General features: G+C 68.5%; 57 protein-coding genes and 1 pseudogene (2 of these 58 cut by a window edge). 53 read left to right on the forward strand and 5 right to left on the reverse strand.

The window, feature by feature from the left end:
• From E6K79_06930 to E6K79_06950, 5 genes are all read left to right on the forward strand, one after another.
• Nucleotides 1-329, forward strand: the 3' portion of a protein-coding gene (locus E6K79_06930; protein TMQ64764.1) for a type II secretion system protein. It extends 547 nt beyond the left edge of the window; the window shows 329 of its 876 coding nt (coding positions 548-876); its start codon lies beyond the left edge, outside the window; the stop codon is at nt 327-329.
• A gap of 13 nt (nt 330-342) precedes the next feature.
• Nucleotides 343-1,980 carry a DUF4900 domain-containing protein gene (locus tag E6K79_06935; protein ID TMQ64765.1) on the forward strand — a complete coding sequence of 546 codons (1,638 nt, stop codon included), beginning with the start codon at nt 343-345 and terminating at the stop codon, nt 1,978-1,980.
• Entirely contained in the window at nt 1,981-2,292 is a 312-nt protein-coding gene (locus E6K79_06940) for a hypothetical protein (GenBank protein TMQ64766.1), read from the forward strand.
• 78 nt (nt 2,293-2,370) lie between these two features.
• Nucleotides 2,371-4,440, forward strand: a complete 2,070-nt coding sequence (gene recG, locus E6K79_06945; GenBank protein TMQ64767.1) for an ATP-dependent DNA helicase RecG — start codon at nt 2,371-2,373, stop codon at nt 4,438-4,440.
• Nucleotides 4,441-4,521: 81 nt separating this feature from the next.
• Nucleotides 4,522-5,454 carry a hypothetical protein gene (locus E6K79_06950; protein ID TMQ64768.1) on the forward strand — a complete coding sequence of 311 codons (933 nt, stop codon included), beginning with the start codon at nt 4,522-4,524 and terminating at the stop codon, nt 5,452-5,454.
• Here the strand turns inward: E6K79_06950 and E6K79_06955 are convergent.
• The 3 genes from E6K79_06955 to E6K79_06965 are packed head-to-tail and all read right to left on the reverse strand — an operon-like array spanning nt 5,451 to nt 8,819.
• Nucleotides 5,451-6,719: an MFS transporter gene (locus E6K79_06955; protein ID TMQ64769.1), complete on the reverse strand. Its 1,269-nt coding sequence runs from the start codon at nt 6,717-6,719 to the stop codon at nt 5,451-5,453. The genes E6K79_06950 and E6K79_06955 overlap by 4 nt on opposite strands.
• Nucleotides 6,719-7,909 carry a glycosyltransferase family 4 protein gene (locus E6K79_06960; GenBank protein TMQ64770.1) on the reverse strand — a complete coding sequence of 397 codons (1,191 nt, stop codon included), beginning with the start codon at nt 7,907-7,909 and terminating at the stop codon, nt 6,719-6,721. Before E6K79_06960 ends, E6K79_06955 begins: the two co-directional genes overlap by 1 nt.
• Entirely contained in the window at nt 7,899-8,819 is a 921-nt protein-coding gene (locus E6K79_06965) for a lysophospholipid acyltransferase family protein (protein TMQ64771.1), read from the reverse strand. Before E6K79_06965 ends, E6K79_06960 begins: the two co-directional genes overlap by 11 nt.
• Before the next feature lie 484 nt (nt 8,820-9,303).
• Between E6K79_06965 and E6K79_06970 the strand changes: the two genes are divergently transcribed.
• From E6K79_06970 to E6K79_07200, 47 genes and pseudogenes are all read left to right on the forward strand, one after another.
• Nucleotides 9,304-9,720 (forward strand): hypothetical protein, encoded by a 417-nt coding sequence (locus E6K79_06970; GenBank protein ID TMQ64772.1) that lies wholly within the window; start codon nt 9,304-9,306, stop codon nt 9,718-9,720.
• Nucleotides 9,721-9,983: 263 nt separating this feature from the next.
• Nucleotides 9,984-11,195, forward strand: coding sequence for a GTPase domain-containing protein (locus E6K79_06975; GenBank protein ID TMQ64773.1), 1,212 nt, complete (start codon nt 9,984-9,986; stop codon nt 11,193-11,195).
• Between the two features lie 109 nt (nt 11,196-11,304).
• A complete protein-coding gene (locus E6K79_06980; protein ID TMQ64774.1) occupies nt 11,305-12,330 on the forward strand; it encodes a tetratricopeptide repeat protein in 1,026 nt (341 codons plus the stop codon).
• Nucleotides 12,331-12,332: 2 nt separating this feature from the next.
• Nucleotides 12,333-13,142: a tryptophan synthase subunit alpha gene (locus E6K79_06985; protein TMQ64775.1), complete on the forward strand. Its 810-nt coding sequence runs from the start codon at nt 12,333-12,335 to the stop codon at nt 13,140-13,142.
• A complete protein-coding gene (locus E6K79_06990) occupies nt 12,995-13,966 on the forward strand; it encodes a hypothetical protein (protein ID TMQ64776.1) in 972 nt (323 codons plus the stop codon). The genes E6K79_06985 and E6K79_06990 overlap by 148 nt, the downstream gene beginning before the upstream one ends.
• Before the next feature lie 215 nt (nt 13,967-14,181).
• Complete coding sequence (csrA, locus tag E6K79_06995) at nt 14,182-14,496, forward strand: carbon storage regulator CsrA (GenBank protein TMQ64777.1); 315 nt, start codon at nt 14,182-14,184, stop codon at nt 14,494-14,496.
• Between the two features lie 31 nt (nt 14,497-14,527).
• Entirely contained in the window at nt 14,528-14,863 is a 336-nt protein-coding gene (locus E6K79_07000) for a hypothetical protein (protein TMQ64778.1), read from the forward strand.
• Nucleotides 14,864-15,181: 318 nt separating this feature from the next.
• On the forward strand, nt 15,182-16,438 hold the full coding sequence (locus tag E6K79_07005) for a PAS domain S-box protein (GenBank protein TMQ64779.1): 1,257 nt from the start codon (nt 15,182-15,184) through the stop codon (nt 16,436-16,438).
• Entirely contained in the window at nt 16,353-17,774 is a 1,422-nt protein-coding gene (locus E6K79_07010; GenBank protein TMQ64780.1) for a sigma-54-dependent Fis family transcriptional regulator, read from the forward strand. Before E6K79_07005 ends, E6K79_07010 begins: the two co-directional genes overlap by 86 nt.
• A gap of 8 nt (nt 17,775-17,782) precedes the next feature.
• On the forward strand, nt 17,783-18,913 hold the full coding sequence (tgt, locus tag E6K79_07015; protein TMQ64781.1) for a tRNA guanosine(34) transglycosylase Tgt: 1,131 nt from the start codon (nt 17,783-17,785) through the stop codon (nt 18,911-18,913).
• Between the two features lie 29 nt (nt 18,914-18,942).
• On the forward strand, nt 18,943-19,272 hold the full coding sequence (yajC, locus tag E6K79_07020; protein ID TMQ64782.1) for a preprotein translocase subunit YajC: 330 nt from the start codon (nt 18,943-18,945) through the stop codon (nt 19,270-19,272).
• Nucleotides 19,265-19,816 carry a peptide deformylase gene (gene def, locus E6K79_07025; GenBank protein ID TMQ64783.1) on the forward strand — a complete coding sequence of 184 codons (552 nt, stop codon included), beginning with the start codon at nt 19,265-19,267 and terminating at the stop codon, nt 19,814-19,816. The genes yajC and def overlap by 8 nt, the downstream gene beginning before the upstream one ends.
• A gap of 8 nt (nt 19,817-19,824) precedes the next feature.
• Nucleotides 19,825-20,784 carry a methionyl-tRNA formyltransferase gene (locus E6K79_07030; GenBank protein ID TMQ64784.1) on the forward strand — a complete coding sequence of 320 codons (960 nt, stop codon included), beginning with the start codon at nt 19,825-19,827 and terminating at the stop codon, nt 20,782-20,784.
• Nucleotides 20,781-22,193, forward strand: a complete 1,413-nt coding sequence (gene rsmB, locus E6K79_07035) for a 16S rRNA (cytosine(967)-C(5))-methyltransferase RsmB (protein TMQ64785.1) — start codon at nt 20,781-20,783, stop codon at nt 22,191-22,193. The genes E6K79_07030 and rsmB overlap by 4 nt, the downstream gene beginning before the upstream one ends.
• Nucleotides 22,190-23,293, forward strand: coding sequence for a PASTA domain-containing protein (locus E6K79_07040; protein TMQ64786.1), 1,104 nt, complete (start codon nt 22,190-22,192; stop codon nt 23,291-23,293). Before rsmB ends, E6K79_07040 begins: the two co-directional genes overlap by 4 nt.
• Nucleotides 23,290-24,003: a ribulose-phosphate 3-epimerase gene (gene rpe / locus E6K79_07045; protein TMQ64787.1), complete on the forward strand. Its 714-nt coding sequence runs from the start codon at nt 23,290-23,292 to the stop codon at nt 24,001-24,003. Before E6K79_07040 ends, rpe begins: the two co-directional genes overlap by 4 nt.
• The gene (galE, locus tag E6K79_07050; GenBank protein TMQ64788.1) at nt 24,000-24,983 is read left to right on the forward strand and encodes a UDP-glucose 4-epimerase GalE; all 984 of its coding nucleotides are present in this window, start codon (nt 24,000-24,002) and stop codon (nt 24,981-24,983) included. The genes rpe and galE overlap by 4 nt, the downstream gene beginning before the upstream one ends.
• A complete protein-coding gene (locus E6K79_07055) occupies nt 24,980-25,279 on the forward strand; it encodes a hypothetical protein (protein TMQ64789.1) in 300 nt (99 codons plus the stop codon). Before galE ends, E6K79_07055 begins: the two co-directional genes overlap by 4 nt.
• On the forward strand, nt 25,276-26,304 hold the full coding sequence (gene rfaE1 / locus E6K79_07060) for a D-glycero-beta-D-manno-heptose-7-phosphate kinase (protein ID TMQ64790.1): 1,029 nt from the start codon (nt 25,276-25,278) through the stop codon (nt 26,302-26,304). The genes E6K79_07055 and rfaE1 overlap by 4 nt, the downstream gene beginning before the upstream one ends.
• The gene (gene rfaE2, locus E6K79_07065; protein TMQ64791.1) at nt 26,297-26,770 is read left to right on the forward strand and encodes a D-glycero-beta-D-manno-heptose 1-phosphate adenylyltransferase; all 474 of its coding nucleotides are present in this window, start codon (nt 26,297-26,299) and stop codon (nt 26,768-26,770) included. Before rfaE1 ends, rfaE2 begins: the two co-directional genes overlap by 8 nt.
• A 190-nt stretch (nt 26,771-26,960) precedes the next feature.
• Nucleotides 26,961-28,286, forward strand: a pseudogene (locus E6K79_07070) (GTPase).
• Nucleotides 28,287-28,480: 194 nt separating this feature from the next.
• Entirely contained in the window at nt 28,481-29,620 is a 1,140-nt protein-coding gene (sucC, locus tag E6K79_07075; GenBank protein TMQ64792.1) for an ADP-forming succinate--CoA ligase subunit beta, read from the forward strand.
• A complete protein-coding gene (gene sucD, locus E6K79_07080) occupies nt 29,617-30,663 on the forward strand; it encodes a succinate--CoA ligase subunit alpha (GenBank protein ID TMQ64793.1) in 1,047 nt (348 codons plus the stop codon). Before sucC ends, sucD begins: the two co-directional genes overlap by 4 nt.
• Complete coding sequence (locus E6K79_07085) at nt 30,660-31,616, forward strand: hypothetical protein (GenBank protein TMQ64794.1); 957 nt, start codon at nt 30,660-30,662, stop codon at nt 31,614-31,616. Before sucD ends, E6K79_07085 begins: the two co-directional genes overlap by 4 nt.
• Nucleotides 31,088-32,362: a hypothetical protein gene (locus E6K79_07090; GenBank protein ID TMQ64795.1), complete on the forward strand. Its 1,275-nt coding sequence runs from the start codon at nt 31,088-31,090 to the stop codon at nt 32,360-32,362. The genes E6K79_07085 and E6K79_07090 overlap by 529 nt, the downstream gene beginning before the upstream one ends.
• Nucleotides 32,359-32,928 (forward strand): hypothetical protein, encoded by a 570-nt coding sequence (locus E6K79_07095; protein TMQ64796.1) that lies wholly within the window; start codon nt 32,359-32,361, stop codon nt 32,926-32,928. Before E6K79_07090 ends, E6K79_07095 begins: the two co-directional genes overlap by 4 nt.
• A 46-nt stretch (nt 32,929-32,974) precedes the next feature.
• The gene (locus E6K79_07100; protein TMQ64797.1) at nt 32,975-33,391 is read left to right on the forward strand and encodes a nucleoside-diphosphate kinase; all 417 of its coding nucleotides are present in this window, start codon (nt 32,975-32,977) and stop codon (nt 33,389-33,391) included.
• Between the two features lie 13 nt (nt 33,392-33,404).
• Nucleotides 33,405-33,887 carry a DUF177 domain-containing protein gene (locus tag E6K79_07105; protein TMQ64798.1) on the forward strand — a complete coding sequence of 161 codons (483 nt, stop codon included), beginning with the start codon at nt 33,405-33,407 and terminating at the stop codon, nt 33,885-33,887.
• 23 nt (nt 33,888-33,910) lie between these two features.
• The gene (locus E6K79_07110) at nt 33,911-34,102 is read left to right on the forward strand and encodes a 50S ribosomal protein L32 (protein TMQ64799.1); all 192 of its coding nucleotides are present in this window, start codon (nt 33,911-33,913) and stop codon (nt 34,100-34,102) included.
• A 19-nt stretch (nt 34,103-34,121) separates the two neighbouring features.
• Nucleotides 34,122-35,153 (forward strand): phosphate acyltransferase PlsX, encoded by a 1,032-nt coding sequence (plsX, locus tag E6K79_07115; protein TMQ64800.1) that lies wholly within the window; start codon nt 34,122-34,124, stop codon nt 35,151-35,153.
• Nucleotides 35,150-36,142: a ketoacyl-ACP synthase III gene (locus E6K79_07120; GenBank protein TMQ64801.1), complete on the forward strand. Its 993-nt coding sequence runs from the start codon at nt 35,150-35,152 to the stop codon at nt 36,140-36,142. Before plsX ends, E6K79_07120 begins: the two co-directional genes overlap by 4 nt.
• Nucleotides 36,136-37,083: an ACP S-malonyltransferase gene (gene fabD / locus E6K79_07125; protein ID TMQ64802.1), complete on the forward strand. Its 948-nt coding sequence runs from the start codon at nt 36,136-36,138 to the stop codon at nt 37,081-37,083. Before E6K79_07120 ends, fabD begins: the two co-directional genes overlap by 7 nt.
• Nucleotides 37,080-37,826: a 3-oxoacyl-[acyl-carrier-protein] reductase gene (gene fabG, locus E6K79_07130; protein ID TMQ64803.1), complete on the forward strand. Its 747-nt coding sequence runs from the start codon at nt 37,080-37,082 to the stop codon at nt 37,824-37,826. Before fabD ends, fabG begins: the two co-directional genes overlap by 4 nt.
• A gap of 57 nt (nt 37,827-37,883) precedes the next feature.
• Nucleotides 37,884-38,132, forward strand: coding sequence for an acyl carrier protein (gene acpP / locus E6K79_07135; GenBank protein TMQ64804.1), 249 nt, complete (start codon nt 37,884-37,886; stop codon nt 38,130-38,132).
• Nucleotides 38,133-38,213: 81 nt separating this feature from the next.
• Entirely contained in the window at nt 38,214-39,470 is a 1,257-nt protein-coding gene (gene fabF, locus E6K79_07140; GenBank protein TMQ64847.1) for a beta-ketoacyl-ACP synthase II, read from the forward strand.
• 27 nt (nt 39,471-39,497) lie between these two features.
• Nucleotides 39,498-40,805, forward strand: coding sequence for a ribonuclease III (gene rnc, locus E6K79_07145; protein TMQ64805.1), 1,308 nt, complete (start codon nt 39,498-39,500; stop codon nt 40,803-40,805).
• An 88-nt stretch (nt 40,806-40,893) separates the two neighbouring features.
• Complete coding sequence (locus E6K79_07150; protein TMQ64806.1) at nt 40,894-42,564, forward strand: tetratricopeptide repeat protein; 1,671 nt, start codon at nt 40,894-40,896, stop codon at nt 42,562-42,564.
• 43 nt (nt 42,565-42,607) lie between these two features.
• A complete protein-coding gene (locus E6K79_07155) occupies nt 42,608-43,249 on the forward strand; it encodes a sigma-70 family RNA polymerase sigma factor (protein ID TMQ64807.1) in 642 nt (213 codons plus the stop codon).
• Complete coding sequence (locus tag E6K79_07160) at nt 43,246-44,001, forward strand: hypothetical protein (GenBank protein ID TMQ64808.1); 756 nt, start codon at nt 43,246-43,248, stop codon at nt 43,999-44,001. Before E6K79_07155 ends, E6K79_07160 begins: the two co-directional genes overlap by 4 nt.
• Nucleotides 43,979-45,229 (forward strand): PDZ domain-containing protein, encoded by a 1,251-nt coding sequence (locus E6K79_07165; protein TMQ64809.1) that lies wholly within the window; start codon nt 43,979-43,981, stop codon nt 45,227-45,229. Before E6K79_07160 ends, E6K79_07165 begins: the two co-directional genes overlap by 23 nt.
• 37 nt (nt 45,230-45,266) lie before the next feature.
• Nucleotides 45,267-46,358, forward strand: a complete 1,092-nt coding sequence (gene aroB, locus E6K79_07170) for a 3-dehydroquinate synthase (GenBank protein ID TMQ64810.1) — start codon at nt 45,267-45,269, stop codon at nt 46,356-46,358.
• 9 nt (nt 46,359-46,367) lie between these two features.
• Entirely contained in the window at nt 46,368-47,243 is an 876-nt protein-coding gene (locus E6K79_07175; GenBank protein ID TMQ64811.1) for a tetratricopeptide repeat protein, read from the forward strand.
• Entirely contained in the window at nt 47,243-47,707 is a 465-nt protein-coding gene (locus tag E6K79_07180; GenBank protein ID TMQ64812.1) for a 3-dehydroquinate dehydratase, read from the forward strand. Before E6K79_07175 ends, E6K79_07180 begins: the two co-directional genes overlap by 1 nt.
• Nucleotides 47,704-48,150 carry an acetyl-CoA carboxylase biotin carboxyl carrier protein gene (accB, locus tag E6K79_07185; GenBank protein TMQ64813.1) on the forward strand — a complete coding sequence of 149 codons (447 nt, stop codon included), beginning with the start codon at nt 47,704-47,706 and terminating at the stop codon, nt 48,148-48,150. The genes E6K79_07180 and accB overlap by 4 nt, the downstream gene beginning before the upstream one ends.
• Before the next feature lie 21 nt (nt 48,151-48,171).
• Nucleotides 48,172-49,293: a type IV pilus twitching motility protein PilT gene (locus E6K79_07190; protein ID TMQ64814.1), complete on the forward strand. Its 1,122-nt coding sequence runs from the start codon at nt 48,172-48,174 to the stop codon at nt 49,291-49,293.
• 5 nt (nt 49,294-49,298) lie between these two features.
• Entirely contained in the window at nt 49,299-50,657 is a 1,359-nt protein-coding gene (gene accC / locus E6K79_07195) for an acetyl-CoA carboxylase biotin carboxylase subunit (GenBank protein TMQ64815.1), read from the forward strand.
• Nucleotides 50,658-50,676: 19 nt separating this feature from the next.
• On the forward strand, nt 50,677-51,423 hold the full coding sequence (locus tag E6K79_07200; protein TMQ64816.1) for a 2-phosphosulfolactate phosphatase: 747 nt from the start codon (nt 50,677-50,679) through the stop codon (nt 51,421-51,423).
• On the opposite strand, the gene E6K79_07205 is transcribed toward E6K79_07200, so the two are convergent.
• Both E6K79_07205 and E6K79_07210 read right to left on the reverse strand, forming a co-directional pair.
• On the reverse strand, nt 51,397-52,953 hold the full coding sequence (locus E6K79_07205) for a YjgP/YjgQ family permease (GenBank protein TMQ64817.1): 1,557 nt from the start codon (nt 52,951-52,953) through the stop codon (nt 51,397-51,399). The two genes, E6K79_07200 and E6K79_07205, sit on opposite strands and share 27 nt — an antisense overlap.
• Complete coding sequence (locus E6K79_07210; protein TMQ64818.1) at nt 52,476-53,882, reverse strand: YjgP/YjgQ family permease; 1,407 nt, start codon at nt 53,880-53,882, stop codon at nt 52,476-52,478. The genes E6K79_07205 and E6K79_07210 overlap by 478 nt, the downstream gene beginning before the upstream one ends.
• A 210-nt stretch (nt 53,883-54,092) precedes the next feature.
• Here E6K79_07210 and sprA point away from each other — a divergent pair, with 210 nt between their 5' ends.
• A protein-coding gene (sprA, locus tag E6K79_07215; protein TMQ64819.1) for a cell surface protein SprA crosses the window boundary here: on the forward strand, nt 54,093-57,671 show its 5' portion. The gene runs 2,448 nt beyond the window's last position; 3,579 of the gene's 6,027 nt are visible here — the first part of the coding sequence; it begins with the start codon at nt 54,093-54,095; its stop codon lies beyond the right edge, outside the window.

Here is a 57,671-nt window from a genome sequence, read left to right on the forward strand (position 1 = left end):
GAGGACACACGAACTGGCCCGTCGGCGGCTACCCGACCGGCTCGCGCGTCTATCGGGTCACCTGGGTGACCTACAAGGTGGACGCCACGGGCTTCAGCACGCCCTGCCTGACACGCAGGGATCAGGGATCCGCGGCCCAGGTCGTGGCGACCGACGTGAGCGCGTTCCACGTCTGGTACCTGATGCAGGACCTCACGGAGACGCGCGACCCGGTTGATTTCAACGGAATCGACAAGATCCGTCCGGTCATCGCAACGCAGGTGGCCGATCGTGGATCACCGTACCTCGCCGACTCGGTGTGGACGCTGGTCCGACCACGAACCTTCTAAGAGGGGGGCCGTCATGTTGAGCCGACCGATTTTGAGCGCCAGGGACGGCGAACGGGGATTCGCGCTGATCAGCGCGCTTCTCGTCGTGCTGCTGGCGTCCATTCTCGGCGCGACGTTCATGTCGGCGGTCACCGGGGAGCGGGCGATGTCGTCGAACGTGCACATCGCGCGGGGCGCTCTGCTCTCGGCCGACGCAGGGGTGCGCGTCACCCAGCAGACGATGGCCAACATGGCCAAGGCGAAGCTCGACAGCCTCGTCGGCGCCTGGAGCGGCGTGGGCCCGATCATCTCGAATCCTCAGGGTCTCTTCCCGACGGGCGTCATCACGACCACCGGCACGAACCCGAGCTTCACCGCGCAGGCGAAGATCGCCTTCACGGACAGCTCGCTCCAGCCTACGGCGCAGTCCTACGACTACACGTACACGACGAACGCGACAGGGGGATTTGGCTCGACCGGATCCCGCTCGGTCCAGACGACCGGGGTCCTCCGCGTGAGCTGCTCCCGCGGCTCCTTCGCGGACTTCCTGGTCTTCACGAACGTCCACCTCTCGCCGGGCGGGAATCAGGTCTGGTTCACGTCGAACACGCGGTTCGACGGACGGGTGCACACGAACACGGAGTACCGCTTCGCGTACGCGCCCCAGTTCCAGGACCTCGTGACGAGCGTCAACAACGATGCCTGGTACAACAACGCGGGGAGCCCGGTCGAGCTGAATGCCGACAACAACGGCTCCGTCGACGTCCCCGGGTTCTTCGGCGGGTTCGACCGCGGCGAGCCGGCGATCACGCTGCCGGCCAACAGCTACAGCCAGCAGAACGCGGCGCTCGGGCGGAATCCGTCCGACACGACACCGCCGAGCAACAGCGACATCAACAACGCGCTCGGCCTCGGCTGGGGCGGCAGCCCGCCGCCCACCGGGGTCTACGTGCTCCACTCCGGGAGCTCTCTGAACGGCGGGATCTACGTTCAGGGGAATCTCGACCGGATGACGACCAGCCTCGACGCGTACGGCCGCCAGGTCTACACGATGAAGCAGGGTGGCACGACGACCTCGATCACCGTGGACAAGAGCACCAACTCGACGCGCGTCTCCGTGGGCGCCTCCTCGACGGACTACACGGGCGTCCCCCTGGGCGTCGCATACGTGAAGGGGACGGTGAGCGATCTGCGCGGACCCGACCGCGTGGGCGGGAGCCCTCCGCCGGCGATCGCACGGGACACGCAGCTCCTCCTCGCCGCGACCGGCGACATCGTGATTCAGCGCGACCTGACGTACGAGGGCTACCCGAACAGCCAGAACGTGTTTGGGATCTACTCCAGCGGCGGCAGCGTGCGCGTCGGCGGCACGGCGCCCGACAACATGAACCTGGACGCCTTCGTGATGGCCACGGGCGCCGCGGGGTCGTTCACCGTGGACGGCTACGGGAGCGGCTCGTCGCGCGGAACGTTCAACCTCCGCGGCGGGATGGTCGAGAGCTACTACGGGGCGTTCGGCACGTTCAACTCCACGACCGGCCAGCAGGCGACCGGCTACGGCAGAACTTTCATGTACGACCGCCGGGGAATCATCCCCCCGTACTACCCGGTGACGAACCGCTTCACCGCCAACGCGCCGAGCGCTCGGACGCTGGCTTGGAGGGAATTGTAGATGAGCCCGCAGGGTAAGGATCATCCCGGCAATCGCCGGAAGGCCGCTTCCGCGCCGGACGAGCCGACGGTGGCACAGTCGACGGGAGCGCCGCTGATCATCGCGATCGTCCTGATCGCCGCGATCGCGATCGGGATCGGCTACTCGCTCTTCAAGGGAAATCACGAGCCGACCGGGATCGCGATGCCCGCCGGGACGGCGATGGACTCGGCGCCCGGGCAGCCGGTCGGAACGATCGGCTCGGCCGCGCCCGCGGACAGCGCCCGCCCGGAAAAGCCTGTCAGCTACGGAGCGAACACGCTGATCAACTGATCGGCGAGGCCGCGCCCGGCGGGTCGGAGCGCGGCGCCGGTTTGACTTGAGTGGCGTACGCCGCCTAGCATCGCGGCGATGGCCTCCTTGACCGATTCGGTTCGCTTCTTGAAAGGCGTGGGCCCCGAGATGGCCGGCAGGCTCGCGCGCCTCGGGATCCACACGATCCGGGACCTCCTCTTCCACGTCCCGACGGGATACCGCGACCGCAGCGCGACCGTTCCCATCTCGCGCCTCGCGGCCGGCGCCGAGGCTTCGATCGTGGCGACCCTCGCCGACCTCCGAGCGCGTCCCTTCCGGGGGAGGCGGAATCTCTCGGGGACCCTCCGCGATGAGACCGGATTCGTACGGGTCACCTGGTTCAATCAGCCCTATCTCGCCTCGACGCTCCAGGTGGGGGAGCGATACCACTTCTCCGGCACGGTCCAGGCGTTCCGCGGCCTCGAGCTCCACAACCCCGAATTCGAGCCGGTCGATTCGACGGACGGGCACCTGCACGTGGGGCGTGTCGTTCCGCGTTACGCCCTGACGGAAGGGGTGGTCGAGCGATGGCTCCGCGCGCGGGTGCGCGGCGCGCTCGACGACCTCCCGCGCATCCCCGACGTGGTTCCCGAGGAGTGGAGGTCCCGTTGCGGGGTGCCGCCGCTCGCGCAGGCCCTCGAGGAAGTCCACTTTCCTCCGCGCCCCGAGGACGCGGAGCCGGCGCGCCGGCGCCTGGCGCTGGAGGAGCTTCTAACCCTCCAGGTTGCGCTCCAGTTCGCCCGGCGGAACCACAGGAAGGGGAGCCGCGCTCCCGCGCTCGATCGAGGCGCGGCGGCGGCGGCGGGCTTCATCGAGGGCCTCCCGTTTCCGCTCACGCCGGCCCAGCGGCGGGCGGTGGATGCGGTCGGCGCGGATCTCGATCTCGAAACACCGATGCGTCGTCTTCTCCTCGGCGATGTCGGCTCGGGGAAGACCGTGGTCGCGCTGGCCGCCGCCGTGCGTGCCGTCGGAGCGGGGCAGCAGGCGGCGATCCTCGCGCCGACGGCCCTTCTCGCGGAGCAGCACGCGGCCACCGCGTCGCGCTTCCTCGCGGGCACCGGCATTTCGTTCGGGCTCCGCACGGCCGCCACCCCGCCGGCGGAGCGGCGCCGCCTCGAGGCCGGGTTTCAGTCGGGCGAGATCCCGATCGCCATCGGAACGCACGCGCTTCTCGAGCGCGACGTCTCATTCCGGTCCCTCGCGCTCGTGGTGGTCGACGAGCAGCACCGCTTCGGGGTACGCCAGCGGATCACGCTGACGCGGCGCGGCGACGCGCGGGCGTCGGCCCACCTCCTCGTGCTGACCGCGACCCCGATCCCCCGCAGCCTGGCGATGACCCTCTACGGCGACCTCGATCTATCGATCCTGGACGAGAAGCCGCCCGGGCGCGTGCCGGTCGAGACGAGGTCGATCGACGGCGACCGCCCCGGCGCTTTGGTGGACCTCCTCCGGGACGAGGTCGCGGCCGGAGGAAGCGCATTCGTCGTCTACCCGGTGGTCGAGGAGAGCGAAACCCTCGACCTGAAGGCGGCGACCGCGATGGCCGCGAAGCTCTCGAAGACGGCCGCCCTCGGCGCGGCCGGCGTCGCGCTGGTGCACGGGCGCCTCAAGGCGGAGGAGCGGCGCGACGCGCTCGAGCGCATCCGAAGCGGCCAGGCCCGCATCCTCGTCGCGACAACGGTCGTGGAGGTGGGGCTCGATATTCCGGAGGCGACCCTCATAGCGATCGAGCACCCGGAGCGCTTCGGGCTGGCCCAGCTCCATCAGCTCCGCGGCCGCGTGGGGCGGGCCGACCGGCCGGGGCGCTGCGTCCTCGTCCGGGGCAAGGGAATCGGGGCCCTGGCGAGGAAGCGGCTCCAGATATTTCAAACGGTCTCGGACGGCTTTCGGCTGGCCGAGGAGGATTTGAGGCTCCGCGGTCCGGGTGAGATACTCGGGACGTCGCAGCACGGATTTCCGGAGTTCCACGCCGCTGACGTGACCCGCGACACGGACCTGATCGAGGCGGCCCGCGAATGGGGCCGCCTCCTTCTCGAGCAGGGGGAAACCGAGGGCGGCGGGCCGGGTCTCAAGGCGTGGATCGAGGCGCATTTCGCCGGCGCCGATCGCTATCTGGGAAGCGGGTAGAAAAATGGCCAAAGATGCAGGGCGAGCGGCCGATAGACGGATCGAACGGGCCTCGACCCGTAGCCTTGAGGAGCGGAACGCATGACCCTCGTATGCCCGAAGTGCAGCGCGCGGTATAACATCCAGGACTCGCTCATCCCTAACCAGGGTGCCCGCGTGAAGTGCAAGAAGTGCGAAACGGTGATGACCATTCCGCCCCCGGTGATGGAGCTGGCGCCCCAGGATCTGGAGCTCATCCCGCCGCCGGAACCGGTGCCGTCACCTAGACCATCGTCGATGCGCCGGTCCCCGACGCCCAGCGCTCCGTCGCCGCGGTCCGCGCCGCCGGCTCCAGCCGCGCCGCCGCCGCCGGCGTCGATCCGGGTGCCCGACGCCCCGTTCGAGCGCGGCTTCGTAGCCGAGCGGGCTCCCGTCGAATCCGTCGAGTCGGAGATCGTGGTCGATCGGCCGTTCGAAGGCACAGCGAACCTTCCACCGGCCGATCCCGATTTCGAGCGAGGCGGGGCGCCGCCGTCGCGTAGCTCCGAGCCGCCGTCGCGAAGTTCCGAGCCGAAGCCGAGGACCCCGCAGCCCCTCCCCGGCATCGACACCTCGTTGGCGATGTCCGAGCCGGCCGTCGCGGCCGAGGAGCGCCCGATGTCGATCCCGGTGCCGGAGGCCCCTCCGCGTGCAGCCGCCTCGTTCGAGGCGCCCGCTCCCGCGCCCGCGGCCGAGTCGACCTCGCCCGCCCCGGCCGGGACGCCGATCCCCGCCGGCCTGTCGCCGGACGATCAGTCGAAACACGAGAAGGCTCGCCGCCTCGCCCGCGTCCTCGCGTCCGACATCGCGATCTATAACCGCGAGAAACGGGACCGGGGCATCCGGGAAGGGAACCTCGTCGCCATGCTCGGCTACGAGATCAAGAAGTCGTGGGAGATCTACAAGGAGCGCGTCGGAGCGGAATTCGCCAACTCGACTCCCTACTTCCGAGACGCTCTGAACGAGATGCTCGCCGAGGGTAAGAAGATCTTCTAGGAGTCCCGGGCTTCCGGACCCGCTCGCCCCCGCTTCGCCAGTCGCGTCACCCCGCCCCAGATCCCGCCGAGAAGCAGGATCGAGCCCGCCGTTCCGACCGTGGCCGCGGGCGAGAGCCAACCTCGCTTCAACATCAGGCCGAGAACCCCGGCGCTGGCCAAGACGCCGGCCCGGGCCAGGAAATCCCGAAGCGCGAAGACGCGAGCCCGGGCCTCGGGACCGACCGACTCCTGAATGGCGGATTCCGTCGTCACGAGAAGAAACGCGATGAAGACTCCCGCGAAGAACGCCGCCGCGGCGAGCGCGGCCGTGTCCTTCAATGCAGCGAAGGAGAGAAGGGCCAGGCCCGCGCCGGCCAGCCCAATGCCGATCCGCGCCTCGGCCGATCCGGCCTTCCCGCGCCATGCGAGCAGGAGCGTGCCCGCGACCATCCCGGCGGCGGCACACCCGAGGGCCGCGCCGAGCCCCGAGATCACGCCGCCCCCCCGCCGCGCGATCACCATCGGCATCGAGACGTGGAGCGCCCCACCCGCCACCCAGAGCAGCGCCACGGTCCCGATCGATCCGAGGACCCGCGGCGATGCGAGCGCGATCGAGGCCCCCTCGCGGACGTCGCGCGCCAGCGCGCCGTAGATGCGAAGGGGTCCGCCGTCCAGGCGAGGGCGCGTCCGGGGCTCTATGCGGATGAACGCCAGCGCCGCCACCGAGACGAAGTAGGTCGCCGCGTCGAGGACGAAGCCGATCCTCCACCCGGACCTCTGGATCAGCGCTCCCGCCAGGAACGACCCGGCGATCGTCGCGAGAATTCCCGCCAGGGTGGCCAGCGAATTCGCCTCGACCAGGGAGTCTTGCGGCACCAGCTCAGGGAGAATCGCCGACCGCGCCGGGAGGAAGAACGCGTTCACCAGATAGAGGAGGAAGATGAGCGCGAACGCGGCCGGGAGCCCATGCCATTCGACCGCGGGGATGATCGCGAGGACGAGGAACCCGCGCAGGGCGTCCGAGACCAATAGCGTCGTGCGCGTGTTCCAGCCGTCGACCAGCGCGCCGATCCAGGGGCCAAAGAGGATCGCGGGGAGGAAGCTCGCGACGGGGATCCACGCAAGCTCGGGTGCCGGGTTCTTCGGATCCGAGGCGCGCTCCATCACGAGGGCGAGGAGCGCCAGGTAGGTGAAGCGATCCCCGAAGATCGAGACGAGCTGCCCGATCCAGAGAGCGCGGAAGCTGGGAAGCCGGAAGAGGCGGAGCGGAACCGCTCCGCCCATCAGCGGACGGCCGCTACGAGCGGAGCGGTCTCGGGAAGCCCGGTCGGGCGAGGCCCGGGCGCTCCGCCCGCGCGCGCCGGATCTGCCAGCGTCGTATAGATCGTCTCGAGGCGATCCACGATCCGCTCCCACCCGTAGGCGCGCGCGGTCTCGATCCCGCGTTCGCCTATTCGGGCGCGCAGCGCGGGGTCCTTGAGGAGGCGGCGAAGGGCCGATGCCAGGGCCGCGGGGTCTCGCGGCGGCGCCAGGAGCCCCTCGTCTCCGTGCGTGAGCACCGTCCGGTAGCCGGCGAGGTCGGTCGCCACGATCGGCACGCCCGAGGCCATCGCTTCGAGGAGTACGAGGCCAAAGCTCTCTCCCTCTCGGGCGGGCGAGCAGAAGATGTCGGCCGACGCGTAATACCGCGGCAGCCGCTCGTGCCCGACCTTTCCCTCGAAATGGACCCTTCCCTCGAGCGGACCGTGGGCAAGCCGCTCCACTTGCCCGCGCAGCCCGCCGTCTCCCACGAGGATCAATCGGAACTCCATCCCCTCCCGCGCGAGCTCCGCGCAGGCGTGCATCAGGTCGGGGAGCCCCTTTCGGGGGTCGAAGCGACCGACGAACAGGATGTTCCGCACGCCGTCGTCGAAGCGCTCGAGCCGGGGCAGGTCCGGGCGAAACCGCGCGTGATCGACCCCGTTCGGGACGATTTCGAGCGGGCCAGGGAAATAGCGCTCAACGCACCGTCGCGCCGTCTCGGACACGGCGAGGGTTTGATCGATCCTCCGGTAGAGGGGGAGGAGCGGTCCGCGGAACATTCGAAACGGAATGTCCGAGGACACCGAGGAGTGAAACGTTCCCACGACGGGACAGCGCGCGAGTCGAAGCGTCAGGAGCGGGAGCACCGGGGAGAGCGGGCAGTGCGTGTGGATCACGTCGAAGCGACCCTGCTCGAGGATCCCCGCGAGCCGGCGCGGGAGCCCCATGCCGACCGTCATGTTGTTCTCGGCGCCGTTGTAGGGAATGACCAGGTTCCGCCCGATGCGGATCACGCCAGGCTCGTCGGGAACGCCTTGGGCGAAGCGGGAGGTCACGATCGTCACCTCGTGCCCGCGGGCGCGCAGCACGCGCACGGTGGCGTCGACGTGCTCGGTCACGCCGCCCACCGCGGGGTGATACGCCTGGCTGACGACGGCGATCCTAAGCGGCATCGACTCCCCAGATGGGGCGGAAGATGCACCACTGGGTCACGTGGGCCGCGATGTTTCGCTCCTGGGCCCGCGCGACGCCCGCCGTGAGGCGGCGCAAGTCCTCGTGGAGCGGCAGGTCGAAGTCCGGCTCATCCAGGCCGTCGAACGTGAATTCGTGATCTCCGCTTGGCCCGCGCACGGCGTGGCCGTGGAGAATCGGCACCCGGGCGCGCCGCGCGAGGATCGCGGGGCCGGCGGGGAAGGGGACGCGGCGGCCGAAGAAGTCCGCGGGCAGCGAGCGGGAATAGACGTCGCCGTCCACGAGGAGCGCCAGGACCTCGCCGCCCCGGAGCGCTTTGACGAGCGGCGCGAAGCCGTCCTCGAGCGTGGTGACCCGGATCCCCGCGCGTTCCTTGAGCGCGCGCACCTGGCGGGCCAGGAGGGGGTGGATCTGCACTCCCGTCACCGTGTGCATCCGGAGCCCGAGCCGCGTCAATCCGACGCCGACGATCTCCCAGTTGCCCAGGTGCGGCATCGCGAGGATGGCGCCCCGTCCCCGCGCGATCGCGCGGTACAGGAGCTCGGTGCCCGAGACCCGGAAGGTGGAGCCGGCCGGCAACGCGAGGGCCGTGGAGCGGCCCAGATATTCCATCCAGCCCCGATGGTGGGACTCGAACATGCTCCGCGCCGCGCGCCCGCGCGCCTTCGGGTCGGCGAGGCCAGGGTGTCCGCAGGCGGCGATCCGCGCCAGGTTCTCCAGGACGGCGGAGCGGCGGCCGGGGCTCAGGCGATACTGGAGCGCGGCGAGCGCCCGCGCGAACGCGCGCTGGGCGAATGGAGGCAATGCCGCCGAGGTCGATTGGATGGCGTTGAGAATTAATCGCGGGAGCACGGCCGAGTCGGGTGGGTCCGCTACGCCTGAAGCCGTCAAGCGGCTGACGCTACAGCAAGCCCGATCGGGGTGTCAAGAATGCCACCGGAACGGGGTAAGTCGGGCCGAATCCGTTGACTTGCCGCGCGGCGCTGCCTAGAGTGGCGGCTGGGTTTCACCCAACGGTGGATCGATTCAGCCGCAGGCTACGGCAGCTTCTCTTCGTCCGTGGACTTCGGCTCGAAGAGCCCATCCGCGGTCTCCAGAGCGTGGAGACAGGGGCAGCTCACTCCCTCGGCCGCGTGCGGGCAGAACGGATACACTCGATTGTCGCGCCGGCAATATACTTCGGGCGCGCGCCGCGCGAGAAACCAAGGGGCGGGTGACACGGTTGTCCGCTTCAAGGGTGATTCTCCCGGGCCCCAGGCCCTTTGAGTGAAGCAGCACCTCCCGGCCAGTTCGGATCGGTCGGGCTTCAGCTAGGAAGCATGTGCAACACCCATGCCATGGATGACGCGGTCGCGGTGAAGTCGTGGGGGGGACCATGCCGAGTCAGAAATTGGTGCGCTGTGAGATCCGGCGGCCAGGAAGCTCGAGAGACGGAACCGTCAGGTACGTTCCGCTCGAGATTTTCGGCCTCTGGGAATACCTGATGCGGACGAAGCACGAGTTCGAGGTTGCCGGCAACGTCGCCTCGCTGTGGATCGACGTGGACGAGAATCCCGAGGTCGCGTATGGCGAGGAGCAGTACGAGCGCGTGACTGAGGTGATGCTCCTGCGCTACTCCGAGCGCGACGGGATGTTCGGGAAGGTGAGCCGCTATTTTCCGACCGAGGAATATCCGGAGCTCAAAAAGCTGCTCCTGAGCCACTACGAAAGCGTCCGCGAGCCCGGGGCGCCAAGCCTGCAAATGAAGGAGCGCAACGGGATCTGGATCAAGCGCGAGCCGCGCCTTATCTAGGGCAAACTGCTGTCCCCCTTGCACTCCGCACGGCGCGGCCCGCGACCGCCGGCTGGGGTCAGCCCGTCAGCACTAGCCCAAATCCTAATTTGTTTATTTAGAATAAGTTAACAGCCCACCCCTCCCGCCGCGCCACCCGCAACCGCTTCTCCAGTTGGCACATATCGTGCTGGCCCACGCGATGGGCCGGCGCAGAGTCCTACCTCAAGGCTTTCCGCGCCAAATTCAAAACAGGCAGTCCACATTCAGCGAGGAGCGCCGACATGGTCGTCGTCAGCTATTCGGGACGCGAGATCAACGCGAAGATCGTCTATTACGGCCCGGGTCTGAGCGGGAAGACGACCAACCTCGAGAAGATCTACGACAGCGTCCCGGAGACGAACCGCGGCCGGATGGTCTCCATGAAGACCCAGACCGACCGGACGCTCTTCTTCGACCTGCTTCCCCTCGACCTGGGCGAGCTCCAGGGAATGAAGACCCGCTTCCTGCTCTACACCGTGCCGGGTCAGGTCTATTACAACGCCACGCGAAAGCTGGTCTTGAAGGGCGTCGACGCGCTTGTGTTCGTGGCCGACTCCTCGCCCGAGAAGATGGCGGAGAACCGCGAGAGCTTGAGCAACCTCGATACGAACCTCAAGTCGTACGGGCTCGATCTGAAGACGATCCCGTGGGTGATGCAGTTCAACAAGCGCGACCTTCCGAACGCGCTCTCCGTCGCCCAGATGAACAAGGAGCTGAATCGCAACAACGTGCCGACCTACGAAGCGCAGGCGGCATCCGGCGTCGGCGTTTTCGAGACCCTGCGGGGAGTCTCGAAGCTGCTTCTGACCAAGATTTCCAAGGATGTGATCGATCGCGATCGGGGAAGCCTTGCCGCGTCGCCTCGGGTCAAAGCCGAGGATGCGAAGCAAAAGCCTGCGGCCGTCGAGGAGGCCCCGACCCAAACTTCCGAATCCGCGTCGGGCCGCGGGAAGCTGATGCAATTCTTGAAGAGGGGAAAGGGGCAGGAGGCCCCGGAGAAGCCGGCGCGGGCTCCGGAGAAGGCGCCCGCCGAGGAGATCCCGATGCTGTCGGAGGACTCGCTGGTCGAGGAGTCGCTCTCCGGCGGCGCGTTCAAGCCCCCCGCGAGCATGCAGCCCGACGAGGGCGTGCTCACGAAGGATGATCTCGTTCCGATCCGGGAGCCGGTGATCACCCGGCAGGACGACTCGGGCTCCGCGTTCGCGGCGGATGAGATCGAGCGGGAGGCGAGCTACGGCGGACGGTCCAGCTCCTCCCTCGTGGAGAGCTCCGGCGACACGCGACAGATCACGGTTCCGATCGAGCTGGCCTCGCTGCCGGCCTCGGGCAAGATCAAGCTCGTCTTCGAGGTGAGGATCGAGGTCATGGACTCGACCTCGGAGACCAAGAAGGGAAAGAAGTCGTCGTCACGCGGCGGCTCGATGATGCGCGACCTGGAAGTCATCCCCGACTGATCTCCGCGGCGGCACCGAAACCGCCGCCGGCCGACAAATTCGACGAGAGGCCCGAGCGACCGGGCCTTTTTTGTTGACACCGTGGGAAGGCGCTTCCTAGGCTCCGCGCGTGGACCAAGCGATTCCCATTTCGGTGAGCGAGGGGCGTCTCGCGGATGACGCGGTCAACGGCGCGGAGAGCGTCGCGACGCCCGAGCAGCTGATTCGAAGCGGCGCCGGCTCCGAGGAAATTCTCGAAGTCGCGCGGACCTTCTCCGCGCAGGGCCGGCGCGATCTCGCGATCGACGCGCTGCGCCAGGGAATCCTCGCCCACCCGCGCTCTCCCGAGCTCCTCTCGCTGCTCGGCGATCTCCTCTCTCGCGCGGGCGCGTTCGAGGAGGCGGACCTCTATTTCCGCGGGGCCCTCGAGTCCGGTCCCCAGGTCGTCGAGGCGTGGTATCGCCAAGGACTCCATCTGGCGCGGCAAGGGATCGGGAACGGCGCGCGGCTGGCGTACGAGGAGGTCGTGCGTCTTGATCCCCGGCACGTTCGCGGATGGGTCAACCTGGGCGTCGTGCGCGCCGACTTGGGGGAGCGCGAGGTGGCCCTGGAGGCGCTCCACCGCGCCGTGACGCTCGATCCGGCCTGCGCGGAGGCGCACTCCAATCTGGGGATTCTCTACGCCGAGGCGGGCATGCGCGCCGACGCGGTCGAGGAATTCCGGAGAGCGGTATCGCTCAGCCCCGAAAGCTCGGAGGCCCACTTCAATCTCGGATGGGCGCTCCTCGGCGAAGATGACGTCGAGCAGGCCGAGTCGATGCTCGTTACCTCGGTCCGGCTCGATCCGACGAAGGTCGAGAGCCTTTACGCGCTCTCGCTGCTCCACCTCCGCGTGGGGGCGTACTCGCGCGCGGTGACGGAGCTGAAGCAGGCAATCGAGCTGTCCCCGGACGATGCCCGCCTCCATTACCACCTGGGCGTGGCCTACAACAACCAAGACGCGCCCGACCAGGCGATCCTCGCCCTGGAGAGCGCGGTCCGCCTGAAGCCGGACGATCCACGCGTTCACAGGCTCCTCGGCGTCGCCTATGACAAGAAGGAGCTGCCTCTCCGAGCCCGCGAGGCTTACCGCCGCGCCGCTGCGTTGAGCGGCTGAGCATGGCTGGCCGGATCGGCCGCGCGTTCGAGGCCGCCCGGCAAACCCCGCGCGGCGCCTTCGTTCCCTACCTGACCTCCGGATTTCCCGACATCGACGAATCGGACCGCCTCGCGTCGGCGCTCTGCGAAGAGGGGGCCGACGTGCTCGAGCTCGGCGTGCCGTTCAGCGACCCGCTCGCGGACGGTCCGGTGATCCAGCGCGCGACGCAGACCGCGCTCGCCGCGGGCGTCACCCTGGCCCACGTACTGGGGCAGGCCAGGCGGCTTCGCGCCCGGCACGAGACGCCGCTGGTCCTGATGACCTACCTGAATCCGGTCGTCCGATACGGGCCCCCGCGATTCGCGGAGGAAGCGCGCGACGCGGGCGTGGACGGCGTGATCCTCGTGGACCTCCCGCCGGAGGAAGAGCCCGGCCTCTGGGAGGGACTTCGGAAGTCCGGCCTCGACACGATCGCCCTCGTGGCCCCGACCACCGCCCCCGAGCGCGTCAAGCGGATCGCCGCCGAGGCCCGGGGATTTCTCTACGTCGTGGCGCGCCTCGGCGTCACCGGCGGGGGCGCGGCCGATCCCGCGGTCGCGGAGATGCTCCGCGCCTGCCGCGCCCACTCGCCCCTTCCGCGCTGCCTCGGTTTCGGGATCGGAAGAGGAAGCGACCTGGCCGCGTGGCGGGGATTGGCAGAGGGCGTCATCGTGGGGAGCGCGCTCCTCGAGGAGCTGCTCCGCGCCAAGGACGCGGCGGCGCGCGAGGCCAAGGCGCGCGAGTTTGCCCGGCACATCCGCGGGAAGCTCCCCGACCTGTCACCGTCGTGAGCGCGCTCACGCGCCTCTCGATCGTTCGGCCGCTCAACCTGATCGCGCTGTGGGGAGCGGCCGAGGCGGGCGCGCGCCTGGCGGGCGGGCCCGCGCTCGCGCCGGCGTCGCTCGCCCCGGCCCTCGCCGCGGCGTTCGGGTACGCGCGGAACGACGCGGTCGACGCCGCGGCGGATCGGACGAACCGCCCCGACCGCCCGATTCCCTCGGGCCGGCTCACCGCGCGATCGGCCCACGCGGTTGCCTGGATCTGCCTCGCTCTGGGCGCAGCATTGACCCTCTCCCAAGCCCTAAGGGCGACGCACGTCGCGCTCTACGCCATTGCCGCCCTCTCCCTCTACTTCTATAGCCCCTGGCTCAAGAATCGCGGCCCCTTGGGCCCTGCGGTGGTCGCGCTTCTGGGCGGGTTGGCGGTGCTCTGGGGTGGCTGGATCGGACCAGCCCCGGCCCGGTCCCTTGCCGCGGCCGCGCTCGCCTCGGCCGTCAGCTTCGCGCGCGAGTGCGCGAAGGACCTCGAGGATGTGGCGGGAGACGCCCCGGCCGGAAAGGGCACCTGGCCGGTCCAGGCCGGGGAAGGACCCCCTCGCCTGGCGCTCCGCATCGCGTCCGCCGCCGGCCTCCTCCTGATTCCGATTCCGTGGCTGCTCGGGCACGCGGGGGCGTGGTACTTGGCACTCTCGCTCGGGGTCGCCGCGCCGATTCTCGCCTGGTGCATCGTGCTTCCGCCTCTCGACGCCGTCGCCGCGCGGCGCACGACGCGTGCGCTCAAGGTCGCGCTCTTGGCCGGCGTTGTAGGACTTTGGCTGGGGGCGACTCCGGCTTAATCCGAGCGCGCTCGCGCTCGCGCTGGCTCAATCCAACCTCGTTTTCAAACGCGCGGCGCTGCGCGTCCTTCCGCCCGATTCTCCGTTCAGATGGAACCTTCTCGTGCCGATTAAGGAGCCGAATGGGAAGTGGCGACGGGCGCCGGATTGCCCGGACGATCGCACTCCCGAGAGCAAACCGGCCCTGGCAGGATGCCGGGGAGAACGAGGGCACGATGCTCCTCCTGACCCGAAAGCTTGGCGAGAACATTCGAATCGGGGACGACGTGAAAATTACGATCGTCGAGGTCAAAGGGAATCACGTGAAGCTGGGGATCGACGCGCCCCCGAGCGTGAAGGTCCATCGCGAAGAGATTTACGAGCGCATCCAGCAGGAGAACCGTCGGGCGCAAGCGCTCAAGGCGGATGGCGGGGTCGCACCGGCGGCCGGAAACTCGGGGGCAGGTCCGAGTCCCACGCCGGGGAACGGCGGAACGCCGGCCGTGGGAAATCCGGATCCCGGGGATCGCGGTCAGGAGAAGAAGCCTTGAGGACCCCCGCACTCGCGAACGACGGGCGCGCGTGAATCTGCCCCGGGGAGGGGACTCGTCGGAGATCGACCGCTGGCTGGAGCGCGGCGAGGAGGTGCTGGCCCTCTTCGATTGCGCGCTCCGCGGGTGCCGCGAGGAGAACCGCATCATCACCGAGCAAGCCGTCCTCGACCTCATGGGCCGGCTCGATCCGAAGGGAAGAGAGGCGGGCGGCAGGGTTCTCGCCCATTTCGACGCCTGTCTCTCCGATCTGGAACAAGGTGATTTCGAGGCGGCCTTCGAGGCGCTCTTGGACTTGAAGGAAAGTTGGGTCGAAGCGATGGCAACGCTTCGGAGGGATCGCAGCCGTGCCTCAAACCTCCACTAAGCAGAGTGCGGTGCCGGTTGCCGAGGCGTCCGACGTGGCGCACCTCCGGAGGGTGCAGCGCGCCAGGCGCCGCATCAGCGAGCACTATTACGACCGCCCCGAAGTCCGCCGGACCCTGGTCTCCCTGATCCTCCGCCGGGTGCGGCGCACCGACACCAAGTAACCGCCCCGGTTTCGAATCCCCTTGACCGTCCGCGACGGTCACTGGTAAAGATGTAGCCACCTTCGGTCGGCTACACTGGGGATGGGAACGGGTATGGGGATGAAGCCGCAGGTCGGCTTGGAAGCCGAAACGCAGTTGCCGCGCCGGGATGCCGCATGAGAGCGCGTCCCGAATCCTCCCTTGCCGGTCCCCCCGAAGCCCCGCCCAGCAGCCGAGCCCTCGACGCCGCCTGGAGCTTCCTCCGTCATTCCCCGATCGGTCTTCTCGCCGTCGACCGCGATGGTCTTGTCCTCTCGATCAATCCCGCGGGATCCAAGCTGATCGGCTACGAGCAGGAGGAGGTGGAGGGGGAGGCGGCGGCCCGCGTGTTCCGCGCGCCCCGCGGAGACGGGCACGTCCCGCCCGGAGCGTGCGCCGAGCCCGAGGAGGCCCGCGAGGTGGAGGTGGTGACCCGCGCGGGGGACGTCCTCCCGGTCAGCATCAGGCTTCTCCCACTCGAAGGGCGCGACGGGGCCCTGATCGGAACGGTCGCGCTCTTTCAGGATCTGCGCGACCAGAAGGCCAAGGAAGAGCAATGGCGGCGGCGCGACCGGCTCGCATCCCTGGGCGCTCTCGCGGCCGGCGTAGCCCACGAGATCCGTAACCCGCTGACGGGGATCGGACACTCGGCGCAGATACTGAAGCGGCGTCTCGAGAGCGGCGACCCCCGCGGTCAGTTCGCCGATGTCATCCTCGAGGAAGTATCGCGGCTCGATCGCATCGTGGAGAGCCTTCTCCAGTTTGCGAAGCCGTCGACGCCCCAGCTCTCCCGCCACTCGATCCTACCCGCCCTCGAGAAGGCGCTCACGCTCGTCCACGAGCTCGCGGTCCGCCAGAATGTGGAGGTGCGGGTCGAGCGGGCCGACGAGGTCCCGGACCTCTACATCGACCACGATCAGATTCTCCAAGTGCTGCTGAACGTCCTCATGAACGCGCTTCAAGCGCTCGCGAAGGGCGGGGAGATCGTGATCTCGGTCGCCCCCGCGCGGAAGCGCGCCGCGGAGCGGGGCGGGCTCGGCCGACGCGCGACCGACCGGCTGCTCCCTCGCCGTCAAGCCCCACTTCTCGATGTCGTCGAGGTGCGGATCGGGGACAACGGCCCTGGAATTCCGAGCGCGGCTCTGGCGCGCGTCTTCGATCCGTTTTTTACGACCCGGACCCAAGGAACGGGCCTCGGGCTGAGCATCTGCCAGAGCATCGTGCGCGAGCACGGCGGCACCATCTCCATCGGAAGCGTGGTGGGGCAGGGAACAGCCGTAACCATCGATCTACCCCTGGAGAAACGACATGGAGACAGGCGTCAGCACCCTCGCGAAGCAAACGTTCGGAATTCTCGTCGTGGACGACGAGCGAACCCTTCGGTTCACTCTTAAGGAGGGACTCTCCGAGGAAGGCTATCGCGTCGAGACCGCAGCGGACTGCGCGGAGGCCCTCGAGAAGGTGGGGCGCGACGAGTTCCACCTGGCGCTCCTCGACCAAAAGCTTCCCGACGGCAACGGGATCGATCTCCTCAAGAAGATCCGGTCCATGCGGCGGGGGATTCAGGTCGTGATGATGACGGCGTTCGGCAAGTTCGAGCAGGCGGTCGAGGCGACGAAGGCGGGCTGCTTCGAATACGTGGCCAAGCCGTTCGAGCTGGATCACATGAAGCTGATCATCCAGAACGCGCTCTCGCAGTCCCGCCTCGCGGAAGAAGTCGGCCGGCTGCGGGACGTCGAGCGACGGCACGCGGGATCCATGCTCATCGTCGGCGGCAGCTCGAAGCTGATCCGGATCATCGAGACGATCCGGAAGATCGCCCAGACCGGGACGTCGACCGTGATGCTGCAGGGCGAAACCGGCGTCGGGAAGGAGCTGCTCGCACGGGAGATTCACGACCAGGGTCCGAGGCGCGACGGGCCGTTCGTCGAGGTGAACTGCAGCGCCTTCCCGGAGAATCTCCTTGAAATGGAGCTCTTCGGCTTCGAGCGGGGGGTATTCACCGACGCGAAGGCGATGAAGAAGGGCCTCATGGAGCTCGCGAACAGCGGCACGCTCTTCCTCGACGAGATCGGCGAGATGAGCCTGAGTCTACAGACGAAGCTGCTCCGCGCGCTCGAGATGAAGCGATTCCGTCGCGTCGGTGGGCTGGCCGACATCCACGTCGAGACGCGGATCGTCACCGCGACCAACCGCGATCTCAGGGCGATGGTGGAGCAGGGAAAATTCCGCGAGGACCTCTTCTTCCGTCTCGACGTGATCCGGGTCGTCGTTCCGCCCCTGCGCGAGCGGCCCGAGGACATCCCGCCCCTGATCGACCATTTCATCGCCCATTGGAATCAGGAGTTCGGCCGAAGCGTCAAGGGTCCGACCGACGAGGCGCTCCAGCTCCTGTTGGCCTATCGATGGCCCGGCAACGTCCGCGAGCTCCGGAACGTGCTCGAGCGCGCGATCCTCCTCGAGAGCGAGGAATGGATTCTTCCGGAGCACCTGCCGGTCGATCTCGTGAGCGCCGGCGGATCGGGGCCGCGCGTGCTGGAGACCCGACTCCACGCCGAGGGAGGGGTGACGACGCTCGCCCAGGCGGAGCGGATCGCGATCGAGATGGCGCTCGCCAAGGCGAGCGGAAACAAGACGCGCGCCGCCGAGGCGCTCGGCATCTCGCGCCAGACGCTCCGCACGAAGCTGAAGGAGTACCGGATCGAAGCTCCCGCCGTTCATGCCTCCTGAGCGCGGCCGTGACCTCCTTCGCGCTCGAGCGCGGTGGGGCGGTCGCGCCGCGGTCGGGTCTCCTCCATACCGCGCACGGCACGGTGCGCACGCCCGCGTTCATGCCGGTGGGCACTGCCGGGAGCGTGAAGGGGCTTTCGCCGGCTGAGATCCGCGCCGCCGGCACCCAGATTCTCCTCGCGAACACGTATCACCTGATGCTCCGGCCTGGCGCGGACGTCGTGCGCGAGCTGGGCGGCCTCCATCGCATGATGGCGTGGGACGGCCCGATCCTGACCGACAGCGGCGGCTACCAGATCATGAGCCTCCGTGAGCGCGTGAAGGTCCGCGAGGAGGGCGTGGAGTTCCGGTCCCACCTCGACGGGCGGACTGAGTTTCTGACGCCCGAGAGGGCGATGGAGATCCAGGCCGACATCGGCTCCGACATCGCGGTGACCCTCGACCACGCCGTGCTCCTTCCCATCGACCCGGCCGCGGCGCGGGAGGCGGCGGAGCGCTCGCTTCGATGGGCCGAGCGCTCGCTCCGACGCGCGCGCGAGTGCTCGACGCCGACGGGCGCGGCCCAGCTCCTCTTCGCGATCGCCCAGGGGGCCGACGACCTCACGCTGCGGCGCGAGATGGCGGAGCGCACCGCATCGCTTCCGTGCGACGGCTTCGCGATCGGCGGCCTCTCGGTCGGGGAGTCGAAGGAAGCGACCTGGGAGCTGACGCGCGCCACGAACGAGGCCCTTCCCTCGGACCGTCCCCGCTACCTGATGGGCATGGGGACGCCGCTCGATCTCCTCGAGGCGGTGGCGCGTGGCGTCGATCTCTTCGATTGCGTGCTGCCGACCCGGAACGCCCGAAACGGCATGGCATTCACGTCGGAGGGGCCGCTCAACATCCGGAACGCGGCGCACGCTCGAGACCCGCGCCCGCTCGATCCCGAGTGCACGTGCGAAGCGTGCCTCCAGTTCAGCCGGGCCTATCTGCGGCATCTTCATCAGGCGGGGGAGATCCTCGCCCACCGAATGCTGACCTTGCACAACGTCACGTTTTACCAGACACTCATGTCCGCGGCCCGCGCGGCGATCGAACGCGGTGCATTCGATGCGTTCGCGGGCGCCTTCCGGGCGCGTTACCGCGACCGGGCCGGGTGATTCGACCCCGAGAACCCCAAGGAGACAGAATGGTCCAGGCTGCATTCGCGCAGGCGCCCGCCCCGGTCGCGGCGGCGCCGTCCCAACCCGATCAGATGCTCCACATGTTCGCGATCCTCGCGATCACGATCGGCATTTTCTATTTCATGATCATCCGGCCGCAGCAGAAGAAGCAGAAGGAGACGGAGGCAATGCTGCAGGCGATCTCGAAGGGCGACCGCGTGCTGACGACCGGCGGCGTGCTCGGGACGGTGGTCGGCACGAAGACCGACGACGTCGTCGTGCTCAAGGTGGCCGACGACGTGAAGATGGAGTTCTCCAAGCAGTCCATCGTGCGGGTATTGGAGCGCGGTGAATAGGAAGCGACTTTCCCTCCGCTATTACGGCGATCCCGTGCTCCGCAAGAAGGCCGATCCGATCGCCGCTTCCCAGGCTGAAATCAAGGAGCTGGTCGAGGGGATGTTCGACTGCATGTACCGCGAGGCCGGCGTCGGCCTCGCCGCGCCGCAGGTCGGGGTCTCGAGCCGGGTATTCGTGATCGACGTGACCGATGGGGAAGACGTGCGGACCAAGCGCGCGTTCGTGAACCCCGTGATCGTGGAGCGAAGCGGGACGATCGTGGGCGAGGAGGGGTGCCTCAGCATTCCCGGCATCCGTTCCGACGTGAAGCGCGCCGCCCGGATCACCGTGGAAGCGGCCGATGAGAATGGCGCCCCGTTTCGTCTCGCGGCGGAGGGGCTCCTGTCGCGCGCGATCCAGCACGAGACGGACCACCTGGACGGCGTCCTGTTCATCGACCGCATCAGCGCCATCAAGCGAAAGCTGCTCGAGGGCAGGCTGAAGCGGGTCCGCCCACCGGCCGAGGGGTCGGCCCAACCCTCCCGGACCACACCGTCCCTGTAGCGGGCGCCGTGCGGCTCATCTACTACGGCACCCCGGCCCTCGCGGTGCCGCCGCTCTCGCGCCTTGTTTCCGAGGATCGTGCTCCGCTCCTGGTCGTGACCCGGGCCGACCGCCCGCGCGGGCGCGGCATGAAGACCGGGAAGTCATCGGTCAAGGAAGCGGCCGAGTCGATGGGTCTGCCGGTGGCGACGCCGGCGCGCGCCGGCGCCCCGGACGAGCTCACGCGCATTCGCGCCCTCTCACCCGATCTGCTCATCGTCACGGCCTACGGGCAGCTCCTCCCCAAGCCGCTGCTCGAGATTCCGCGGCTGGGCGCGCTCAACGTTCATTTTTCACTTCTGCCGCGCCACCGCGGCGCGTCGCCGGTCCAGGCGGCGATCCTTGCGGGGGACAAGGAGACCGGCGTCACGACCATGTGGATGACCGAGGGCTTGGACGAGGGGCCGATCTTTCTCTCGCGCTCCACGCCGATCGATCAAGAGGAGGACGCTGGGACGCTGGGCTCGAGGCTCGCCCTTCTCGGCGCCGAGTGCCTGGCCGAGTCGATCGCGCGGATCGAGCGGGGAGACGCCGCGCGGCGAGAGCAGGATCCGGCGGGCGCGACCTACGCGGGCAAGATTGCCCCCGACGCGGGGCGCCTCACGCTCGATCGATCCGCGGGCGAGCTCGTCCGCCGCGTTCGCGCCTTCACGCCCGACCCCGGGGCCTACGTCCCTCTTGGGGCGGAGCGGCTGGCCGTGCTCTCGGCCGAAGCGGATGCGGGCACGGACGCGGACGCGGATGCTCCACAAGGGACCGTCATCGCGCTCGACCGCGTTAAGGGAATCCGGATCGCGCTCGCGGAAGGATCGATCTGGCTCCGGCGCGTCCGCCCGAGCGGCCGCCGCGAGATGTCGGGGTTCGACTTCGCGAACGGCGCCCGGCTCAGGCCGGGCGCGCTCCTCACGCGCTCCGAGGCGTCAAAATGAAGCGCGACCACCGCGGATCCGGCGGCGCCCGACGCGGCGCCGGGCGCACCGGCGGGCCGCCTCGCCGGCGCGCAAAGCGGGCCGCGGGCGCTCGCGATGTCGCGCTCCAGATCCTGCTCGCGGCCGAGAGCCGGAGCGCCTACTCGGACCGGCTTCTCGAGACGCGCCTCCGCGAGGCGGGGCTCTCCTCGAGCGACTCGGCGCTCGTAACGGCGTTGGTCCAGGGAACGCTCCGGAACCGGGCGAGCCTGGACCACCACCTGGCCGCGTTCACGAACGGCGGATTCGAGAGACTGCCGGCGCCGATTCGCGCCGCCCTTCGACTCGGCGCATACCAGATCATGTTCCTCACGCGCGTGCCCGATTCGGCCGCGGTCGACGAGAGCGTCGAGCTGGCGAAGACGTACGGCCATCCCGGCACCGCCGGGATCGTGAACGCCGTACTTCGCCGCTTCGCGCGCGGCGATCGAGCGCCGCTCCCGGACGCCGCCGCAGATCTCGCCGGAAACCTCGCCGTGCTCCACTCGCACCCTCGCTGGCTGGTGGAGCGCTGGCTGAAGCATTACGGGGCGGAGGAGGCGACCCGGCTCCTCGCGTCCGACAACGTGGAGCCCTCGGTCTCGGTGCGGGCGAACGCGCACCGCGTGACGCCAAACGCTCTCGCCGCGGCGCTTCGGGCCGAAGGACACGAGACGTCGCCCGGCCCGAACGGGGGCCCGGTGCTGGTCGTGGAACGCGGATACGTCGCCTCCCGATCGCCTCTCTTCCGGGGAGGGTCGCTCTCCCTTCAGGACGAGGCCGAGTCCGCGGTGGTGATGGTGCTGGATCCAAAGCCCGGCGAGCGCGCCCTCGACCTTTGCGCCGCGCCGGGCGGGAAATCGTCCCAGATCGCCGAGCGGGTCGCGCCGGGAGGTAGCGTGGTCGCGCTCGAGCGGCACGCGAGCCGCGCGCGCGCGCTCCGGGAGAACCTCGTCCATCGACTCCGGCTGCCGGGCGTTTCGGTGGTCTGCGGGGACGGAAGGAACCCGCCGCTCGTCCGTCCGTTCGACCGCGTTCTCGTGGACGCGCCGTGCACTGGGCTCGGCACGCTTCGCCGCCGGGCCGACGCGCGCTGGCGGAAAGAGGAGCGGTCGATAGCGGAAATGGCGGCGCTGCAGGGAGCTCTTCTCGACGCGGCGGGGCCGCTGACGCGACCCGGCGGCGTGTTGGTGTATAGTGTCTGCTCCTTGGAACCGGAAGAGACCGACGAGATCGTCGACATGTTCTTGAGAGCGCATCCTGAGTTCACCCGCGAGAACGCCCGGCCGTTCCTTCCCCCTGGATTCGCGGCGGAAGAGCCGGTGCTCCGCGCCTTTCCGCACCGTCACGGAACCGACGGCGTCTTCGCAGCGAGGCTCCGCCGCCGATGAGCCGGCGGAGGCGTAGGCGGGATCGCAATTCCGCCGACGTGCTTCCACTGGGCTTCGCGACGACCCTGATCACCGACCCCATGACCAACGATTCCTCGACGACCCCGCCCGAGCAGACTCCCGATCAGGAGACGGACGCCCCCGAGGCGATTCGCCCCGCTGAAGACGCGAAGGCAACCGAAGCGATTCCGCCCGTGGAAACCATCCCAGCGGAGGAAACCATGCGGCGGCCCGAGCCGCTGACGTTCGTGGAGGAGCCTCCCGTCGCGCACCGAGCGGACGACGAGATCCCTCCGACCGCGATGGGTCCCGAGCTCGAGCCGATCGAGCTGGATGCCCTGGCGCCGGAGGTCGTCGCTCCGCCGCGCGACCGGCGCCGTGGCGTTCGGTTCAACCTCATCACGGGGACGCTGCTTCTCTCCTCGGTCGCTCTCTTCGGCGGATACCTGGTCGTGAATCTCGTCCTCATGCCGAGCCTGACCCGGCAGGGGGTCGAGGTCCGGGTCCCCGAGGTGATCGGGTTGAGCGAGCGCGAGGCGGAGCGGCTCCTCGCCGCGGAGGATCTGAAGCTCTCCAAGATCTCGGAGCAGTGGAGCCCCGACGTGCCGCGCGGCTTCATCACCGCACAGGACCCGACGGCCGGCGGGGTCGTGAAGCGGGGAAGGCGGATCTCCGTCATCGTGAGCCTCGGCGCGCAGGGCACGAGCGTTCCCGTGCTCGAGGGCGTCACCGCGCGCCAGGCGGAGATCATGCTCGAGGGAGCGGGGCTCAAGCTCGGGCGCTACGCGCGGGCCTACTCCGACCAGGTGAGCAAGGACATCGTGATCGCGACCGACCCGCCCGGGGAGACGGTGGTCGAGCAGGAGACGGCCGTCGACCTCCTCGTCAGCCTCGGCTCCGTGCCGAGGAACTTCGTCCTGCCTGATCTCGCGGGTCGGGACGCGGCGTCCGCCGCCCAAAGCCTCCGCGACGAAGGGTTCTCGGTCACGCTGCGGGAAGGCGGAGGAAAGCAGAAGGGCGGCCTCGTCGCCGGACAGGAGCCGCCGGCGGGCCACCGCGTCGCTCCGCGCGACTCGATCGTGCTCTACTACCACCCATGAGCGGGGCGACGCGCGGGGCCGCTCCGGCGCAACCGTGGGCGAAGCCCGGGCGCGTCCGCATCTGTCCCTCGATTCTCTCGGCCGACTTCGCCCGGCTCGGCGAGGAGATCGCGCGCGTGGAGCGCGCGGAGGCCGATTTCCTTCATGTCGACATTATGGACGGGCAGTTCGTGCCCAGCCTCACCTTCGGCCCGATGGTCGTCGAGGCGATTCGCCGGCTCACGCGGCTTCCCCTCGACGTGCACTTGATGATCGTGGAGCCCCTGCGGTTCCTCGACGCCTTCGCGACTGCCGGCGCGAGCCACCTGATCGTGCACATCGAGACGGTCGCCGATCCGATCGCCGCGGCGAGCGCGATCCGGGCCCGCGGGCTCAGGGCCGGACTGAGCGTGAAGCCGGGCACCCCGATCGAGCCGTTCCTGGCGGCGCTCTCCGCGATCGACGTCGCGCTCGTGATGACGGTCGAGCCCGGCGCGGGGGGACAGACGTTCCTCCCGGGCTCGCCGGAGCGCATCGCGCGTGTCCGCGCCGCGATCGACGCCGGTCGGCTGGATTGCCTCCTCGAGGTTGACGGCGGGATCACCGAGGAAACGGCGGCCGTCGCCGCGCGGGCCGGCGCCGACACGTTCGTCGCGGGGCACTCGATCTTCCACGCGCGCGATCCCGAGGGCGCGATCCGTCGCATCCGTGAGGTTCTCGCGCGGCCGTGAATTTCCTCGTGGTCGGAGGCGCGGGGTACATCGGGAGCGTCGTGGTGGGGGAGCTGGTCCGGAGCCGCCGCTCGGCGATCATCCTGGACGATCTCTCCACGGGCCACCGGGACGCCGTCGCTCCCCTCGCCTACCTGATCGAGGGCGGGCTCAACGACCCCGCCAAGCTCCGCGAGGCGTTCACCACGAAGGAGATCGACTGCGTCATCCATCTCGCGGCGCGGTCGATCGTGGCCGAGTCGGTGGGGGATGCTGCCGGATACCGAACCGCCAACGTGGAGCTTCCGATCCGTCTCCTCGAGGCCATGCGGGAGCACGGCGTCCGGGACATCATCTTCTCCTCCTCGGCCGCCGTCTACGACGCGGGAGCTCCCATGCCGCTCCACGAGCGCTCGGCCGTCAAGCCGTCGAATCCCTACGGAGCGACCAAGCTCGAGTTCGAGCAGATCCTCCGCGAGCGGACGGCGCTGGGAGAGATCCGGCATGTGACCCTCCGCTACTTCAACGTGGCCGGGGCGAGCATCGACTGGGGTGAGGATCATCGCGGGGAGACCCACCTGATCCCGCTCCTGATCGACGCGGCGCTGGGCGCGCGCGGCCCGGTCCCGATCTATGGGACCGACTATCCCACGCCGGACGGGACCGCGGTGCGGGACTACGTGCACGTGGTCGACGTGGCCGAGGCCCATTTGCGGGCCGCGCGGTATCTGGCTGAGGGAGGCGAGAGTGCCACGCTGAACCTGGGCTCCGACCGCGGCGCCTCGGTCCGGGAAGTGGTTCGGGCCGTGGAGCGTGTGACCGGACGCGGCGTCCCGACTGTCGATTCGCCCCGACGGGCCGGCGATCCTCCCGTGCTGATTGCCTCCTCGGGCGAGGCGCGCCGCGTGTTAGGCTGGAGACCTCAGTTTGGCGAGCTCGATGCGATGATTGAAACCGCTTGGGAGTGGCGCCGACGATTCCCGGAGGGCTACAAGGCGTGAATGAGGAGAACGCGTCGCGCGAGGAGAATCTCGTCTCGATCTTCGGCGTCCCCGACGAGGCGACCGCGACCATGCTGCGCGATTTCCTGGCGGAGCAGGGGATCGAGGCGACCACGGTCTCCTCGCAGATCCCCTGGTTCGGCACGATCGAGGCGGCCCGGAAAGGGCAGTGGGGCCGGATCGCGGTCTTGGAGAGCGATGCCGCTCGGGCCCGCGCCCTGATCGAGGACTTCTACGCGGCCCGGCCCGAGACCGACACGGCCTCGCCGCCCGGCGAAGACGGCGAGCCCGGTTGAATCCGACAGCCGCGGCGGTGATGAAGGCTCCACGGTTCACCCGCGAGGCGCTCGCCGGTCGGGTCGATTCCTTCCGGGGCAAACGCGTCGTGGTGATCGGGGACGTGATCCTGGATCGCTATCTCTGGGGTAGGGCGACGCGCGTGTCCCCCGAGGCGCCGGTTCTCGTCGTCGACGTGGACAAGGAAGAGCTTCGCCTGGGCGGCGCGGCCAACGTCGCGCAGAACGTGCGCGCGCTGGGCGCCAAGACGGTCCTGATCGGCGCGCTCGGGGACGACGCCGCGGCCGCCGACTTGGAGCGGCTCCTCGGAGCGAACGGCGTCGACTCGTCTTCGGGGATCGTCCGCGACCGCTCCCGGCGGACCACTCTGAAAACCCGGATCCTCGCCCACCACCAGCAGGTCCTCCGCGCCGACGAGGAGAGCAGGGAGCCTCTGCCGGCCTCCGTCCACGCCGAGCTCTGGAATCGGGCCCGGACGGCGCTCGAAGGGGCCGACGCGGTCCTGATCAGCGACTACGGGAAGGGCGTCGTGACGCCCGAGCTCTTGGAGCTGCTGCTCCCCGAGCTCGAGCGACGCTCCATTCCGAGCGCCGTCGATCCGAAGGAGGAGCACTTCCTCCGCTATCGCGGTGTGAGCGTGATCACGCCCAACACGGCCGAGGCCTCGGAGGCCTGGGGACGGCGGTTTCGGAGCGAAGCCGACCTGGTCGAGGCGGGGTTCGGCCTCCGCGACCGGCTTCAGGCGGGCGCCGTGCTCGTGACCCGCGGCGAGGAAGGGATGTCGCTCTTCACCTCCGAGGGACACACGCACTTCCCGACGAGAGCGAGACGGGTCTACGACGTGACCGGCGCCGGCGACACCGTGATCGCGACGATCGCGACCGCCCTCGCCGCGCGCGCGACGCTGCCTGAGGCGTGTGTCCTTGCCAATCACGCGGCGGGGCTTGTGGTCGCCCAGCTCGGCACCGCCGCGGCGACGGCCGCGGAGCTGACCCAGTCCCTCGAGGACCTTCCGCGTGGGTGAGATCCTCACGACCGTCGATGCACTCCGCCGCCGCGCCGCCGCCCGTGCGCTGCAGCAAACGTTCGTATTCACGAACGGCTGCTTCGACGTGCTCCACCCCGGCCACATCGGGCTCCTGCGCCAGGCGAAGAAGCTCGGCCACTACCTCATGGTCGGCCTGAATTCGGATCGCTCCGTGCGCGGGCTGAAGGGAGAGGGACGGCCCGTGCAGGATCAGGCGGCCCGCTCCACGGTCCTCTCCGCGCTCGCCGACGTCGACGGCGTCGTGGTCTTCGATGAGGAGACCCCTCAGGAATTGATCCGCGCGCTCACGCCCGACGTGCTCGTGAAGGGCGGGGACTACGCTCCCGAGCGTGTGGTCGGCCGGGACATTGTTGAAAAGGCCGGCGGCAGGGTCGTGATCGTTCCGTTGGTGCCCGGCCACTCCTCATCCGAGATCGTCACCCGCCTCACCGCCTCCCGGTAGCGCCGCCAAGGCGCCGCCCGCGGCGTTCCCGGCTAGGCTTGACAGAGACGGCCGGCAGCCGCTAAGGTGTTGTGATTTAGCGAAGTAGTCGGTCGTCGCATCAACTCCTCGCCGGGAGCCCGCCACGCCGCCGCGAGCGGCTCGAAGCTCGCGTCGCAACATCCGGGGGCCGCCGGCCCGACTCCAACTCATGGACGGAGGTTTGCCTCGAGTGAGACGCGCGAGACGTGTCGTGATCATGGGTGCCGGCGGACGCGACTTCCACAACTTCAATACGTTTTTCAAGACGAACCCGCATTACGAGGTCGTGGCGTTCACGGCGTCGACCCAAATCCCCGGGATCGACGACCGCAGATACCCCCGCTCCCTCGCCGGAAAGCTCTATCCGAGGGGGATCCCGATCTTCAGCGAGCAGGAGCTCCCCAAGATCGTGCGCGAGCGCGACGTCGACGTGGCCGTATTCGCCTACAGCGACGTCTCCCACGAGTACGTGATGCACAAGGCCTCCTGGGTCTTCAGTCTCGGATGCGATTTCATGTTGATGGGCCCGAAGTCGACCCAGCTCAAGAGCAAGGTTCCGGTCGTCGCCGTCACCGCCGTGCGCACCGGCTCCGGGAAGAGCCAGACCACGCGCAGGGTGTGCGAGGTGCTCAAGAAGATGGGGAAGCGCGTCGTCGTCATCCGGCATCCGATGCCCTACGGCGAGCTCTCCCGTCAGGGCGTCCAGCGATTCGCCTCCTACGCCGACCTCGAGCGGCATCACTGCACGATCGAGGAGCGTGAGGAGTACGAGCCGCATCTGGACCGCGGCACGATCGTCTACGCCGGCGTTGACTACGCGGAGATCCTCTCGGCCGCGGAGAAGGAGGCCGAGGTGATCGTCTGGGACGGCGGAAACAACGACTTTTCGTTCTACCGCCCCGACCTCCAGATCGTCGTCGCCGATCCGCACCGTCCGGGCCACGAGCGGAGCTACCACCCCGGCGAGACCAATTTGCGGCTGGCCCACGTGGTCGTGATCAACAAGGAGACGACGACCGATTACGCGAACATCGAGGCCGTGCGCACTTCAATTCAGCAGGTCAACCCCGACGCGATCGTGATCGACGCGGCCTCCCCCATCTCCGTCGACAAGCCGGAGCTCATCCGGGACCGAAGGGCGCTCGTGATCGAGGACGGCCCCACGCTCACGCACGGAGACATGAAATACGGCGCCGGTGTCATCGCGGCGAAGCGCTACGGAGCGAGAGAGATCGTCGATCCGCGTCCGTGGCTCGTCGGGGAGATTCGCGACACGTTCCGGCAATACCCCGCGATCGGGGCGCTCCTCCCCGCCATGGGGTATTCGAAGGAGCAGATCCAGGACATGGAAACGACGATCAACGCCTGCGAGTGCGACGTCGTCATCGTCGCCACGCCGATCGACTTGAGAAGGCTCGTGAAGATCCGGAAGCCGGCAGTGCGGGTCGGCTACGAGCTCGAGGAGATCGGGCGTCCGAAGCTCGAGGACGTGATCGGCGATTTGCTCGCGCGGTTGGCGCGTGGCCGCGGCGCGCCGGCGGCGAAGCGGGTCTCGGGGGGGCGTGGCGCGAAGCGCGTCTCCGGGCGGCGGGGCCCCAAGCGGGTCGCGGCGAGGCGGGCCGCGAAGCGCGGAATTCGAAGGGCGGCGCGCAAGGCGGGCGGCAAGTCCCCGCGGACCCGGAGGGGTCGATGAACCTCCACGAGTACCAGGGCAAGGACCTCCTCCGCGCCGCGGGCATCCCCGTCCCTCCCGGCGAGGTGGCGCGCACGGCCGCCGAGGCGGTCGCCATCGCGGATCGGCTGGGGTACCCGGCGGTCGTCAAGGCGCAGGTCCTGATCGGGGGGCGCGGAAAGGCAGGGGGCGTCAAGGTGGTCCAGAGCGCGGAGGAGCTGGCGCGGGAAGCGGGCCGCATCCTCGGCATGGAGATCCGGGGGCACAGGGTCCATCGCGTGCTCGTGACGCCCAGCGCCGCGATCGAGCGCGAGTACTACGCGGGCATCGTCCTCGATCGGAAGAGCGAGGCCCCGATCTTGATGGTGAGCCCCGCGGGAGGGGTCGACATCGAGGAGGTCGCGAGGACGACGCCCGAGAAGATCTTGAGGCTCCACCTGGACGGGCGCGGTCTCCCGGGCTATCGGGCGCGCGCGGCGGCTCGGTTCCTCGATCCGCGCTGGGAGATCCAGCGGGCCCTGGTCCCGGTCCTGATCCGCCTCGCCGCGGTCTACCACGAGAACGACGCCTCGCTGGCCGAGATCAACCCGCTCGTCGTCACCGCGGAGAAGGGGGTCTGGGCGCTCGACGCGAAGGTCGTGATCGACGACAACGCGCTCGATCGCCATCCCGATCTCGCGGCGCTGCGCGACCTCGCCGCGGAGGATCCCGGCGAGGTCGAGGCGCGCGACAGCGGGCTCTCCTACGTGCGCTTGGACGGCGGCACCATTGGGTGCGTCGTGAACGGCGCCGGCCTCGCGATGGCGACCATGGACCTGATTCAGTACTACGGTGGGAAGCCGGCGAACTTCCTCGACATCGGCGGCTCCTCGAATCCCGACAAGGTCACGGCCGCGATGAAGATCCTGACGTGGGACGCGCGCGTGCGCGCCGTCCTCTTCAACATCTTCGGGGGCATCACGCGCGGCGACGACGTCGCGCGGGGCCTCATCGCGGCGCTCGACCGGATGAAGGTGAAGATCCCGATCGTCATCCGGCTCACGGGCACGAACGAGAAGGAAGCCCGGGACCTGCTCGGCGCCCGGGGGATGACCGCCCTGAGCGACATGGATGAGGCCGTGCGCACGGTCATCGCCCGCGCGGCGGAGGCGGCGTGAGCATCCTCGTCGGACGCGACTCGAGGGTTCTGGTTCAGGGAATCACGGGGCGCGACGGATCGTTCCACGCGCGCCAGATGAAGGAGTACGGCACGCGGGTTGTCGCCGGCGTGACGCCGGGGAAGGGCGGCGCGAGCATCGACGGGATCCCGGTCTTCGACTCGGTCGAGGAGGCCGTGGCGAAGACGAAGGCGAACGTCTCGGTGGTCTACGTCCCGGCGGCCCTCGCCCAGGACGCGATCTACGAAGCGGTCGACGCGGAGATTCCGCTCGTCGTCTGCATCACGGAGGGACTTCCGGTCCGGGACATGGTGGAAGTCGCCACCTACCTCCGTGGTCGCTCGACGCGGCTCATCGGCCCCAACTGCCCCGGCCTCATCTCGCCCGGGCAGTGCAAGGTGGGCATCATGCCCGGATTCATTCACACGCCGGGCCGGATCGGGCTCGTCAGCCGGAGCGGCACGCTGACGTACGAGGTCGTGTGGCAGCTCACCCGCGCCGGGATGGGCCAGTCGACCTGCATCGGTATCGGGGGCGATCCGATCGTCGGCACCCGGTTCGTCGACACCCTCGCGCTGTTCGAAGCGGACGACAAGACGGACGCGATCGTCCTGATCGGCGAGATCGGCGGGAGCGACGAGGAAGACGCGGCCGCGCTGATCGAGCGCCACGTCTCGAAGCCGGTGGTGGCGTTCATCGCGGGCCAGACGGCGCCGCCGGGCAGGCGGATGGGGCACGCGGGCGCGATCGTCTCGGGCGGCGCCGGCACCGCGCAGGAGAAGATGGCGCGCTTCGAGCGCGCCGGCGTCCCGGTCGCGAAGATTCCGTCCGAGATCCCAGGGCTCCTCGCCGCCGGGATCGCCAAGCGGGGCCCGAAGGGGCTCCGGGTCGTCCGCGGGGGCCGGCGCAAGGCCGCCAAGCCGGGCGGGAAGAAGGCGGCGGCGGGCGCGAGGAAGGCGGCGGCGGGCGCGAGGAAGACCGCGGCGCGGCGGAAGACCACCAAACGGAAGCCGATCAAGACGAAGCGCCGCTCCCGGCCGTGAAGCTTCTGCTCGGAAACGAAGCGATCGCCCACGGCGCCATCGCCGGGGGCGTGACCTTTTTCGCCGGATACCCGCTCGCCCAGAGCTCGGAGATCGATGCCGCGCTCATCTCGCTGCTCGGCGGGCGGGAGGGTGCGGCCGTCCTGGTCGAGGACACGCCGGCCGCGCTGGGCGCCGTCCTCGGCGCGGGCGCGGGCGGTGGGCTTGGCGCGACCGCCCTGACGGGAGACGTTCTCGGCTCCGCCGAGGAGCTCGTCCGATTCGGCATCGAGTCGAAGCTCCCCGGCCTCATCGCCGTGATCGGCGCCCGTCCGGAATCGTCGCGCGGCGTCGAGCGCGCGGGGCAAACCGAGGTGCGCCGCCTCCGAATCGGTCCCGCCGGAAGCGGGCCCGCACCGGTCTGGGCGCCCGCGTCGGCCCAGGAGTGCTTCACGCTCGCGAGGGCCGCCTCGATCGAGGCGCGGGAACAGTCGACGCCGGCCCTGCTCTACGTGGACGACGTGGTCGCCCACCTTCGCGAGCCGGTGGCCGCCATAGACGACGGGTTGGAGCGCGAGGCCGGCGTGCCGGCGGGACCGGCGGAGCTATACCGTACGCGGGACGCGACCGTTCTCGTCGTCGCCTTCGGCATCGTCGCGCGCGCGGCGCGCACCGCGGTCCGGCTCGCGCGCGAGCAGGGAATCCGCGCGGGGCTCTTCCGGCCGGTTCGCCTCTGGCCGTTTCCCTTCGCGGAGCTCGAGGAGGCGGCCGCGCGGGCGGGTGTGCTCCTCGTCGCCGAGCTGAACGAAGGGCAGCTTCACGAAGCGATTGCGGCGCGCGTGGGGGCGGCCGGGCCGGCCGCGGCGCGCCCGCGGGCAGCGCGCGACCGCCAGACGATACTGTCCCTCTCCGAGCCGAGCGAGGGAATGCTCCGCCCCGGGCGGATCCTCGAATCGCTCCTCGAAGCCGCTTGAGCGCCACCTGCGCCCCCGCCTGCGGGCTCGACCGGCTCGGCCAGGGACTCGCCGAGGCCTTCGCGCGCCAGGGTGGCGTTCCGGCCAAGCGCTTCGTCGTGACGGGCGGCGGCTGCGCCGCCTTCGTCGCAGGCTGGGTCGAAGGGACGCTCCACCGGGTTCCGCTCGGCCGCTCGCTTCCGTTCGCGCTGGGCCTCGCGCAAGCGCGTCCCGATCGCGAGGTCTTCGTCTTCTTGGGCGACGGCGAGGCGGCGAGCGTCGGCGGCCATCACCTCCTGAACGCGGCGCGCCGCGGAGACCGCGTGCGCGCGCTGGTGGTCAACAATGAAGTGCTCGGAGGGACCGGAGGCTTCCCGTCGCCCACGACGCCGCGGGGCGGCCGGACCGCGATCCAACCGGCCGGGTCCGAGCCGCGGGCCCTGGACGTGGCCGAGCTCGCGCGCGCGGCCGGCGCGGCGTGGGTCGGAAGGGAAACCGTGACGGCGGGCGACGCGCTCGCCGCGTTGCTTCGGGAGTTCGTCGGCGCGCCGCCGTTCGCGCTTCTCGAGGTTCGCGCGCCGTGCTACCCCGCCTACGGGCAGTGGAACGGCTTCGCGACGCCGGAAGCGATGCACGAGGCGCTGGAGCGTCGCGCGCTCCGCGGCGGCGATCGATCCGCGCACGGGCGGGCAGGCGATGTCGCGGTAGAAGCCGGGGCCTTCCACGTCGGAAGACTCTGGCCCGCGGCCCCCGGGGCCACGACATGACCTGGGAGAGCCCGCGCGGCGCGCTGCCGAAGCGAGGAATCTCGATCCGCGTCGCGGGCGATCCCGCGCACGGTCTCCTCTTCGCGGGATATCTTCTGGCGGAGGCGGCGCTTTTGGATCGACGCGCGATCTCGCACTCGCCGACGCTGGGGTCCGCGGCGCGCGGGCCTCTGAGCGGGGGAGCGCTCCGGATCGCCGGCGATCCGGACGAATATCCGCTCGTCGACGCGCCCGAGTGTCTCCTCCTGACCTCGGCGGCGGCGCTCGAGCGCTTCGGGCCCGACCTGGCGCCCGAGGGGCAGCTCCTGGTGGAGGAGTCGCTCCGCGGACAGGCGCCGGCGTTCGCGGTCGCGCTGCCTCTGATCCAGGCCGCGATCGAGTCGGGCGGGACGTCGCTCGTGCTCGATCTCGTCGCGTCGGCGGTCGTGACCGCCACGACGGGCGCGGTGAGCCGGCGCGCGCTCTACGAGGCCGCGGGGAGGCTCCTGCCCGAGCGGGGAAGGCCCGCCGCGTTCGCGGCGCTCGACGCTGGCATGGAGATCGGAAGGAGTCGATTCCGCGTCTAAAGGGGATCGCTCGATTCGCATTCGGAACGGAAAGGAGACCGAAGACGTGGAGGAAACGCTGTTCATGATCAAGCCCGACGCCGTGCGCGCCAAGAAGATCGGCGCGATTCTCGCGGAGGTCGAAAAGGCGGGGTTCGAGATCGCCTCGATGAAGGTGGCCCACCTCACCCCGGAAGACGCCCGCGAGTTTTACGCCGTGCACGAGGGGAAGCCTTTCTTGGATGACCTCGTCGCCTTCATGTCCTCGGGCCCGGCGGTCCCGTGCCGCCTCAGACGGCAGGATGCGATCCGGACCCTCCGCGATCTGATCGGCGCGACCGACCCGAAGGAGGCGAAGCCGGGCACGATCCGGGCGCTCCACGCGGAATCAAAGCAGAATAACGCGGTCCACGCCTCCGACTCTCCGGGCTCGGCCCGGACGGAGATTCAATTCTTCTTCGGGGAGGGCAAGCCAGGCCGCTAAGCTTGGCTCCCATATGCAAATCGATCTCAGGGAGCTGGCCGACGGCCAGTCCCATCTCACTTACGAAATCCAGGCCCCTTCGGTGGGTCTCACGCCCGCGGATCTCACCGTCGAGGGGCCGCTTACCCTGAGGCTATCCCTCGACCGCCGGGGAGACGAAATCTGGATCCGTGGGAAGGTGCAACTCGTTGCGCACGAAGAATGTAGCCGCTGCCTCGTGGAGTTCTCGGAGAGACTCGAGTTGGAGTTCGAGGTCTTCTGTGCTAAGGTCCGGAATCCCAACGTCGCAAGCTCCAGGGCTGCGGATGAGGAGGATGGGGGGGTGCACTTCCACGATGGTCGTGTCCTCATCATCGACGAAGAGATCCGCGAGGCCGTGATCCTCGGCATACCGATGAAGCCACTCTGCAAGGAATCTTGCGCGGGGCTTTGCCCTCGGTGCGGCGAGGATCGCAATCAAGGACCCTGCCGCTGCGCGCGCGCGGCCGCCGGTTGACCCATCACTGAGGGATCGCCCATATGGCCGTACCCAAGAGAAGGCACTCGAGCACCCGAGGCAAGAAGCGTCGCACGCATTGGAAGCTGAGCCTTCCCTCGAGGTCGCTCTGTTCGCACTGCAGCCAGCCCAAGCGCCCGCACCGCGTCTGCGCCCACTGCGGCTACTACGCCGGCGAGGAGATCATCGCTCAGGAGGCAGCGAAGACATCCTAGGACGTCCGCGGAACTGACGATGGGCCGTCCGGTCAAAGGACCTGTCATCGGGGTGGACGCCATGGGGGGCGACCTCGCCCCACGTGTCGTTATCGAGGGGGCGCTGGAAGCGCTCCGCGAGGCGGACTCGGCGTTCGACGTCGCGCTCATCGGTGACGAGGCCGTGATCATCGAGGAGGCGGAACGCCTCGGTGTCCGCGACAAGCTCCCGCGCATCGTCCACGCCGCCGAGCGGGTGGAGATGGCGGAAGCCGCCGCCTCCTCCGTTCGCCGGAAGCGCGATTCCTCGATCAGCGTATCAGCCCGGCTCCAAAAGGAGCATCAGACCGACGCGCTGGTCTCCGCCGGCAACACCGGCGCCGTCGTCGCCGCGGCACTCTTCGAGCTCGGCCGCATCGAGTCGATCCAGCGTCCCGCGATCGCCACGGTGCTCCCCACGCCGCAGGGGAACGTGGTGGTTCTCGACGTGGGCGCCACGTCCGACTGCAAGCCCTACCACCTCTACCAATTCGCGCTCATGGGGAGCATCTACGCCCGCCTCGTGCTCCACGTGGAGCGTCCGCGCGTCGGGCTCCTGAACATCGGCGAGGAGGCGGAAAAGGGGAGCGAGCTCTACTACGAAGCCCACCAGCTTCTCAAGCGGAGCCCGGTCCACTTCGCGGGCAACGTCGAAGGGCGCGACATCATCCTCGGGACCGCGGACGTGGTGGTTTGCGACGGGTTCGTCGGGAACGTCCTGCTCAAGTTCGCCGAGAGCGTGATCCCGAGCATCTCCAGCATGATCAAGGACGAGATCGCGCGCCACCCGCTCAGCATGATGGCCGGTCTTCTGCTCAAGCCGGCGTTCCACCGCCTCCGAAGGCGCCTTGACTACGCCGAAGTGGGCGGCGCCCCGCTGCTCGGGGTCGACGGAACCGCCATCATCGCCCACGGCCGCTCGAACGTCCGCGCGATCAAGAACGCGATCCGCGTGGCCGCGCGTTGCGCCGAGGCCAAGGTGCCGGACTCGATCCGGACCGAGCTGCAGCGCCTGGCGCCGGAGGCCGCGTGATCGCCCCCAATCGAGGCGTTCACATCGTCGGGACCGGCTCGTTCACGCCGGAGCGCGTTCTCACGAACCAGGATCTCGAGAAGATCGTCGACACCTCCGACGAGTGGATCAAATCGCGCACCGGGATCAAGGAGCGGCGGATCGCCGATCCGAAGACGCCCGCGTCCGCCCTGGCCTCCGAGGCCTCCGCGCGCGCGCTCGAGGCGGCGGGCGTGAAGGCGTCGGATCTCGACCAGATCATCGTCGGCACGGTGACGGGGGATCGCACCTTCCCCTCCACCGGCTGCATCGTGCAGGACCGGCTCGGCGCGAAGAAGGCCTACGCCTTCGACGTCTCCGCCGCCTGCGCGGGATTCCTCTACGGGCTTTCGGTCGGGCGATCGGCGATCGAGTCGGGAGCGGCCGAGACGGTGCTCGTGATCGGCGTCGAAACGCTCTCCAAGATCGTGAACTGGACCGATCGCAACACGTGCGTTCTGTTCGGCGACGCGGCCGGGGCGGTCGTCCTCCGGGCGAACGGGAAGCCTGGCGGAATCCTCGCGACGCGCCTCCACAGCGACGGCGCGCTGGTCCACCTGCTCGAGATGCCGGCCGGCGGCTCGCTCATGCCGCCGTCCCACGAAACGGTCGATCGCCGGCTCCACACGATCCACATGAGCGGGAACGACGTCTTCAAGCACGCGGTGCGCGCGATGGAGTCGGTGGCCCTGGAGGCGCTGGAAGCCGCGGGGCGAAAACCGGAGGAGCTCGACCTCTTGATCCCGCACCAGGCAAATTACCGGATTATCGACGCCACCGCGCGGCGCCTGGGCCTCCCGATGGAGAAGGTCTTCGTGAATCTGGACCGCTATGGGAATACCTCGGCGGCCTCGATCCCCTTGGCGCTTGACGAAGCGAGGCGATCGGGCCGGATCCGTCCGGGCAACCTGATCGAGCTCGTGACCTTCGGCGGCGGCTTCACGTGGGCGGCGGCGGTGATCGAGTGGTAGGCGCCGCGTGCCTCTTCCCGGGACAGGGATCCCAGAGCGTCGGCATGGGCCGGGCGCTCGCGGAGCGCTATCCCGAGGCTAAGGCCGTCTTCGCGGAGGCGGACAAGGTTCTGGGATTCGCGCTCTCGACGCTCTGCTTCGAGGGGCCCGCCGAGGAGCTCACCCGAACCGAGAACACGCAGCCCGCGCTTCTCGCCACGAGCGTCGCCGCGTTCCGCGTGCTTGAGGCGAGGGGACTCAAGCCCGCGGCCGCGGCGGGCCATAGCGCGGGCGAGTACGCGGCCCACGTCGCGGCCGGGTCGCTCACGCTGGCCGAGGGGCTATCGCTCATCCGGCGGCGCGGCGAGGCGATGGCCGGCGCGGGGAAGGAGCGCCCGGGAACGATGGCGGCGGTGCTGGGGCTCAACGTGGCGCAGATCCAGGATGTGCTCCGGAGGGTGGACGCGCCGCGCGATTTGGCCGCGGCGAACTACAACTCGCCCGGTCAAGTGGTCCTCTCCGGGACGCCCGATGCGGTCGCGCGCGCCTCCGAAGAGGCCCGCCGCGCCGGAGCGAAGAAGGTCGTGCCGCTCCAGGTCTCCGCGGCATTCCACTCGCCCCTGATGGAGGCGGCGTCGCGCGGGCTCGACGAGGCAATCGCGCGCGCGCCGATCGCGCGCGCGCGGTTCCCCGTCTACGCGAACGTCACCGCCGCCCCGGTCTCGGAGCCCGAGATGATCCGCGACACGCTGCGAAAGCAGCTTCTGAGCCCCGTCCTCTGGGAGCAGACGATGCGGGCGATGCGGGAGGCGGGCATCCGACAGTACGTTGAGGTCGGGAACGGCCGGGTCCTCCGCGGCCTTGTGCGCGGCGTCGACAAGGAGGCGGTGGTCTTCGGATCCGAGGATCCCGAATCGATCGAGGCGGCCGCCGTGGGGATCGCGGAGACCGCGACACGGTGAAGCGGCCGTTCGAGGGGCGAGTCGCCGTCGTGACGGGCGGCGCCAAGGGAATCGGCCTCGCGGTGACGCGCGCGTTCGCCCGAGGCGGCGCGAAGGTCGTGGTCTCCGGGCGGGACCAAGCGGCGCTCGACGAAGCCTGCGCGGAGGTGAAGCGCGACGGCGGCGAGGCGATCGCGACGAAAGCCGACGTCGCTCAGGAAGCCGACGCGAACGCGCTTTGCGCGCGCGCGCTCGAGGCGTTCGGCAAGGCGGACATTCTGATCAACAACGCGGGGGTGACGAAGGACGGGCTCCTCCTCCGGATGAGCGACGCCGATTGGGACCAGGTGCTCGACACGAATTTGAAGGGCGCGTTCCACTGCATCCGCGCCTTCGCGAAGCCGATGGTGAAGCAGCGCTGGGGACGGATCGTGAACGTGAGCTCGGTGATCGGTCTGATCGGAAACGCGGGCCAGGTGAACTACGCGGCCTCGAAGGCGGGCTTGATCGGTCTCACGAAGGCGGTTGCGAAGGAGCTGGCGTCACGCCATATTACGGTCAATGCGGTGGCGCCCGGCTTCATCGAGACGGCGATGACCGGAGCGCTGGATGAGAAGGTCCGTGAAGGACTTAAGGCCCAGATCCCGCTGGGGCGTTTGGGCTCGGCGGACGACGTCGCGCACGCGGTCGCCTTCCTCTGCTCCGAGGAGGCCGGGTACGTCACCGGCCAGGTGCTGACCGTCGACGGCGGGATGGTGATGTGAACACGGAGTGAGAGTCGCAAACTGAAGGAACGAATCTAAAGGGAGGTGAGGAAAGGGATGGCTTCATTCAGCGAAGATCGGGTCAAGCAGATCATCGTGGACCAGCTGGGCGTCGCGACCGAGCAGGTCACGCCGGAGGCGTCATTCATCGACGACCTGGGCGCGGATTCACTCGACACGGTGGAGTTGGTCATGGCCCTCGAGGAGGAATTCGACATCGAAATTCCGGACGAGGATGCCGAGAAGATGACCACCGTCGCCGACGCAATCAAGTATCTCGAAAGCCACGTGCCGAAGAACGCCTAACTCGGCACCGCCGACTCGCCATCGAGTCGGCGAAGGGGAGCAAAAGCCAGCGTTGAGAAGAGGAACCGGAGAAGGGTCATGATGCGAGGAAACGGACAGCCGCGCCGCGTCGTCATCACGGGTATGGGGGTGGTTTCTCCCCTGGGCTCGGACGTCGAGACGTTTTGGAAACGGCTGATCGCAGGGGAGTCCGGGATCGGTCCCGTGACGCGATTCGACACGTCGAAGTACGACACTCGATTCGCGGCCGAGGTGCAGGGGTATCGCACCGAGGAATTCATGGACCGGAAGGAAATCCGCCGGACCGACCTGTTCGTCCAGTACGCGATCGGCGCCGCCGCCCAGGCCGTGAAGCAGGCGGGCGTGTCGCCGCAGAGCGTGGACGTGAACCGCTACGGGGTCATCGTGGGCTCCGGCATCGGCGGGATCGCGACCTTCGAGGATCAGTACCGAACGCTCCTCGAAAAGGGACCCTCGCGCGTGAGCCCCTTCTTCATCCCGATGATGATCTCGGACATGGCCTCCGGCCAGGTGTCGATCCAGTTCGGCGCCAAGGGTCCCAACTACTGCACGGTTTCCGCCTGCTCTTCCGGGGCGCACGCGGTAGGGGACGCGTTCCGAATCATCCAACACAACGAGGCGGACGTGATGATCTCGGGAGGGGCGGAAGCGCCCATCACCCCGGTCTCCTTCGCTGGGTTCTGCTCTATGAAGGCGATGTCCACACGCAACGACGATCCGCAGAGGGCCTCGCGCCCCTTCGACGCCCAGCGAGATGGGTTCGTGATGGGGGAAGGCGCGGGCATCGTGGTGCTCGAAGAGCTCGAGCACGCCAAGAAGCGCGGCGTGAAGATCCTTGCGGAAGTCGTAGGCTATGGCGCGACGGGAGATGCCCATCACATGACGGCGCCCGCCCCCGAGGGTGAGGGTGCGGCGCGTGCCATGCGGGAGGCGATCCGGGATTCGGGGCTACCGCTCGAATCGTTCGGATATATGAACGCCCACGGCACCTCCACGCCGCTCAACGACAAATTCGAAACACAGGCCATCAAGTCGGTATTCGGGGCACAAGCGAAGAAGCTCCCGGTCAGCTCGACGAAGTCGATGACGGGACACCTTCTCGGCGCCGCAGGCGGGCTCGAGACGATCATCTGCGTCCTCGCCCTGGAGCGGCACACGCTTCCCCCGACGATCAATTACAAGACTCCGGATCCCGACTGTGACCTCGATTACGTCCCCAACACTGCACGAGCGGTCGAACTGCAGGCAGCCCTCTCTAACTCACTGGGCTTTGGTGGGCACAACGTCACCCTGGCGTTGTCGAGGTATGTGGCGTAAGGGGATCCCTACGGGGATCCGCACATTATGAAATTGCTCCGAAAGCTGTTCGGTCTGGACCGGCCGGCGGCGCCGGCAACACGGGCGCCCCGGGACCGGGAATTGGATCTCAAAGGTCTCGAACGTCTTCTCAAGTATACGTTCAAGGATCCGGCGTTGGCCCGCATCGCCATGACCCACCGCTCGTATCTCCACGCGAGCCCCGGCCGAAGCGGGGACTCGAACGAGCGCATGGAATTTCTGGGCGACTCGGTCGTCGGCCTCGCCGTGAACGAATTCCTCTACAACAAATTTCCCAAGCTCCGCGAAGGCGAGCTGACCAAGATGAAATCGCTGCTGGTCAGCCGCGTCATCCTGTCGCGGGCAGCGACCGTGATGGGACTCGGAAACTTCGTCCTCCTGAGCGAGGCGGAGAACGAGTCGGGAGGCCGGAACCGCGCCTCGATCCTGGCGGACACGCTGGAAGGAATCATCGGCGCGGTCTACCTGGACGGCGGGCTCGAGCCGGCGCGGAAGCTGACCGAGCGGCTTCTCCTGCGCGAGGTGCACGAGATCCTGAGCGACGCGAATCTTGCGAATTACAAGAGCATGCTCCAGGAATACGTGCAGGGAGAATTCAAGACGCACCCGCAGTACCGCATCTCCAGCGAGAACGGGCCCGATCACCAGAAGCTCTTCGCCGTCGAGGTCGTCGTGAACGGACGGACGCTGGGGCGTGGCCACGGCAGCAACAAGAAAGAGGCGGAGCAGGAGGCGGCGCGCGACGCGCTCCTCCACTTCGAGAAGATGGTCCGCTCCGAGAAGCAGGGCGGTGATGCTGCCGGCGGAGAGCGGCGCAGGCGCCGGCGCGGCGGCCGCGGTCGCCGCTCGCGCGGCGCAGGCGAGGAAATGAGCGCGGGCGGCCAGCAGCGTGGTCACCGGGAAGGGCGCGGGAGCCGCGACAGCGGAGGCCGTGAGAGCGGCGGTGGAGGCCGCGAGAGCGGCGGTGGAGGCCGCGAGAGCGGCGGTGGAGGTCGCGAGAGCGGCGGTGGCGCCCGCGAAGGCAGAGGCCAGGCGGATCGGCGCGATAACCGGAGGGGCCGCGACATCGAGCCCCGCACGGAGCGGGATCGGCCGCAGGCGGTGCAACCCCCTGAAGGGCGGGAACATCCCGAGGGTCGCGACTATCCTGAGGGGCAAGATCGCCCCGAGGCGCGGGAGCATCCTACGGGGCGCGTCGAGCGCGATCGGCAGGAATCCCGCGGAGAGGATGCCGGCGGTCCGAAGGTAGGAGGGTCGCCGTCGGACCAGGAGACTCCCCCGTGGGCCGCGTCACGCTTGCACACAGAGCCGTAGACTGGTAAAATAGACGAGTCGTCTCGAGACGGGGGGAGGAAGGTCCAGATTGGGCCTTCCTTCATTCCTTCTTGCGGAGACGGTTCACGTGACTGACGCACAGGGACGGGGCATCTTCCTAGCTTTACTCATCGGGATTGCGCTTGTTTTCCTCGCGGTAACACCCACGCCCGCTGCCGCGCTCTACTATTCCTTACAAACCCCCATCGCGCTCGAATGCCATCTGCGATCGGAGTTGGCCGAAGCCGCCGGTGATCGCGACGGCGCGATCGCGTGGGCCGAGTCGCTCGCCTCCATAGACCCCGTATCGAGCTTCGCCATGTCCCGCATCGCCATCCTGTACGAGTCGGGCGGCGAGGACGTGACGGCTCTCGAATGGGGGGAGCGCGCTCTCGCGTTGGACAGCTTGAACGCCGACGCCGCGATGCTGGTCGGACGCATGCGGCTCCGCTCCGGGGAGCCGGCCGTCGCGGCGCAGGTGCTGACGCCGCCGCTCCGACAGCTGGGGGCGGTCCCCGAGCTCTATGCGCTGCGCGCGCTGGCGCACCAGCTTGACAAGAATTACGAGGCGGCGCTCGCCGATCTGAAACGAACCGACGTGCTCCTGCCCGATTTCGCGTGGATTGCGACCGGGATCCTCAGCCTCGCGCTCGAGGACGGCCGACTGGAGGAAGCGTATTCGGCCCTCCAGCTGGCCCTGGAGCTGAAGCCTGACGATTCGCGGACCCTCGCGCTGGGCGTCTCCCTCGCCAAGCGAATGGGAAATCCGATCCTCGAGGAGACGCTACTTCGGGAGTGCGCGCTGGCGCACGGCGCGCGCCAGGAGGAGGTTGCCGCGTACGGCGCGTTCCTGATCCGCCACGGGAAGGAGCACGAGTACCGGATGCTTCTCGACTGGGCGGGGGCGCAAGGCTTCCGCGTCGACGAATTGAGGGTCGGAGCGGGCCGGGCGTTGCTGGCCACGGGGAACTATCGGGAAGCCCTCGCCAGCGTGAAGCCCCTCCGGCACGACCTGAGCGCGTTCCCCGTGCGCGCGCGCGCCTACCTCGGGCTGGGCGATGAGCGGAGCGCGCTGAGTGACTACAGGGCCCTGATGTCGAGACGCGGCCTCTCCCGCGAGGAATCGCTGGTCGTCGCCTACCTCGAGATCCGCGTCGGGAACCGGGAGCAGGGGATCAGGACCGTCGAGCAGGTCCGCTCGGCGCCGCTCGACAATGCCCGCCAGGTACTGGCGGCAAGCCTGTGCTACTCTTTGCTCGGTCATCCCGAGGAGGCGGTGTCGCTGATCCGCGACGGCGCGGGCCGGGGGTTGGCGAGCCCGTCCACGTACGAGCAGCTTGGCTCGGCGGCCACGGCGCTTGGAGATAGCCTGCTCGCCCAATGGGCCTGGGAGCGCCTGCGGGACCTCGGGCGGGAGACATCGGAATGCCTGTACTTCTTCGCTTCAGCCGAGCTGGGACAGGGGCACGCCGACCAGGCCGCTCAGTCCCTCCAAAAGTCGATCGACCTCAACCCGAGGAACGGCAGAGCCTTGCTGATGCTGGGCAACATCCGGAAGGGTCGGGGTCAGCTCGAGATGGCGCGAGATACCCTCATCCGCGCCGCCCAGTGTCCCGAAACGTCCGTCGAGGCGAATCGGGCCCTGGCGCGCGTCTGCCACAGCCTCAGGCTGGACTCGGAAGCCCGGGAAGCCGAATCGCGGGCCCGCTCCGGCCGGACCGGCCCGGCCTCAGGTCTCAGCTTCTTCCAGGGCCGGTAACCCAGCCAAATTCAGGAACCTCGATGCTGGGGGTGGTGTATCCATGAACACGGAGAGCGATGTGCCACCCGAACTACTTCGCCTGAAAAAGCTCGATCTTGCCGAGCTGAGCGACGAAGACGTCATGGAGCGTTGCGCGATGGGCTCCGAGGCGGCGTTTCGCGCGCTCGTTCAGCGCTATCGCACACGCATCATGAATCTCGTATGCAGGTTCATCAACGACCGAGACAGGGCGGAGGAGATCAGCCAGGAAGTCTTCCTGCGCGTCTTCCGGAATCGCGAGCGGTATCGGAAGAGCGGGAAGTTCTCCACGTGGATCTTCACGATCGCGGTGAACTTGACCAAGAACGAGATTCGAAGCCGCGTCCGTCACCGCGGCACGTTCAGCCTGGACGCGATGGAAGAGGAGTCCGGCGGACAGGGTGTGAGCTTTCCGGATTCGAAGCCTCTTCCCGATGAAGATCTCAATGCCAACGAAATTGGACGCAAGGTCGCAGAAGCGCTTCACAAGATCCCCGCGCGCTACCGGGAAGCTGTGGTGCTGCGCGACGTCGAGGGGCTCAGCTACGAGGAGGTCGGCCAGATCCTTCGCATCCCCGGCGGTACGGTGCGCTCACGCATCAACCGCGCGCGGCTGATGCTGAAGGAACGGCTCAAACCCTACCTCAGCCTGGAGGATGTATGAACTGCCGGTCCGCCGAACCACTCCTATCCGCCTTCCTCGAGGACGACCTGAGTCAGAAGGAGCGTCGATCGTTGGAGGCCCACATCCTCGCCTGCCGGCGCTGTTCTCTGTCCGTGCGCGAGCTTCGCGCGACGCTCGAGCTGATGCAGAACGTTCCGTACGTGGAGACGAGCCCTCACTTCGAAGAGGATCTCCTCGCCCGGATCCGCTCCGGCGAGGCCATGAGGCCGACCGTCGTGGAGTGGCTCAAGGGGCTCATGGAGCCGGCGCGTCTTCGCCCTCTCTTCCTCGCGGGCGCGGGCGCATGCGCCGTCTGGATCGGTGTGGTGCTCGTGAACCCGAACGGCGTCAACCGGCACACGAACGTAGCGGGCGTGACGGCGCCCTCGCACCTGGCGCCCGGTTCATCCGTTGCGGCCACTCCGTCGCAGGAGCCCTCGAAGGTCGAGGTAGCGTCGCTCGCAGCTCCTTTCGCCGGGACGCAAACGGCCCCGCGTCAGCCCAACGGACGGACGGGGTCTCGCCCGTCGCCCGCTCGCGGGTCGACCCAGTCCGGGGACGCCCTGGATGAGAGCGTCTGGCCGACGCCCGCTTCGAGCCAGGATGCCGCGATTCCGAATCCGGGCTCGCGCTACGACGACCAGTACATCACCGACCAATTCTTCCTCGAGAGGGATCTCGGGGGGTCCAACAACCCGACGATAACACCCGTCTCGGATCGCTCCTCCGATGACGTGTACATCACCTTCTAGGGGCGTCCCCCCCGCCGTTCGCGCCGGCGCGGAGCGCCGTCTACGCATGACGGCCTTCCTCGCGGGCGCGTTCGCGCTCCTGTTCGCGGCCACCCTCTTCGCACCCGGAGTCCGCGCCGCGCCCAGGCCGCTCCGCTCCGATGACGGCTCGCTCCTGGGCGTCGTCGACTCGGTTCACACGAGCATCCTCACGGTCGTCGGCTACCCGCCCTCGGAGGCGTCGCCGCGTCCTGGGGCGAAGCGTCGGCGGCTCATCGGGACCGCCATTGCGCTCTCGGACCGGAGCATTCTCACGTCCGCGAGCATCGCGATCCCCGGCGGCAGCGTTCGCGTGCTGCTGAAAGGGGGCATCGAGCGGCCGGCGGTGCTCTTGGGCATCGACCGCGCCTCGAACATCGCGCTCTTCCAGGTCGAAGGCGCCACCCTCCGCCCCCTCGCGCCCGCGCCGCCCCAGTCGCTCGCCATCGGGGCATGGGTCGCGGTGATCTCGAACGTCGCGGTCACGCGCCCACAGGCGGCCCTGGGCCAGATCGTCGGGCGCGGCGAGCGCATGGATTACGCGCGCTCGGGAGAGATTCTCGAGATCGACGCGCCCAGTTACCCGGGCTCGACCGGCGGCGCCGTGCTCAACGAGGAGGGCGACTGGGTCGCCGTCGTCGTCGGGCGCGCGGTGCCGAGCCCCTCGGACGAGGCCTCGCGCGTCGGGCTGAATCGCGGGGACGATCCGGTCCCCGATCCGAGCAGCGTGCTGATCGCGCTGCCCGTGGATCAGGTCGCTTGGATGACGAAGGAGCTCGAGACCTACGGCAGCGTGCGACGCGGCTACCTCGGGGTGCAGCTCCGGCGCGCGACCGGTGCGGCGTCCGACTCGCTCGGCGTGCTGATCGCGGGCGTGGTTCCGGGCAGCCCCGCCGACTCGGCCGGAATCCGGGCGGGGGACCGCGTTCTGGCCATCGAGGGCGAAGAGGCCCACACGGCCGACGCGCTCACGACGAAGGTTCGCGCGATTCGCCCCGGAGACCAGATCGAGCTGACCGTGCTCCGAGGGACCGAGATATTTCCGCTCCACGTCATCGTGGGAGCGGCATTCGTCCAACCCCCCGTCGGCCCCCGTCCCACCGTCTCGCCGGACGTCGGCCGGATGAAGCAGGAGATTCAACGCCTCGAGCAGGAGAAGCAGCGGCTCGAGGAGCAGATCCGCGGGCTCGAGGGCGCTCCCCAGCGCTAGCCCCGCCGCGCGGCCTGTGGTAGCCTGCGCGCCACCGATGATCCGCGTGCGCGTGCAGGGCGTTCCCCACGTCACCCAGATCCGCGTCCGTCGCGGCCTCCTGCGGCGAGCCGGCGCCCTTCTACGCGAGCTCCATGCCGGCGGAACCGCCGCGCTCGTCACCGACCGCACGGTCGGCCGGCTCTATGCCGCGCGCGTCGCGGCGAGCTTGGAGCGGGCCGGCTTTCGCGTCGTTCGCACGGTCCTTCCCGACGGGGAGCGCTCCAAGTCGATCGACTCGTTCCGCGCGCTCTGCGGGCGGTGGTCCGAGGATGGCGTCGGCCGCGACGCGATCGTCGTCGCGCTCGGCGGGGGCGTCGTCTCGGACGTGGCGGGCTTCGCCGCGTCGACATTCGCGCGCGGGCTCGCGTGGGCGGCCCTGCCGACCACGATCCTCGCCCAGGCGGACGCGTCGATCGGCGGAAAGGTCGGGGTCAACCTCCCCCGGGGGAAGAATCTGGTGGGCGCGTTCCACCATCCCACGGTCGTCTTGGCCGACACGGAGACGCTCCGGACGCTCACCCCGCGGGCCTATCGCGCCGGGCTCGCCGAGGTGTTGAAGATCGGCGTGATCCGCCGGCCCGAGATCGTGTCGCGCCTCTACCGCCTCACGGCGCGCGGAGGGTGGGGCGAACCCCGCGTGCTCGAGCCGCTGATCCGGATGGCTGCCGCCGAGAAGGCCCGATTGGTCTCGAAGGACGAGCGAGACCGCGGCGTCCGGCTAGCGCTCAACTTCGGCCACACGGTGGGGCACGCTCTCGAAGCGGCCTACGGATACCGACGCTATTTCCATGGAGAGGCCGTCGCCCTGGGAATCGTCGCCGCGCTCCGTCTGAGCGTGCTCGAGGTCGGGCTGGACCCCATCGTAGCGATCGAGATCGAATCGATCTTGCGGCAGCTGGGGCTGCCGACCCGGCTCGACCGGCGCCCCGGAATCCGCTTCTGGAATGCGCTCGATCGGGACAAGAAGCGTGGACGGGCGGGCGTTCGGATGATATTGTGCCCGGCGATCGGCAAATCTAAAGTCTTTGAACTGTCGTCGCTTACCGCCCTTCGGCGCGTCGTTCTGGGTCTGGTCCGTCCCGCCTAGGAGGGTCCTATGAGGAACGACACGCGCCAGGAGGCGATCCTGCCGCTGGAAGAAATTGTCGCGAGGGATCCTGCCACGGCGCTCTACCTACAGCTTGCCGAGCGACTGATGGAGCGGGGACGCCTGGATGAGGCGATCCAGCTCTGCGAGGACCGGCGCACCCGCCCGGGGAACGGCGTCGGGGACCGCATCGTTCTCGGCCGCGCTTACCTCGCGGACGGCCGGTTGAACGAGGCCCGATCCGAGTTCGAGGCGGCGCTCAAGCTGGATCGCGAGAACGTGGTCGCGCTCAAGGCGCTCGCGGGGATCCTCTCCCACTCGGGCGACCACGATCAGGCCACGGGCTACTACCGCGCTGTCTGCCGCATCGATCCCGGCGATCTCGAGTCCCAGACCGCGGTGCACCAGATCACCTCGGGCGAGTTTCCCGAGGCGCGGCCCGCCGACGTCATCGTCGGGCAGGGCGATCTCTCCTGGCAGCCGGTCCGGCTTCCCCGCGAGGAGGAGCACCTGCCCGAGCTGGCGCTCGGCCTTCGCACGATCGAGACGTTCGATCCGGGCCCGGCGCCGTCGCCGTATACGGCGGTGACTCAGGATTTCCAGGTTATTCCGATCGAGCGGCTGGGGCGGATGGAGCGGGAGGCCGCCGCGCCGCCCGCGCCACCGGAAGCGGCAGCGTCCGCCCCGCCCGCGGCCGACGCCCCGCCCGGCGATGCCGTCGCGGCCCCGGAAGCCGAGCCCGCGCAGGCCGGGCCTCCGAGCCAGGCCATGGAGCCTTCCGTGCCGTCTCCCAACCCGGCGCCGAAGCCGTCGGGCCCGATGATCGAAGGGAACAAATCGGCGTTCCAGGAGTGGCTCGACCGCCTGGGCGGCAAGAGAAGCTGATGGCCCGCGACGTCTGGGTGCTTCACGGACCGAACCTGGGTCTCCTCGGCCGCCGGGAGCCCCGTCTCTACGGCAAGGAGACGCTCGAATCGATCGACAGGCGTCTCGTGAAGCTGGGCGAGGCCCTCGGCCTCCGGGTCGCATCGTTCCAGACGAATCACGAGGGCGCGCTCATCGATCGGCTCACGATGGCCATGGACGAAGTCGACGGCTGCCTTCTCAATCCCGCCGCCTTCAGCCATACGAGCCTCGCGCTGGCGGATACGCTGCGATCGATGACGATCCCGGTCGTGGAAGTCCACATGACCAACCTCTACGCGCGCGAGCGGGAACGCCAGGAGAGCGTGACGGGGAGCGCCGCGACGGGCGTGATCATGGGATTCGGCCCCGCGAGCTACGAGCTCGGTCTCCACGCGCTCGCCGCGATGGTCGGGGGCGCGCGCGGCCAGGGCAAGCGTCGATGAATCTCCGGCGCACGATCCAGGAATTGGTCCAGATCATGCGCGAGGAGGATCTCGCCGAGATCGAGGTGAGAAAGCTGTTTTCCGCGGTTCGCGTCCGCCGCCCGGGCGGCGAGGCGGTCCACGCATCGGCGCCGGCCGCTGCCGCGGCCGTCGCCGCATCGGACGACCACAAGGCCGCGAGCGCCGCCGCGGATCTGGTGCCGATCAAGTCCCCGATGGTCGGGACGTTCTACCGCTCGCCGGCGCCGGATGCCGACCCGTACGTCGAGGAGAACAGCACGATCGACGTCGGACAAACGGTTTGCATTGTCGAGGCGATGAAGCTGATGAACGAGATCGAGTCGGACGTGAAGGGTCGGATCACCAGCATCCTCGTCGAAAACGCCCAGCCCGTCGAATACGGGCAGGTTCTGTTCCTGGTTGAAGCCGACAGCGCCGCGTAGCCAGCGTCGCGGGGGAATCGAATGAACGTAAAACGCGTCCTGCAGAAAATGGTGGAGCTTAAAGCCTCGGACCTGCACCTGAAGGTCGGCACCAAGCCGACCGCCCGCGTGAACGGGGAGCTCGTCGCGATCGAGGAGCCGGCGCCCACGCAGCAGGACCTCGAGGCGATCGTGGACCAGATCCTGACGCCGAAGCAGAAGAAGGTGTTCGAGGATACGAAGGAGGTCGATTTCGCGTTCGGCGTGACCGGGCTGGCCCGGTTCCGTACGAACTTCTTCCAGCAGCGCGGCACCTTCGCGATGGTCTTCCGCCAGGTTCCGGCCACGATCCCTGCGTTCGAGGAGCTGAACCTTCCTCCGGTGATCGAGGAGCTGGCCAGCCGCCAGCGCGGGCTCATCCTCGTCTGCGGCACCGTCGGGAGCGGGAAGTCGACCACCCTCGCCGCCATGATCGACTCGCTGAACCGGCGCGAAGCGAAGAACGTCATCACGATCGAGGATCCGGTCGAGTTCCTCTTCCGCGACAAGAAGAGCACGATCTCGCAGCGGGAGGTCGGCCTCGACACCGCCAGCTTCTCCGAAGGGCTGAAGCACGTCCTCCGCCAGGACCCCGACGTGATCCTGATCGGGGAAATCCGCGATCCCGACACGATGCGCACCGCGCTCATGGCGGCCGATACGGGGCATCTCGTCCTCTCCACGCTCCACACCGTGGACGCGCCCCAGACCATCAACCGGATCATCTCCTTCTTCCCGCCGCACGAGCATGACGAGATCCGGTTCATGCTCGCCGCGACGCTCCAGGCGGTCGTGGCCCTGCGGCTGATTCCGCGCTCGGATCAGCCGGGGCGGGTTCCGGCGGTGGAGGTGATGATGGTCACCGCCACGATCCGGGAGTACCTCCAGGACCGCGACAAGATCTCCCTCATCCAGGGCGTGATCTCCGAGGGCGTTTCCCAGTACGGGATGCAGACCTTCGACCAGTCGATCATGAAGGCCTACACGGATGAGAAGATCAGTCTCGAGAACGCTCTCCGCTTCTGCTCCAACCCGACCGAGTTCGAGCTTCGGGTGAAGGGAATTCACTCCACGTCCGACGAGTCCTGGAAGAGCTTCGAGCGGCAGAAACAGGAAACGACGTAGCGGGCATGTTCCGGAAGATTCTGGTCGCGAATCGCGGCGAGATCGCGCTCCGGATCATCCGGGCCGCCCGCGAGCTCGGGATCGAGACGGTCGCCGTGTTCTCGGAGGCCGATCGCGACTCCCTCCACGTGCGCCTCGCCGACGAGGCGGTCTGCATCGGGCCGCCCCCGTCGTCGGCGAGCTACCTCCACATCCCGCGGATCATCAGCGCGGCCGAGGTGACGGCCGCCGAGGCGATCCACCCAGGCTACGGGTTCCTCTCCGAGAACGCCCACTTCGCCGAGGTGTGCGAGTCGTGCCACATCCGATTCATCGGTCCCACCTCCGAGATGATCCGCGCGATGGGGGACAAAGCGGTCGCCAGGAAAACCGTGGCCTTAGCCGGCGTCCCCGTCACCCCCGGGAGCGAAGGGATCCTCTCCTCGGCGGATGACGCCGTCGCCGTCGCCCAGAAGCTCGGCTTCCCCGTGATCATCAAGGCCTCCGCGGGCGGCGGCGGGAAGGGGATGCGCATCGCCACCGATGAGGCATCGCTCCGAAACGGGGTTCTCACCGCGCAGGCCGAAGCGGAGGCGAATTTCGGCTCGGGCGAGGTCTACCTCGAGCGGTACATCGAGCGCCCTCGCCACATCGAGTTCCAGATCTTCGGCGACCGGCAGGGGAACGTGGTTCACCTGGGCGAGCGCGAGTGCTCGATCCAGCGGCGCCACCAGAAGCTGATCGAGGAGTCGCCGAGCGTGGCGCTCACCCCGGAGCTCCGGAAGCGGATGGGGGCCGCCGCGATCAAAGGGGCGCGCGCGATCCGGTACGAAGGCGCCGGCACGATCGAGTTCCTCCTGGGACCGACGGGCGAGTTCTATTTCATGGAGATGAACACGCGGATCCAGGTGGAGCATCCGGTCACCGAGGAAGTGACGCGCCTGGATCTGATCAAAGCCCAGATCGCCGTTGCCGCCGGAGAGCCGCTCCCCTGGAAGCAGGAGGAGATAAAGATCGACGGCCACGCGATCGAGTGCCGCATCAACGCGGAGCGCCCCGAGCAGAACTTCCAGCCGTCGCCGGGCACCGTCCGATATTTCCACGGCCCCGGCGGACCCGGCGTTCGGGTCGACAGCCACCTCTACTCGGGGTACGTCGTTCCCTCGTACTACGACTCGATGGTCGCGAAGATCATCTGTTGGGGTCGCGATCGCGACGAGGCGCTCGCCCGGATGCGCCGCGCGCTCCAGGAGACGGTCGTCGAAGGGATCGACACGACCCTCTCGTTCCACCTCCAGATCCTGGCCGACGAGAAGTTCCGCCGGGGCGAAATCCACACAGGCTACCTGGACGAGTTCTTCGCGGCCCGGAAGCAGGCCGCGTGAGGCGCGGCGCCGCGACGCCTTGAACCGGATCGATCTCTACTTCACCCCGCCGGAAGCCGAGCGCGCGTCGATCGACGGGCGTCAGATCGTCATCATCGATGTACTCCGGAGCTGCACGTCGATCGCGGTCGCCCTCTCGAACGGCGCTTCCAGGGTCATTCCGGTGGAGTCGGTGGAGGAGGCGGCCCGGCTCGCCTCGTCCCTGGGCGCCACGTCCCCCCTCCTCTGCGGCGAGCGGGACGGGCGAAAGGTGAGCGGCTTCGATCTCGGGAACTCGCCCCGCGAGTACGCGCGGGAGCGCGTCGAGGGAGCCACGTTGATCTTCGCGTCGACCAACGCGAGCTCGCTGATGGCCGGCCTCCTGGAAGGGCGGGAGCAGTTGCTCCTCGCCTACGTCAACGTCGGCGCCGTGGCGGACGCGGTGCGCCGTCGCGGCGAGGACCTGGTCGTCGTCTGCGCAGGGAAGACCAACCGCTTCGCGCTGGAGGATGCAGCCTGCGCCGGCGCGCTGATCCGACGGTTGGAGGCCGCGGGAGAGGCCGTCGCCTTGAACGACGCCGCCGAGACGGCGCGGGAGTACGACCGCGCGCACGGCCACGACCCGGAGGGGATTCTGAGCCGCAGCGAGCACGGGCGAGATCTGATCGAGATGGGGTTCGGGGACGATCTACCCGTCTGCGCCAGGATCGACAGCGTGCCGGTCGTTCCCCACCTTCGCGAGGGGCGGATCACCGCCCTGTCATCCGCCCCGTCTCGCCCTTCGTAAAAGCTCCACCGCCAGCGCGCCGAAGAAGAAGTTGCCGATCCATGCCGCAACGACCGGCGGGAGCTGCCCGTTGTGGCCCAGCGCCTGCCCCAATCGGATGAAGGCGTAGTAGACGAAGCTGATGAAGACCGAGAGCCCGAAGCTCACGGCCAGCCCGCCGCGGCGCACGCGGAGCGCCAGCGCGGTTCCGATCACGACCACGATCAGGTTCGTCAGCGGGAACGCCACCTTGAGGTAGAGCTCGACCAGGTACTTCTGCACCCGGCTCCCGCTCTGCTTCAACCTCGCGATGTAATCGCGCAGCTCCCAGTACGAGAGGGCCCGCGGATCCTCCTCGGCCTTCGCGAAATCGTCCGGGGTCTCGAGGAGGCCGGGGATCACGAGCTCGTTGAATTGGGCCGCGTGCTCTCCCTCACGGTCGAAGCGGCGCACGAAGCCGCGCCGGAAGACCCATCGCCCGTTCTCCCATCGCGCCGTCTCGGCGTCGATCCGCCCCGTCAACGTGTGCTGGCTGATCTCCTGGATGACGACCTCGCGCATCTCCATCGTGGGGATGGCGTACGTCTTGATGAGGAACGTGCGCCCCTCCCGCCCCAGGTAGGCCAGATTGGTGCGGACCGTGGCCCCTTCGGGGCTCTGCTTCTTGATATTCACGCGGTAGATCTGGAGCTTGCGCGCGTTCAGGTGCGGGAGGGCGACCTCGTTCGTGAGGAAGACGAGCGTGCTCACGGCCAGGGCGAGCGCCCAGAGGGGGAGCGCGATCCTTCCGATGCCGATCCCCGCGGCCTGCATCGCGGTCAGCTCGTTGTGGCGGCCGATCTGTCCCAGCGCCACGAGGCAGGAGAGGAGCATCGCCATCGGAAGGACCTGGATGATGATGCCGGGAACGGAGACGGCGTAGTACGTCGCCACGAGATGCACCGGCACCCGGTTGTCGAGGTAGGTGTCGAGCTTCTCGAACACGTCGATGATGATGAAGACCGAGACGAAGAAGACGAGCGCGGCGAGGAGGGAGATGAGCTGCTCGCGAAGGAGGTAGCGGTCCAGAATCCTCACGAAGGGACGGCCCGCCGCGGGCGCGGCTTTCGCCGCGGCCGGCGGATGATCTCCGCCGCCTGGAGCGTGAGCAGGATGCCGATGGCCCCGATCACGAGATTCGGCGTCCACATGGCGACCCACGGCGCGAGGAGGCGCCGATCGGCCAGCTCCTCGCCTCCCGCGAGGCAGAGGTAGTAGAAGATGAAGAAGAGGATCGAGAGAAACGCCACGGAGATTCCGCTTTTTCGCGCGCGGATTCCGAGCGGGGCGCCGACGAGCACGAAGACCACGCAGGCGGCCGGAATCGAGAACTTCTTCTGAACCTCGACCTCGAGGCTCTGGGCGCGGCGCTCCAGCGCGTCCACCTCCAGCTGGCGCATCTGGATGATGTCCGCCGTGACCGGAGAGACGAACCGCGATGGGCTCAGCGGTCCGGGCGCGCTCTCGCGGACGTCCACGGAGGAGAACGCCCGGAGCGCGTTCCGGAGCCACGCCCGGATGCCGCTGGGGGCGCGGTGGGGGACGACCGCATTCACGAACGAGTCGTAATCCTTGAATCCGGCCGCGTGCAGGACCTCGTCGCGGCGCCTCGCCGCGTCGCCCAAGTCCTGCCGGAGCTTGTGGATATGGTCCTCCATCATCCCCAGGCTCATCTCCCGGTCGCCCCGGGTCTCCCGGTCCCGCCGCTCCAGATCCCCCCCATCTGTCCGAATATTAATGACATGCGTCTTGAACATGAGGCGGCGGTAGGTCCGCTCCGCGTCGTTCGGGGGGACTTCGTGGATCTCGCCGTCGTGGAGCTCCAGCGACATCACCCGGCCGTCGGGCGAGTTGTGGATGACGCCCCAGTCGGCGAGAATTGTGGTCGGCCGGGCGCCCGAATTGAGCTGGTAGATCTTGACGCCGCGGATCTCGTTGGTCCGGTCGTTCACCTTCTCGACGAAGATGCTGTAGCCGACGAATCCGTCGATGAAAACGCCCTCCGTGATCTGCGCCGTGGGGCGCTTTCGTCCGACGTCGGCCATCAGGTTCGCGAGCGCGTGGTTCGACTCGGGGAGGACGTGGTTGTTGAAGAGGACGAGGAGACCGGCCAGGACGCTGGCCGCCAGGAGCGGGGCCCCGACGATGCGGAGCAGGTTGACCCCGTTTGCCCGCATGGCCGCGATCTCATTATCTTGGGAGAGCCTGCCGAACGTGGCCAGGCTGGCGATCAGGACCGAGCAGGGAAACGCCAGAGCGACCATGTAGCCGAGCGAGAGGACGAACATCTCCAGGACGATGCCCGCGCTCACCCCTTTTCCGATCGCCAGGTCGACCAGATCGAACAGGAAGTCCAGGCTGAGCAGGAAAATAACGATGCTGAACCCGATGAGGAACGGGAAGACGTGTTCTCGGAGAACGTAGCGTTCGAGTATTCTCATGCGCTCTGAGCGGCGGGCCCGCCCAAAGGGCACGCGCGCCGCCAGTATAGGGAGCGGAACGGCCCTGGAGCAAACTTTCCCGGGGGTCCCCAACCCGAGGTCTGAAAACCGGTTGGCCGTCGAACCACAACGCGTCCACGGGGTTCAAGTAGAGGCGGCCCCTTTCCCAGATCGGGCCTCCCCGGGGACTCAGCCACCAGCCATGGGATCATGCGCCAACGCCTGAGGCTTTGCCTCCTCATCCTGCTTTGCCTCGGCTCCCAAATCTGGGGCGCCGCGGAGGCCGCGCCAATGCGCTTCCGCGCCATGCCGGATCCCACCGCACAGCTGACCTCCATTCCGTCGGATGACGCGTCAAGCAGCCTGCCTCCGGGCTGGGGGTTCCACCCCATCAGTCCCACCGGTATGTACCCCACCGGGCAGGGCGACATCGACGTTTCGATCAACCCGGTAACCGGGAAGATTCTCGAGAGCTACCGCGAGGGCGACGTCGAGGTTCGCGAGCCGCTCGTCATCACTTCCGAGGAGTACAACCAGATCCTCTCCGGGCGGACCGTGCGCCGGCTCTGGAACGACAAGACCCGCCAGACCCGCTCCGTGGCGCGCGGGCAAGGGCGCGGCGGCAGCCTCTTCCGGGTCGAGCTCCCGGTCCAATTCCCCAAGCTGATCCGCTCGATTGTCGGCGACGGGGCCCCCAACATCGAAGTGTCGGGCAGCGAGTCGATCACCTTGAGCGGGACGAGCGACTGGGTCCCGGGCCACGCCGTCCAGACCGAGCGCAAGAAGCAGAGCGGGTTTCCGAGCCTCGAGATGAAGCAGGAGCTGAACGTGAACCTGACCGGCTCCATCGGGGACAAGATCAAGGTCGACGGCGACCAATCGAGCAACGTCCAGACCTCGGTCGACAACAAGGTGAAGCTCCGCTACGAGGGCGACGAGAACGACATGGTCCGGTCGGTCGAGCTGGGCAACACGAACCTCTCGGTCGAGGGGGCGTCGTTTCGCCAGGAGGGTCTGTTCGGCGTCAAGACGGTGATGAAGATGGGCAACGTGGACCTGACGACGATCGCGAGCAAGCAGCAAGGGAAAACCGAGACGGCGCGATTCACGCCGTCCGGTGACAGCAAGAAAGTGCAGATCCGGGACCTCGATTATATCCACCGGACCTACTTCCTGATCGCCGACAAGCCGGTCAAGATCGCCCCCGGGAGCATCAGGCTCTACAAGGACGATTACGTCAACACGCCGGGCGAGCCCGAGGGGCTCGCGCGCCTGGACCCCACGGCGACCCCCGACAGCGCCTCGAATCCCGAGATCCCCGGACACTTCACGCTGCTCTCGCCGGATGACGCTTATACCGTCGAGTACCCATGGGTCCTCCCAAGCGGCGCGCGGGTTGGGTTCGCGATTCCGGTGATTCATCTGAAATTCCAGCTCGGCTTGACCGAGGTGCTCGCGGTGGCGTACTCGGACGAGTCGAGCGGGACACCGGTCTCGGTCGGCACGACCACCACGGCGGAGTACAGCTCCGAGGACCTGGCGCACAGAAAAGGCCCCAACCAGCTCCTGCTCAAGATGCTGAAGCCGCGATTCGACGATCTCCAGGACGACTCCACCGGTTACGTCGCCAAGACCCCGTGGTATCCCGCGCTCCGCTACGAGCTACGGAACTATTACGACCTGGGCGGACGGGACATCTCGCTCTCGACCATGAACCTGACGATCCGCCGGCTCCAGTCGGGCCTGGCGACCGATCCCGAAACGGCGACCGACCCGCGTACCCAAGCGGATGTGAAGCTGATCGAGGTCCTCGGGCTCGACCAGCGGGGCAAGGCCGGATCCTCGAATCCGGACCTGCCGGACGGCCGGGTCGACGACCAGTTCATCGACCCTGCCAACGGGATCATCTTCTTCCCCGACCTTCACCCGTTCGCGCCGGATTCGTCCCCTCCGGATTCGACGGTCCCGTGCGGGTCCGGCTATGGGGGATTCAACTGCCTCGACAACTTCAACCGGAACTTCCTCGCCGGGGCAACGGCGAATCGGAAGGTCTACTACACGAAGAATCCCGATGCGTTCCAGGACACGCGCTACTACATCGAGGCCGAATACAAGAGCAGCCAGCAGGGCTTCTTCCTGGGGCGCTTCGACATTCTCGAGAACTCCGAGCAGGTGAAGGTCGACGGAATCCCCAAGGTCCGGGGCACGGACTACAGCATCGATTACCAGACCGGGCAGCTCACTTTCATCTCTCCTCCCAAGCCCGACCAGACGATTACCGTCGACTTCTCCTTCTCCCCGGGGTTCGGCACGACGCAGCTCACGCTTCTCGGCGCTTCGGCCTCGTACGTCCCGGGGCCGAACCTTAGCGTCACCTCGAGCGTCCTCTTCGACAGCCGCGGCGCTCAGGAGAAGAATCCCAAGCTGGGGGAAGAGCCGGCGAAGTCGATCATCGGTGACCTCTCCTCGGTCGTCACCTTCAAGCCCGTCTGGATGACCGCGCTGGCCAACGCCATCCCGGGCGTCCGGACCACGACCCCATCGACGCTCAACATCCAGGGACACGCGGCCATGAGCGTTCCCAACCCGAACACGGCGGGCGAGGCCTACGTCGACGACATGGAGGGGAACCGCGAGTCGAACACGGCCTCCATCTCCCGCACGCAGTGGTTCTGGTCGAGCACGCCGCTCGACGCGACCGGGCAGCCCCTGTTCGCGAACGACGTCTCCCAGCACGCGCGGATCGCCTGGTATAACCCCCCGAGCACGCTCACGGACAACAATCCGAGCAAGATCAAGGAGCGCGACTTGAAGCCGGTCCTCAAGAACGAGGAAGGGGGAGACGCCATCCACCACGTGCTCGAGATGACGGTCACGCCGCCCACGAATCAGACCGGCGTCACCTCCACGAACTGGACCGGCATCACCCAGTCGCTGGGCGCCGTGGGGCAGGACTTCTCGAAGCTCCGATACGTCGAGATCTGGATCAACGATTTCACGCCCGTCCACGACACGACCCAGGCCAAGCTCCACATCGACTTCGGCCGGGTGAGCGAGGACGCTTTCTGGGAGCCCAACAAGGGGCCGGACGGGGTGATCGAGACGGAGGACAAGAACGGGGATGGAAAGCTCGACCGATCCCCGACGGACGAGGACACCGGGATCGACGGCGTGCCCGACGAATTGGAAACGGGCCCGAACGGAACGGACCATTGGGACCCGGTCACGAATAAGGACCCCAACGGGGACGACTACGCCTACAGCCTCGATCGCCCGGACGACTACAGCCGGATCAACTACACCGAGAAGAGCAGCGTGAACGACCCAAATGGCCGCCCGGACACCGAGGACCTGAACCACGACGGGTTCGGGGACTTCGGGAACGACTACTTCGAGGCGACGCTCGACCTCGCCGATACCGCGTACGTGGCGATCGATGTGCCCAAGGACTACGCGAACGACCCCAAGGTCATCGGGACGATCAAGCCGTACAACGGATGGCGTCTCTTCCGGATTCCCCTGTCGGCCGTGGCATTCAACCGGGTCGGCTCGCCGAGCTGGGGAAGCATTCAGCACCTTCGGCTTTGGGTCGACGGCCTGCGAGCCACTCCCTTCAAGCTGCAGGTGGGCGGGATCGAGCTGGTGGGGAATCGATGGCTCGTCCAGGCGATCTCCCCCGATGCGGCATCGCGCGGCGTCGAGCTGGGGGTCGGGGTGAGGAACAACAAGGACGACGCCGACCTCTACCAATCTCCCTACCAGGTCGGGAACGCGGTCGGCGGGACCGCC

It is taken from the genome of Candidatus Eisenbacteria bacterium, assembly GCA_005893305.1.
Lineage (GTDB): Bacteria > Eisenbacteria > RBG-16-71-46 > SZUA-252 > SZUA-252 > WS-9.

Bases quoted from the DNA above. Each gene is read 5' to 3' on its own strand.
- E6K79_06935 (TMQ64765.1), top strand. From the start codon at position 343: ATGTTGAGCCGACCGATTTTGAGCGCCAGGGACGGCGAACGGGGATTC.
- E6K79_06940 (TMQ64766.1), top strand. From the start codon at position 1,981: ATGAGCCCGCAGGGTAAGGATCATCCCGGCAATCGCCGGAAGGCCGCT.
- recG (TMQ64767.1), top strand. From the start codon at position 2,371: ATGGCCTCCTTGACCGATTCGGTTCGCTTCTTGAAAGGCGTGGGCCCC.
- E6K79_06950 (TMQ64768.1), top strand. From the start codon at position 4,522: ATGACCCTCGTATGCCCGAAGTGCAGCGCGCGGTATAACATCCAGGAC.
- E6K79_06955 (TMQ64769.1), bottom strand. From the start codon at position 6,719: ATGGGCGGAGCGGTTCCGCTCCGCCTCTTCCGGCTTCCCAGCTTCCGC.
- E6K79_06960 (TMQ64770.1), bottom strand. From the start codon at position 7,909: ATGCCGCTTAGGATCGCCGTCGTCAGCCAGGCGTATCACCCCGCGGTG.
- E6K79_06970 (TMQ64772.1), top strand. From the start codon at position 9,304: ATGCCGAGTCAGAAATTGGTGCGCTGTGAGATCCGGCGGCCAGGAAGC.
- E6K79_06975 (TMQ64773.1), top strand. From the start codon at position 9,984: ATGGTCGTCGTCAGCTATTCGGGACGCGAGATCAACGCGAAGATCGTC.
- E6K79_06985 (TMQ64775.1), top strand. From the start codon at position 12,333: ATGGCTGGCCGGATCGGCCGCGCGTTCGAGGCCGCCCGGCAAACCCCG.
- csrA (TMQ64777.1), top strand. From the start codon at position 14,182: ATGCTCCTCCTGACCCGAAAGCTTGGCGAGAACATTCGAATCGGGGAC.
- E6K79_07005 (TMQ64779.1), top strand. From the start codon at position 15,182: ATGAGAGCGCGTCCCGAATCCTCCCTTGCCGGTCCCCCCGAAGCCCCG.
- E6K79_07010 (TMQ64780.1), top strand. From the start codon at position 16,353: ATGGAGACAGGCGTCAGCACCCTCGCGAAGCAAACGTTCGGAATTCTC.
- yajC (TMQ64782.1), top strand. From the start codon at position 18,943: ATGGTCCAGGCTGCATTCGCGCAGGCGCCCGCCCCGGTCGCGGCGGCG.
- rsmB (TMQ64785.1), top strand. From the start codon at position 20,781: ATGAAGCGCGACCACCGCGGATCCGGCGGCGCCCGACGCGGCGCCGGG.
- E6K79_07040 (TMQ64786.1), top strand. From the start codon at position 22,190: ATGAGCCGGCGGAGGCGTAGGCGGGATCGCAATTCCGCCGACGTGCTT.
- rpe (TMQ64787.1), top strand. From the start codon at position 23,290: ATGAGCGGGGCGACGCGCGGGGCCGCTCCGGCGCAACCGTGGGCGAAG.
- sucC (TMQ64792.1), top strand. From the start codon at position 28,481: ATGAACCTCCACGAGTACCAGGGCAAGGACCTCCTCCGCGCCGCGGGC.
- E6K79_07095 (TMQ64796.1), top strand. From the start codon at position 32,359: ATGACCTGGGAGAGCCCGCGCGGCGCGCTGCCGAAGCGAGGAATCTCG.
- E6K79_07105 (TMQ64798.1), top strand. From the start codon at position 33,405: ATGCAAATCGATCTCAGGGAGCTGGCCGACGGCCAGTCCCATCTCACT.
- E6K79_07110 (TMQ64799.1), top strand. From the start codon at position 33,911: ATGGCCGTACCCAAGAGAAGGCACTCGAGCACCCGAGGCAAGAAGCGT.
- plsX (TMQ64800.1), top strand. From the start codon at position 34,122: ATGGGCCGTCCGGTCAAAGGACCTGTCATCGGGGTGGACGCCATGGGG.
- acpP (TMQ64804.1), top strand. From the start codon at position 37,884: ATGGCTTCATTCAGCGAAGATCGGGTCAAGCAGATCATCGTGGACCAG.
- fabF (TMQ64847.1), top strand. From the start codon at position 38,214: ATGCGAGGAAACGGACAGCCGCGCCGCGTCGTCATCACGGGTATGGGG.
- rnc (TMQ64805.1), top strand. From the start codon at position 39,498: ATGAAATTGCTCCGAAAGCTGTTCGGTCTGGACCGGCCGGCGGCGCCG.
- E6K79_07155 (TMQ64807.1), top strand. From the start codon at position 42,608: ATGAACACGGAGAGCGATGTGCCACCCGAACTACTTCGCCTGAAAAAG.
- E6K79_07160 (TMQ64808.1), top strand. From the start codon at position 43,246: ATGAACTGCCGGTCCGCCGAACCACTCCTATCCGCCTTCCTCGAGGAC.
- E6K79_07165 (TMQ64809.1), top strand. From the start codon at position 43,979: ATGACGTGTACATCACCTTCTAGGGGCGTCCCCCCCGCCGTTCGCGCC.
- aroB (TMQ64810.1), top strand. From the start codon at position 45,267: ATGATCCGCGTGCGCGTGCAGGGCGTTCCCCACGTCACCCAGATCCGC.
- E6K79_07175 (TMQ64811.1), top strand. From the start codon at position 46,368: ATGAGGAACGACACGCGCCAGGAGGCGATCCTGCCGCTGGAAGAAATT.
- E6K79_07180 (TMQ64812.1), top strand. From the start codon at position 47,243: ATGGCCCGCGACGTCTGGGTGCTTCACGGACCGAACCTGGGTCTCCTC.
- accB (TMQ64813.1), top strand. From the start codon at position 47,704: ATGAATCTCCGGCGCACGATCCAGGAATTGGTCCAGATCATGCGCGAG.
- E6K79_07190 (TMQ64814.1), top strand. From the start codon at position 48,172: ATGAACGTAAAACGCGTCCTGCAGAAAATGGTGGAGCTTAAAGCCTCG.
- accC (TMQ64815.1), top strand. From the start codon at position 49,299: ATGTTCCGGAAGATTCTGGTCGCGAATCGCGGCGAGATCGCGCTCCGG.
- E6K79_07210 (TMQ64818.1), bottom strand. From the start codon at position 53,882: ATGAGAATACTCGAACGCTACGTTCTCCGAGAACACGTCTTCCCGTTC.